Annotated in this window: 74 protein-coding genes; 3 read left to right on the top strand and 71 right to left on the bottom strand. The window is 32.2% G+C overall.

The features are described 5' to 3' along the window. Positions 1-54: 54 nt before the first annotated feature. Entirely contained in the window at positions 55-270 is a 216-nt protein-coding gene (locus IO99_RS11175; protein WP_035133418.1) for a helix-turn-helix transcriptional regulator, read from the top strand. Beyond that, complete coding sequence (locus IO99_RS11170) at positions 261-740, top strand: hypothetical protein (protein WP_035133416.1); 480 nt, start codon at positions 261-263, stop codon at positions 738-740. The genes IO99_RS11175 and IO99_RS11170 overlap by 10 nt, the downstream gene beginning before the upstream one ends. 46 nt (positions 741-786) lie before the next feature. Here the strand turns inward: IO99_RS11170 and glmM are convergent, their stop codons facing one another. The 16 genes from glmM to cdaA form a co-directional block, all read right to left on the bottom strand. Further along, on the bottom strand, positions 787-2,136 hold the full coding sequence (gene glmM, locus IO99_RS11165; RefSeq protein WP_035133414.1) for a phosphoglucosamine mutase: 1,350 nt from the start codon (positions 2,134-2,136) through the stop codon (positions 787-789). A 218-nt stretch (positions 2,137-2,354) separates the two neighbouring features. Continuing rightward, positions 2,355-3,650, bottom strand: coding sequence for an MFS transporter (locus tag IO99_RS11160; RefSeq protein ID WP_035133412.1), 1,296 nt, complete (start codon positions 3,648-3,650; stop codon positions 2,355-2,357). A gap of 40 nt (positions 3,651-3,690) precedes the next feature. Then, the gene (locus IO99_RS11155; protein ID WP_035133410.1) at positions 3,691-4,587 is read right to left on the bottom strand and encodes a DUF4097 family beta strand repeat-containing protein; all 897 of its coding nucleotides are present in this window, start codon (positions 4,585-4,587) and stop codon (positions 3,691-3,693) included. Between the two features lie 34 nt (positions 4,588-4,621). Then, positions 4,622-5,245, bottom strand: a complete 624-nt coding sequence (locus tag IO99_RS11150) for a DUF4004 family protein (RefSeq protein WP_035133409.1) — start codon at positions 5,243-5,245, stop codon at positions 4,622-4,624. Between the two features lie 79 nt (positions 5,246-5,324). After that, a complete protein-coding gene (locus IO99_RS11145; protein ID WP_035133407.1) occupies positions 5,325-6,119 on the bottom strand; it encodes a polymer-forming cytoskeletal protein in 795 nt (264 codons plus the stop codon). 299 nt (positions 6,120-6,418) lie between these two features. After that, positions 6,419-6,952 carry a 2-oxoacid:acceptor oxidoreductase family protein gene (locus tag IO99_RS11140; protein WP_035133406.1) on the bottom strand — a complete coding sequence of 178 codons (534 nt, stop codon included), beginning with the start codon at positions 6,950-6,952 and terminating at the stop codon, positions 6,419-6,421. A 1-nt stretch (position 6,953) separates the two neighbouring features. After that, positions 6,954-7,706: a thiamine pyrophosphate-dependent enzyme gene (locus IO99_RS11135; protein ID WP_035133404.1), complete on the bottom strand. Its 753-nt coding sequence runs from the start codon at positions 7,704-7,706 to the stop codon at positions 6,954-6,956. Continuing rightward, positions 7,706-8,776 (bottom strand): 3-methyl-2-oxobutanoate dehydrogenase subunit VorB, encoded by a 1,071-nt coding sequence (locus IO99_RS11130; protein WP_035133402.1) that lies wholly within the window; start codon positions 8,774-8,776, stop codon positions 7,706-7,708. The genes IO99_RS11135 and IO99_RS11130 overlap by 1 nt, the downstream gene beginning before the upstream one ends. Before the next feature lie 16 nt (positions 8,777-8,792). Continuing rightward, positions 8,793-9,002 (bottom strand): 4Fe-4S binding protein, encoded by a 210-nt coding sequence (locus IO99_RS11125; RefSeq protein WP_035133400.1) that lies wholly within the window; start codon positions 9,000-9,002, stop codon positions 8,793-8,795. 191 nt (positions 9,003-9,193) lie between these two features. After that, positions 9,194-9,871 carry a nucleotide-binding protein gene (locus IO99_RS11120; RefSeq protein WP_035133398.1) on the bottom strand — a complete coding sequence of 226 codons (678 nt, stop codon included), beginning with the start codon at positions 9,869-9,871 and terminating at the stop codon, positions 9,194-9,196. Positions 9,872-9,880: 9 nt separating this feature from the next. Beyond that, the gene (buk, locus tag IO99_RS11115) at positions 9,881-10,951 is read right to left on the bottom strand and encodes a butyrate kinase (protein ID WP_035133396.1); all 1,071 of its coding nucleotides are present in this window, start codon (positions 10,949-10,951) and stop codon (positions 9,881-9,883) included. Positions 10,952-10,965: 14 nt separating this feature from the next. Further along, on the bottom strand, positions 10,966-11,868 hold the full coding sequence (ptb, locus tag IO99_RS11110) for a phosphate butyryltransferase (RefSeq protein WP_035133394.1): 903 nt from the start codon (positions 11,866-11,868) through the stop codon (positions 10,966-10,968). Positions 11,869-11,886: 18 nt separating this feature from the next. After that, positions 11,887-12,978, bottom strand: coding sequence for a butyrate kinase (gene buk, locus IO99_RS11105; RefSeq protein ID WP_035133392.1), 1,092 nt, complete (start codon positions 12,976-12,978; stop codon positions 11,887-11,889). A gap of 402 nt (positions 12,979-13,380) precedes the next feature. After that, positions 13,381-14,982, bottom strand: a complete 1,602-nt coding sequence (locus tag IO99_RS11100; protein ID WP_035133390.1) for an NAD(P)/FAD-dependent oxidoreductase — start codon at positions 14,980-14,982, stop codon at positions 13,381-13,383. Continuing rightward, positions 14,972-16,210: a CdaR family protein gene (locus tag IO99_RS11095; protein ID WP_035133387.1), complete on the bottom strand. Its 1,239-nt coding sequence runs from the start codon at positions 16,208-16,210 to the stop codon at positions 14,972-14,974. The genes IO99_RS11100 and IO99_RS11095 overlap by 11 nt, the downstream gene beginning before the upstream one ends. Then, the gene (cdaA, locus tag IO99_RS11090; protein ID WP_035133386.1) at positions 16,180-17,028 is read right to left on the bottom strand and encodes a diadenylate cyclase CdaA; all 849 of its coding nucleotides are present in this window, start codon (positions 17,026-17,028) and stop codon (positions 16,180-16,182) included. The genes IO99_RS11095 and cdaA overlap by 31 nt, the downstream gene beginning before the upstream one ends. Positions 17,029-17,216: 188 nt before the next feature. Here cdaA and IO99_RS11085 point away from each other — a divergent pair, with 188 nt between their 5' ends. Further along, positions 17,217-18,227 (top strand): hypothetical protein, encoded by a 1,011-nt coding sequence (locus tag IO99_RS11085; RefSeq protein ID WP_035133385.1) that lies wholly within the window; start codon positions 17,217-17,219, stop codon positions 18,225-18,227. A 201-nt stretch (positions 18,228-18,428) separates the two neighbouring features. On the opposite strand, the gene IO99_RS11080 is transcribed toward IO99_RS11085, so the two are convergent. The 55 genes from IO99_RS11080 to IO99_RS10810 all read right to left on the bottom strand — a co-directional run. Continuing rightward, positions 18,429-19,745 carry a tetratricopeptide repeat protein gene (locus tag IO99_RS11080; protein ID WP_035133383.1) on the bottom strand — a complete coding sequence of 439 codons (1,317 nt, stop codon included), beginning with the start codon at positions 19,743-19,745 and terminating at the stop codon, positions 18,429-18,431. A gap of 160 nt (positions 19,746-19,905) precedes the next feature. Next, positions 19,906-20,931 carry a DUF4652 domain-containing protein gene (locus IO99_RS11075; RefSeq protein WP_035133380.1) on the bottom strand — a complete coding sequence of 342 codons (1,026 nt, stop codon included), beginning with the start codon at positions 20,929-20,931 and terminating at the stop codon, positions 19,906-19,908. 17 nt (positions 20,932-20,948) lie between these two features. After that, the gene (locus tag IO99_RS11070) at positions 20,949-21,503 is read right to left on the bottom strand and encodes an RNA polymerase sigma factor (protein ID WP_051824055.1); all 555 of its coding nucleotides are present in this window, start codon (positions 21,501-21,503) and stop codon (positions 20,949-20,951) included. Positions 21,504-21,893: 390 nt separating this feature from the next. Next, positions 21,894-23,648: a methyl-accepting chemotaxis protein gene (locus IO99_RS11065; protein WP_035133378.1), complete on the bottom strand. Its 1,755-nt coding sequence runs from the start codon at positions 23,646-23,648 to the stop codon at positions 21,894-21,896. Positions 23,649-23,810: 162 nt separating this feature from the next. Next, entirely contained in the window at positions 23,811-25,349 is a 1,539-nt protein-coding gene (gene citF, locus IO99_RS11060; RefSeq protein WP_035133376.1) for a citrate lyase subunit alpha, read from the bottom strand. A gap of 24 nt (positions 25,350-25,373) precedes the next feature. Beyond that, complete coding sequence (locus IO99_RS11055) at positions 25,374-26,243, bottom strand: HpcH/HpaI aldolase/citrate lyase family protein (protein ID WP_035133375.1); 870 nt, start codon at positions 26,241-26,243, stop codon at positions 25,374-25,376. An 11-nt stretch (positions 26,244-26,254) separates the two neighbouring features. Beyond that, complete coding sequence (citD, locus tag IO99_RS11050; RefSeq protein WP_035133374.1) at positions 26,255-26,518, bottom strand: citrate lyase acyl carrier protein; 264 nt, start codon at positions 26,516-26,518, stop codon at positions 26,255-26,257. Between the two features lie 24 nt (positions 26,519-26,542). Further along, positions 26,543-27,100 (bottom strand): Fe-S-containing hydro-lyase, encoded by a 558-nt coding sequence (locus IO99_RS11045; RefSeq protein WP_035133373.1) that lies wholly within the window; start codon positions 27,098-27,100, stop codon positions 26,543-26,545. Positions 27,101-27,116: 16 nt separating this feature from the next. After that, complete coding sequence (locus IO99_RS11040; RefSeq protein ID WP_035133372.1) at positions 27,117-27,959, bottom strand: fumarate hydratase; 843 nt, start codon at positions 27,957-27,959, stop codon at positions 27,117-27,119. Positions 27,960-28,120: 161 nt separating this feature from the next. Next, positions 28,121-29,365, bottom strand: coding sequence for a methylaspartate ammonia-lyase (locus IO99_RS11035; protein ID WP_035133370.1), 1,245 nt, complete (start codon positions 29,363-29,365; stop codon positions 28,121-28,123). Between the two features lie 71 nt (positions 29,366-29,436). After that, positions 29,437-30,891, bottom strand: coding sequence for a methylaspartate mutase subunit E (locus IO99_RS11030; protein ID WP_035133368.1), 1,455 nt, complete (start codon positions 30,889-30,891; stop codon positions 29,437-29,439). A 21-nt stretch (positions 30,892-30,912) separates the two neighbouring features. Next, positions 30,913-32,307: a methylaspartate mutase accessory protein GlmL gene (gene glmL, locus IO99_RS11025; protein WP_035133367.1), complete on the bottom strand. Its 1,395-nt coding sequence runs from the start codon at positions 32,305-32,307 to the stop codon at positions 30,913-30,915. Between the two features lie 68 nt (positions 32,308-32,375). Continuing rightward, complete coding sequence (gene glmS, locus IO99_RS11020; protein ID WP_035133365.1) at positions 32,376-32,789, bottom strand: methylaspartate mutase subunit S; 414 nt, start codon at positions 32,787-32,789, stop codon at positions 32,376-32,378. Between the two features lie 17 nt (positions 32,790-32,806). Then, positions 32,807-33,778 (bottom strand): GntR family transcriptional regulator, encoded by a 972-nt coding sequence (locus IO99_RS11015; protein WP_035133363.1) that lies wholly within the window; start codon positions 33,776-33,778, stop codon positions 32,807-32,809. A 141-nt stretch (positions 33,779-33,919) separates the two neighbouring features. Then, entirely contained in the window at positions 33,920-34,579 is a 660-nt protein-coding gene (gene cwlD, locus IO99_RS11010) for an N-acetylmuramoyl-L-alanine amidase CwlD (RefSeq protein WP_084178156.1), read from the bottom strand. 202 nt (positions 34,580-34,781) lie between these two features. After that, positions 34,782-36,407, bottom strand: coding sequence for a Na/Pi cotransporter family protein (locus IO99_RS11005; protein ID WP_035133361.1), 1,626 nt, complete (start codon positions 36,405-36,407; stop codon positions 34,782-34,784). Positions 36,408-36,707: 300 nt separating this feature from the next. After that, complete coding sequence (gene rpsI / locus IO99_RS11000; RefSeq protein ID WP_035133359.1) at positions 36,708-37,100, bottom strand: 30S ribosomal protein S9; 393 nt, start codon at positions 37,098-37,100, stop codon at positions 36,708-36,710. A 26-nt stretch (positions 37,101-37,126) separates the two neighbouring features. Further along, positions 37,127-37,561 carry a 50S ribosomal protein L13 gene (gene rplM / locus IO99_RS10995; protein WP_035133357.1) on the bottom strand — a complete coding sequence of 145 codons (435 nt, stop codon included), beginning with the start codon at positions 37,559-37,561 and terminating at the stop codon, positions 37,127-37,129. 142 nt (positions 37,562-37,703) lie between these two features. Next, complete coding sequence (gene truA / locus IO99_RS10990) at positions 37,704-38,438, bottom strand: tRNA pseudouridine(38-40) synthase TruA (protein WP_035133355.1); 735 nt, start codon at positions 38,436-38,438, stop codon at positions 37,704-37,706. Between the two features lie 26 nt (positions 38,439-38,464). Then, positions 38,465-39,262, bottom strand: coding sequence for an energy-coupling factor transporter transmembrane component T family protein (locus tag IO99_RS10985; protein WP_035133352.1), 798 nt, complete (start codon positions 39,260-39,262; stop codon positions 38,465-38,467). 30 nt (positions 39,263-39,292) lie between these two features. Continuing rightward, complete coding sequence (locus IO99_RS10980) at positions 39,293-40,147, bottom strand: energy-coupling factor transporter ATPase (RefSeq protein ID WP_035133350.1); 855 nt, start codon at positions 40,145-40,147, stop codon at positions 39,293-39,295. After that, positions 40,132-41,061, bottom strand: coding sequence for an energy-coupling factor transporter ATPase (locus IO99_RS10975; protein WP_084178155.1), 930 nt, complete (start codon positions 41,059-41,061; stop codon positions 40,132-40,134). Before IO99_RS10975 ends, IO99_RS10980 begins: the two co-directional genes overlap by 16 nt. 91 nt (positions 41,062-41,152) lie before the next feature. Continuing rightward, the gene (gene rplQ / locus IO99_RS10970) at positions 41,153-41,494 is read right to left on the bottom strand and encodes a 50S ribosomal protein L17 (RefSeq protein ID WP_035133348.1); all 342 of its coding nucleotides are present in this window, start codon (positions 41,492-41,494) and stop codon (positions 41,153-41,155) included. 12 nt (positions 41,495-41,506) lie between these two features. Beyond that, a complete protein-coding gene (locus IO99_RS10965) occupies positions 41,507-42,454 on the bottom strand; it encodes a DNA-directed RNA polymerase subunit alpha (protein ID WP_035133346.1) in 948 nt (315 codons plus the stop codon). Between the two features lie 63 nt (positions 42,455-42,517). After that, complete coding sequence (rpsD, locus tag IO99_RS10960) at positions 42,518-43,138, bottom strand: 30S ribosomal protein S4 (protein ID WP_035133344.1); 621 nt, start codon at positions 43,136-43,138, stop codon at positions 42,518-42,520. A 19-nt stretch (positions 43,139-43,157) separates the two neighbouring features. Next, complete coding sequence (gene rpsK, locus IO99_RS10955) at positions 43,158-43,550, bottom strand: 30S ribosomal protein S11 (RefSeq protein WP_035133342.1); 393 nt, start codon at positions 43,548-43,550, stop codon at positions 43,158-43,160. A gap of 15 nt (positions 43,551-43,565) precedes the next feature. Further along, positions 43,566-43,934, bottom strand: coding sequence for a 30S ribosomal protein S13 (gene rpsM, locus IO99_RS10950; RefSeq protein ID WP_035133340.1), 369 nt, complete (start codon positions 43,932-43,934; stop codon positions 43,566-43,568). Between the two features lie 43 nt (positions 43,935-43,977). Continuing rightward, the gene (gene rpmJ / locus IO99_RS10945; protein ID WP_003373491.1) at positions 43,978-44,091 is read right to left on the bottom strand and encodes a 50S ribosomal protein L36; all 114 of its coding nucleotides are present in this window, start codon (positions 44,089-44,091) and stop codon (positions 43,978-43,980) included. A 15-nt stretch (positions 44,092-44,106) separates the two neighbouring features. Beyond that, positions 44,107-44,325 (bottom strand): translation initiation factor IF-1, encoded by a 219-nt coding sequence (gene infA / locus IO99_RS10940; RefSeq protein ID WP_035133338.1) that lies wholly within the window; start codon positions 44,323-44,325, stop codon positions 44,107-44,109. A gap of 8 nt (positions 44,326-44,333) precedes the next feature. After that, positions 44,334-44,615: a KOW domain-containing RNA-binding protein gene (locus tag IO99_RS10935; RefSeq protein ID WP_035133337.1), complete on the bottom strand. Its 282-nt coding sequence runs from the start codon at positions 44,613-44,615 to the stop codon at positions 44,334-44,336. A 13-nt stretch (positions 44,616-44,628) separates the two neighbouring features. Continuing rightward, positions 44,629-45,375: a type I methionyl aminopeptidase gene (gene map / locus IO99_RS10930; RefSeq protein WP_035133335.1), complete on the bottom strand. Its 747-nt coding sequence runs from the start codon at positions 45,373-45,375 to the stop codon at positions 44,629-44,631. After that, positions 45,362-46,024 carry an adenylate kinase gene (locus IO99_RS10925; RefSeq protein WP_035133451.1) on the bottom strand — a complete coding sequence of 221 codons (663 nt, stop codon included), beginning with the start codon at positions 46,022-46,024 and terminating at the stop codon, positions 45,362-45,364. The genes map and IO99_RS10925 overlap by 14 nt, the downstream gene beginning before the upstream one ends. A 25-nt stretch (positions 46,025-46,049) precedes the next feature. Continuing rightward, positions 46,050-47,333, bottom strand: a complete 1,284-nt coding sequence (secY, locus tag IO99_RS10920) for a preprotein translocase subunit SecY (RefSeq protein ID WP_035133333.1) — start codon at positions 47,331-47,333, stop codon at positions 46,050-46,052. Further along, positions 47,334-47,774: a 50S ribosomal protein L15 gene (gene rplO / locus IO99_RS10915; protein WP_035133331.1), complete on the bottom strand. Its 441-nt coding sequence runs from the start codon at positions 47,772-47,774 to the stop codon at positions 47,334-47,336. A gap of 17 nt (positions 47,775-47,791) precedes the next feature. Then, positions 47,792-47,971, bottom strand: a complete 180-nt coding sequence (gene rpmD / locus IO99_RS10910; RefSeq protein ID WP_035133328.1) for a 50S ribosomal protein L30 — start codon at positions 47,969-47,971, stop codon at positions 47,792-47,794. 12 nt (positions 47,972-47,983) lie between these two features. Beyond that, on the bottom strand, positions 47,984-48,481 hold the full coding sequence (rpsE, locus tag IO99_RS10905; protein ID WP_035133326.1) for a 30S ribosomal protein S5: 498 nt from the start codon (positions 48,479-48,481) through the stop codon (positions 47,984-47,986). 17 nt (positions 48,482-48,498) lie between these two features. Continuing rightward, entirely contained in the window at positions 48,499-48,861 is a 363-nt protein-coding gene (gene rplR / locus IO99_RS10900; protein ID WP_035133324.1) for a 50S ribosomal protein L18, read from the bottom strand. Positions 48,862-48,886: 25 nt separating this feature from the next. After that, the gene (gene rplF, locus IO99_RS10895) at positions 48,887-49,426 is read right to left on the bottom strand and encodes a 50S ribosomal protein L6 (protein ID WP_035133322.1); all 540 of its coding nucleotides are present in this window, start codon (positions 49,424-49,426) and stop codon (positions 48,887-48,889) included. A gap of 23 nt (positions 49,427-49,449) precedes the next feature. Continuing rightward, entirely contained in the window at positions 49,450-49,848 is a 399-nt protein-coding gene (rpsH, locus tag IO99_RS10890) for a 30S ribosomal protein S8 (RefSeq protein ID WP_035133320.1), read from the bottom strand. Between the two features lie 32 nt (positions 49,849-49,880). After that, positions 49,881-50,066, bottom strand: coding sequence for a type Z 30S ribosomal protein S14 (locus tag IO99_RS10885; protein ID WP_035133318.1), 186 nt, complete (start codon positions 50,064-50,066; stop codon positions 49,881-49,883). Positions 50,067-50,080: 14 nt separating this feature from the next. Continuing rightward, positions 50,081-50,623 (bottom strand): 50S ribosomal protein L5, encoded by a 543-nt coding sequence (gene rplE, locus IO99_RS10880; RefSeq protein ID WP_035133316.1) that lies wholly within the window; start codon positions 50,621-50,623, stop codon positions 50,081-50,083. Positions 50,624-50,645: 22 nt separating this feature from the next. Then, positions 50,646-50,960, bottom strand: coding sequence for a 50S ribosomal protein L24 (gene rplX, locus IO99_RS10875; protein ID WP_035133314.1), 315 nt, complete (start codon positions 50,958-50,960; stop codon positions 50,646-50,648). A 17-nt stretch (positions 50,961-50,977) separates the two neighbouring features. Beyond that, on the bottom strand, positions 50,978-51,346 hold the full coding sequence (gene rplN, locus IO99_RS10870) for a 50S ribosomal protein L14 (RefSeq protein ID WP_035133311.1): 369 nt from the start codon (positions 51,344-51,346) through the stop codon (positions 50,978-50,980). A gap of 23 nt (positions 51,347-51,369) precedes the next feature. Next, positions 51,370-51,624: a 30S ribosomal protein S17 gene (rpsQ, locus tag IO99_RS10865; RefSeq protein ID WP_035133308.1), complete on the bottom strand. Its 255-nt coding sequence runs from the start codon at positions 51,622-51,624 to the stop codon at positions 51,370-51,372. A gap of 21 nt (positions 51,625-51,645) precedes the next feature. Then, positions 51,646-51,858: a 50S ribosomal protein L29 gene (gene rpmC / locus IO99_RS10860; protein WP_035133305.1), complete on the bottom strand. Its 213-nt coding sequence runs from the start codon at positions 51,856-51,858 to the stop codon at positions 51,646-51,648. Further along, positions 51,848-52,291 carry a 50S ribosomal protein L16 gene (rplP, locus tag IO99_RS10855; protein WP_035133300.1) on the bottom strand — a complete coding sequence of 148 codons (444 nt, stop codon included), beginning with the start codon at positions 52,289-52,291 and terminating at the stop codon, positions 51,848-51,850. The genes rpmC and rplP overlap by 11 nt, the downstream gene beginning before the upstream one ends. Positions 52,292-52,318: 27 nt before the next feature. Next, the gene (gene rpsC / locus IO99_RS10850) at positions 52,319-52,984 is read right to left on the bottom strand and encodes a 30S ribosomal protein S3 (protein ID WP_035133299.1); all 666 of its coding nucleotides are present in this window, start codon (positions 52,982-52,984) and stop codon (positions 52,319-52,321) included. 16 nt (positions 52,985-53,000) lie between these two features. Then, complete coding sequence (rplV, locus tag IO99_RS10845) at positions 53,001-53,336, bottom strand: 50S ribosomal protein L22 (protein ID WP_035133296.1); 336 nt, start codon at positions 53,334-53,336, stop codon at positions 53,001-53,003. Positions 53,337-53,358: 22 nt separating this feature from the next. Further along, the gene (gene rpsS / locus IO99_RS10840) at positions 53,359-53,640 is read right to left on the bottom strand and encodes a 30S ribosomal protein S19 (RefSeq protein ID WP_035133294.1); all 282 of its coding nucleotides are present in this window, start codon (positions 53,638-53,640) and stop codon (positions 53,359-53,361) included. 62 nt (positions 53,641-53,702) lie between these two features. Then, a complete protein-coding gene (rplB, locus tag IO99_RS10835) occupies positions 53,703-54,536 on the bottom strand; it encodes a 50S ribosomal protein L2 (RefSeq protein ID WP_035133291.1) in 834 nt (277 codons plus the stop codon). 52 nt (positions 54,537-54,588) lie between these two features. Beyond that, a complete protein-coding gene (gene rplW / locus IO99_RS10830) occupies positions 54,589-54,885 on the bottom strand; it encodes a 50S ribosomal protein L23 (protein ID WP_035133289.1) in 297 nt (98 codons plus the stop codon). After that, positions 54,885-55,505, bottom strand: coding sequence for a 50S ribosomal protein L4 (gene rplD, locus IO99_RS10825; protein WP_035133287.1), 621 nt, complete (start codon positions 55,503-55,505; stop codon positions 54,885-54,887). The genes rplW and rplD overlap by 1 nt, the downstream gene beginning before the upstream one ends. Positions 55,506-55,522: 17 nt before the next feature. After that, a complete protein-coding gene (gene rplC, locus IO99_RS10820) occupies positions 55,523-56,152 on the bottom strand; it encodes a 50S ribosomal protein L3 (protein ID WP_035133285.1) in 630 nt (209 codons plus the stop codon). 107 nt (positions 56,153-56,259) lie between these two features. Further along, positions 56,260-56,568: a 30S ribosomal protein S10 gene (gene rpsJ, locus IO99_RS10815; RefSeq protein ID WP_035133283.1), complete on the bottom strand. Its 309-nt coding sequence runs from the start codon at positions 56,566-56,568 to the stop codon at positions 56,260-56,262. Positions 56,569-57,227: 659 nt separating this feature from the next. Then, on the bottom strand, positions 57,228-57,671 hold a 444-nt coding region (locus IO99_RS10810), incomplete at its 5' end, for an EF-Tu C-terminal domain-related protein (protein WP_035133281.1).

The following is a 57,671-nucleotide window of genomic DNA, read 5'->3' as shown; positions in this document are numbered from 1 at the left end:
ATTTAAATTCTAATATTTATTACAAATAATATTAATAGAACAGGATGTGATAAGTTGAAAAATAAAATCCAAGAACTTCGAAAAGAAAAACGTGTTACGCAAAGTGAACTTGCTGATGCTGTAGATGTTACTAGACAAACAATTATATCTTTAGAAAACGGGAAGTATAAAGCTTCATTGGTGTTGGCCCATAAAATTGCTCAATATTTTGAAATGAATATTGAAGATATCTTTATTTTTGATTTAGAGGAGGAAAATTTATGTTATTAAAAGCCATTATATCTAATGCAACAACGGATAAGGACTACAAGAAAGTACTAGAGAAAAGAATTTCTTTACTTTACATTGTGATTATTCTAGGAGTAGCCACTCTAGCTATTAGTTTTGTATTCTCTTCTGGAAAATATGACTACCTACCTGATTTTTTAAGTGGATTTTATACAGGAATCGGTGCTTCACTAATTACAATAGGTTTAATATTTATCATTAAGATAAAAAAACTTTTAAAAGATGAAAAGAAATTAAAAGAAAAAAGATTAGAAGAACAAGATGAAAGAAATCAATTGATCACACAAAAATCTTTGTACTCTGCTGCTATTATAATAAATATTCTTGCATATATCGGTTTGATGATATCTGGAATTTTTAACCTTGCTGTATTCTGGACTCTATGGACTGTCCTTATTATATTTATGGTTATATTTGTTATCCTACAAGTATACTATAGCAAAAAACTCTAATTGAACTTTATAAGCAAAAAACCCGTGAAATTTCACGGGTCTTATTTTATCTATTTGCTTTTTCTTCTATTTTTTTAGCTAGGTCATGAGCCATTTTGTCTATCTCTTCTTGATTTTCACCTTCTAGCATTACTCTAACTAAAGGTTCTGTACCGGAAGGTCTTATTAATACTCTACCGCAACCTGCCATTTTTTCTTCCATTTCTTTTATATCTGCCATGATTTCTTCATCTTTTTCATGGATATCCTTCATGTTGTTTGGCACCTTAGCATTTACTAATACTTGTGGTAATTCCTTCATTGTTGCTGCAAGTTCACTTAATGGTTTTCCAGTACTCTTTACTGTTGCTGCAAGTTGAATACCTGAAACTAAACCATCTCCTGTGGTATTGAAATCTAAGAATATAACGTGACCTGATTGCTCTCCTCCAATGGAATAACCTTCTTTAGCCATCTCTTCTAATACATATCTATCCCCAACTTTAGTACTAACAGTTTTAATTCCAGCTTCTTTTAAAGCTATGTGAAGTCCAAGGTTACTCATAACAGTTACAACAACTGTATCATGGTTTAATTTACCTATAGACTTAAGGTGTTTAGCTGCTATTACCATCATGAAATCTCCATTTACAAGATTTCCTTTTTCATCTATTGCAAGGCATCTATCTGCATCTCCATCAAAAGCTAATCCTAAGTTACATCTATTTTCAACAACAAATTTCATTAGGTCCTCAGGATGAGTTGATCCACAATCCTTATTTATATTGATTCCATCTGGATCACTATTAATTATAAAAACTTCTGCTCCTAGTTCTTTTAACGCTTTTACTGATGTTTTATAAGCTGCACCATTGGCACAGTCAACGGCAATTTTCATACCACTTAAATCACCATCAATAGTAGATTTAGCAAATTCTACATAGTCATTTATAGCATCTTCTCCTATGTATTTTCTACCTAACATTCCTCCTGTAGGAATATTGATTCCTTCAAAATCACTTTCTATTAACTTTTGAATTTTATCTTCTAATTCATCACTTAATTTAAATCCATCTTTATTAAAAAACTTAATACCATTATATTCAACAGGATTATGTGATGCAGATATTACAACCCCTGCTTCTGCCTTATACTTCTTTGTTAAATATGCAACGGCTGGAGTTGGAACTACTCCTAAACAAAGAGCTTCTGCTCCTACTGATAAAATCCCTGCAACTAAAGCTGATTCAAGCATATCTCCGGATATTCTTGTATCCATTCCTACGATTATTCTAGGTTTGCTAGTGCACTGAGTTAAAACTAATGCTCCCGCTTTTCCAAGTTTATATGCAAGGTCTACAGTTAATTCCTTATTAGCAATTCCTCTTACTCCATCAGTTCCAAACATTCTACTCATATATAAATCTTCTCCTCTTAGTATGATTTTTTATCTTCAATAATCTTATTTTTTCTATTAAGTCTACATTACTATGTGAAATTCTCATTACAACATACAGGTTAATTATAATACAAATTATGTATCATAACAATAACAGCTTACCATTATACATTCTATACGAATAAAAGCAACACAAAATCTGTGTTGCCTTTATTATATATTATTCCTATCTCATATTAACTTTCTAATACAATACCATTTGTTTTCTCTATAAGCTCTTCTACAGTACCATCACTGCTTTCATACTCCATTAATTCTTTACTTCCTTTAACAAAAATCAAGGCTATAGTGAATATAAATGATATTCCTAGAAGAGATAATACTGCTACTCTTATAGGTAAAAATTCACCTAAGACTCCACCAACTAAAGCTCCTATTGGCTGTAACCCTCCACTTATGGTATTCATTAATGCTCCAATCTTACCTCTCTTATCTGATGGTACTACAAGCATCATTGCAGAATTAAATATAGTATTAAATATTACATTACATAAAAAGGATATAAATGCAATAGGTATCATTAAATAAAAATTCTTCACTATAAATACAAAAGGTAATATTCCAAGACATATCAATGCACCAAATTTATAAATTTTAAATTTTTGATTCTTTTTTATATTAATTATTGATAAAAATCCACTACCTGTTAACATTCCCATAGGAATCACTGCCATAAATAAACCATATTTTTCTGGACCTAGGAAAGGCATAGTTTTAAAATATGGGAGTATTAATATAAATGCGGCATTAGCAAACAGATTTAGTAATGATGCTAGTAAGAAAACGTTTCTTAATGTCTTAAAATTCCAAAGGAATTTAAATCCTTCTTTAAAGTCATCTACAAAAGTAATTTTTTCATCTTTTTTCTCTCTTTTAGGTTCAGTTATAAACATTTCTGTAAAAGCTGAAATTAAATAAGATATACCATTAGCTAAAAACATGTATGGAGCACCTATAGTCATATATATAAGTCCACCAATAGCACTACCTATCATATCCATACCAGATGTTGCAAAACTTGTAACTGAATTAGCCTTTACAAATTTAGACTCATGAACTAATTCTGGCTTTATAGAACTTACCGCTGGACCAAAGAAAGCAGAACATAAACCACTAATTACCCCAACTACAAATACCATCCACACCTGTATAAAACCAAATATACCAGCAATACCTACGAAAGTAACAACTACACCCCTTATAAAATCTGTTATAACCATGATATTCCTTCTATTCCACTTATCTACAAAAACTCCTGCAAAAGGTCCTAATATTATTCTTGGTAGCATTGTAAGAGCACTTAACAGCCCCATGAGCCCAGTAGACCCAGTAATGTCTAGTATCCAAAAGTCTAATGCTATCATATATAATATGTCCCCAAGCATAGATACTAGTTGCCCTTGCCAAAGCAAGAAAAAATTCTTATTCCATAACCTTATATTTTCTCCATGATTTTTTAATTTATCCTCCATGATTTCCCCCTCATTATAAAGTACATTTACTGTTAATTGCTTATATCCTTACAGATTCTTTAACTATTCCATTATCTTCTATAATAAGTTCCCCTGAATATTCAACTTTGTTAATTATTGAACCTTTTCCTATGGTAACATTTTTGCCTCTTACTATATCTACCTTAGAATTTTTAAGTAGTATGTCATCTCCTTCTATACATTCACATTGAAGGCTTCCTTTATTTCTAAATGAATTAGAAAATAGTGAACCTATTATTCCATTCCTTGATATATTTTCGGTAACTGCTACAAATCTTCCACCTATTTCTTTAATATGATGATTTCCTGACATGGTAATGTATATCTCATCACCATTTATTAGTCCATTACTGTTTATATCCCCACTTATAGTTATTTTTTCTCCTTCTATGCCATCCTTTACAGTTATATCTCCAGATATGACTATATCTCCCCCAGTAATTTTACCTTCACATTCTATATCTCCTGAAGCTTCTATTTTATCTGCTTTCAGGTTTCCTCCCATATCCGCATCTCCACTTAAATGAAACAGACCACTGCAATATAGATTACTTTTTACATCGATATCCCCACTTATTTTAAGAATTCCACAATCCACTCTTCCATCTACATTTACATCTCCACTTACCTTTAATTCGCCTTTTACAGATAAGTTTTCATGGATATCTACATCACCACTAACCCTAAAAATTCCACATTGCAGATTATTTTTTATATCCACATCTCCACTTACCTTGAACAAATCTTCACAGTATACATTTCCTTTTAATTCTGCATCTCCACTAACATTGATAGTTCTACAATTAACATCCCCTTTTATAGTTCCATCTCCGCTTATTTTTATATCTCTATAGTTTCCACCTTCTGATATCCAGTCATCATTTATTTTTAAATCATTACAATTGTCGTAATTCATTTTTACACCCCATTTTTATACTATTAATTATTAACTATAGCGTTAATCTCATTTTAAGATTTTCTATAATATTTTTAATGTTTATTTCTCCTATGATTTTGCTGCCATCATCCACAATTATTCTTTCTCTGTATGCTACTACACAAATCCCGATTCCTAATCTTCTTATGATATATAATGTTCCATCCTTTTCTTCTATATTTTTATATTCCTTATTAATAAGCTTTAGTATAACTTCTATTTCACCAATGGTTAGTTTTCCTAAGTCAAATTCCCTTTGAAGAATATCCATGAGTAAGATATCTTTAAAATTATATTCTTCCTTTTCTCTAAATATATCCTTATATATAGGAAGGGTTTCTTCTCTTATAATTTCCTTTTCTATAAGATACTCTTCACTTACATCATCTACCTTAGGTTTGTTAGTAAACATAGCTGCTAAATCATCTAAAGGCATATCATCCTTAAGATCTATAATTTTATTTATTCTATTTATTATCTTTTCCCTAGGGAAAAATGTTTCTTGACCTGTATAACTTGATTTTTTTATAAACCACTCCTCTGGAATAAGTTCTTTTCTCTTCCATCTATACAGTTGTCCGTAAGATATTCCCGTCATATCTAATATTTCTTTTTTAGAAATTAACTCTTCTTCCACTTTATTTCCTCCTCTTTTTTAGTTTAGTTTTTAACTCTAATTAAACTTTTTATCTTTAGTAATTAAAACATTTTAAAATCTATAGTTTCATTTCCTCTTCAATAACAGATTCTGAATTTAGTTTTTCAAGACTCTCACTGTATTCTATTCTTTTAATCTTACACCCCTCTCCTATGGTAATCTTTCCTCCACGAACCACATCTGCTATGGTGTTTTCCAAATAAATTTCATCAGCTTCAATAGTTCTAATAGTTAAATATCCAAAGTTCTTACTAAATAATTTACAAATAAATCTTCCTATAGCATTCATAGTAGAGTATTCCTTTAAAACTCTTACCTTAGTTGCTCCAATTTCTTCAACCTCACAACCACCATTTAACTCTATATTTACTTCATCCCCATTTACCATTCCTAGGGTTTTTAGTACACCTTTAATATTTATAATCTCTCCTTCAATACCATGACCTACTCTAATTGAACCTAAAAGCTTAACATTAGTTGCATTTATTCTTCCTTCAATTCTTCCTGCTCCTGCCACAGTGAGCTCTTCACCTTTAAAGTTACCACCTATTTTACCACTTCCACTGATGTTAAATTTCTTTGCATGAATAGAACCAAGAACAGAACCACTTCCGCTGATACTACCAGTAACGCAGTTTAAGTCTCCACTTACCTTTCCGCATCCACTAATACTAAAACCATTGCTTATAACAGCACCTTCAACTTTTCCACTACCACTAATACTAAATTTTTCACAGTTTACATCTCCAACAATTTTTCCACTTCCACTGATAGATGCAATCCTATATCTTCCTCCTGCCGCACTCCCTGAACCTGATATTTTTAAATCTCCAAACTGTTCATTACTCACCATAATTTATACCTCCATTTTATTTCCACGTAATAATGTTACATTAACTAATTACACGCAGCTCTTTAATATTGTAAATAGCCATATATTCAATAATCTTTTATCATATTTTTATAGTAACATAACATTGTTACGCTTGTAAATAGTTTTTTTCAATTTTTATACAATTTTTATCATAAATAAAAAGTATAAAACTTATACACTAAGTTTTATACCTTTATCCTTATTCTCTTACTTAGTTATATATAAAAAAGTGGCTTTCGCAAAATATATTTTGCGAAAGCCACTTTTAGCTAATAAGCTTATTTTACTACGTATGATGCTCCAATTTCTAAAGCTTTTCTATTGATTTCAAAGAATTTTTCTTTTCCGTGATCTCTTAGAGATTGAAGTAAAGTTTCCATAGAAACTATTTGTGTTTTTGCAACTAATGCTCCTAGAAGCACCATGTTTGCAATTTGTTTACTTCCAAGGCTATCAGCTTCTGTTTGAGCTGGTATTTTTATAACTTCAATATCTTCTCTTTCAACTGGTCTCTCAATTAAGTCACTATCTAATATTAATAGTCCACCTGGTAAAATTTCTTTTTCAAACTTATCAAGGGAAGGTCTATTCATAACAACTAGTGATGTAGGGTTAGTTACTATTGGAGAACCAACAGCTTCATCTGAAACAATAACAGAACAGTTTGCAGTACCTCCACGCATTTCTGGTCCATAAGAAGGTAACCATGAAACATTCATATTAACATCCATTCCAGCATAAGCTAAGAATTTACCCATTGATAATATTCCTTGTCCACCAAATCCAGCAAATATTATTTCTTGTGATGCCATATTATTTCCCCTCCTCAGTTGTTGTATCTTTTTTAACACCTAGAGTGTAGAATGGCATCATGTTATCTCTTAACCATCCAAGTGACTCTTGTGTTGATAATCCCCAGTTAGTTGGGCATATTGATAGAACCTCAACCATTGAGAAACCTTTTCCAGCAATGGCATTTTGGAAAGCTTTCTTAATAGCAGCTTTAGCTTTATTTACATGTGGTACATTATCTACTGATACTCTTTCTACATAGCAAGCTCCATCTAATGTAGATATCATTTCAGAAACTCTTATTGGATGACCTTGAAGTTTAACATCTCTTCCATATGGAGAAGTTTCTGTAACTTGTCCTGGTAATGTTGTTGGAGCCATTTGTCCTCCAGTCATACCATAAATGCAGTTATTTACGAAGATTGTAACTATGTTCTCTCCTCTTGTAGCTGCATGTACAATTTCTGCTGTTCCTATAGCTGCTAAGTCTCCATCTCCTTGATATGTGAATACAACTTTATCAGGATTAGATCTTTTTATTCCTGTAGCTACTGCTGGTGCTCTTCCGTGTGCAGCTTCAAACATATCACATGCAAAGTAGTCATATGCCAAAACTGAACATCCAACTGGAGCTACACCAATTGTTTTATCTATAACATTTAATTCTTCAAGTACTTCCCCTACTAGTCTGTGGATTATTCCATGAGTACATCCTGGGCAGTAATGGGTAGGCACGTCTAATAATGCTTTTGTTGGTTGAAATACTATTGCCATTATTTAGCACCTCCTATGAATTTTTTAACATTTTCAAGGACTTCATTAGGGCTTGGAACCATTCCACCTGATCTTCCAAAGAAGAATACTGGTTTTCTTCCTTCAACAGAAAGTCTAACATCTTCTACCATTTGACCACAGCTAAGCTCTATTGATGCATAACCATGCTTAGTTTTGTCCACAGTTTTTTCAAAAGCTTCTACTGGGAAAGGCCATAATGTTATTGGTCTTATTAAACCTAATTTTATTCCTTCTTTTTCAGCCAATTTTATAACAGTCTTGCATATTCTTGAAGTTGTTCCGTATGCAACCATTATTAAATCTACTTCATTTTCACAATTATATAATTCATACTTAGTTTCATTTTCTTTTATAGCTTTATATTTTGCTTGTAATTTCAAGTTATGAGCTTCAAGACCTTCAGGTTTTAAGTATAAGGAGTTTATTACATTATGGTTAGCTCTTCCGTTTAATCCATTAGCAGCCCAAGTTTTTTCTGGAAGGTTTTTTTCACTTCTTTCTTTAAACTCTACTGGCTCCATCATTTGTCCAAGCATTCCATCTCCCATAACCATAACTGGAGTTCTGTACATATCAGCTACATCGAAAGCATCTTGTACTAAATCTACCATTTCTTGAATTGAACATGGTGCATATACTGGCATATTGAAATCTCCATGGGAACCACCCTTAGTTGCTTGGAAGTAGTCTGATTGAGCTGGTTGAATTCCACCAAGGCCTGGACCACCTCTAACTATATTAATGATAACACAAGGAAGTTCTGCACCTGCTATATAAGATATTCCTTCTGCTTTTAAGCTTATTCCAGGTGAACTTGAAGATGTCATACATCTTACTCCAGTTCCTGCTGCTCCATATACCATATTTATTGCAGCAATTTCACTTTCAGCTTGTAGAAAAACTCTACCTATTTTAGGCATTTTTCTTGAAAGATATGCTGATATTTCTGTTTGTGGTGTTATAGGGTATCCGAAGAAACATTGACAACCAGCTTGGATAGCTGCTTCACCTATGGCTTCATTACCCTTCATTAAAACTTTTTCTGACATGAATCTTTCCCCCCTATTATTTCTCCACTGTAATTACAAGATCTGGACACATTTTTCCACATGATGCACAACCAATGCACTTAGGCATATTTTCTTCTGTAACTGTAGCTGGATGATATCCTTTTACATTTAGTTCCTCAGAATAAGTTATGATTTGTTTTGGACATGCGATTATACATTGTCCACATCCCTTACATCTTTCTTCCCTAAAAGTTACCTTTGCCATAATACTTACCTCCTTATATAGAAAGTTTAGAATATTTTATCTACTATATATTGTTTATGACCTACACTCAAGTTGTAATACGTTTACATTTTATTATCCCATATCCCTAAGGATAATAACTAAATACGTTTACATATATATAATTTATCACTTTTTAGTACAAGATGTCAACTTAGCACTAATAATTAGTGCTAAATTAAATCTTTTCTCCATGGTGGCAACATATATATGTGAATCGGGAATATCTTTCCTGAAACCTTACCTTCCACTTCATTTACAAGTTCTTCAGAACATACAGTATAGGCATGAGGAATATCTAACTCTTTAGAAATCTCTGCTATTTCCATATCCCCTTTAATTATATGTTCCTTTGTAGTTTCATATGATAAGTTTGTATTAGATATTAGATGAGTCACTTTTAATCTTGAAGCTCTTTCTATATCTCTAAGAAACTCTATAGTATCTTTGTCATTAGATGTAAATGGTCTATTACCATTTATCACAAAGTACATATCATAAGGTTCTTCTCTAAAATGTTTGTTATATTGACCAAGAGCTATTGCTCCTGAATCATCTCCTCCAATATCAAAAATTACCTCATAACTTTTATCGTTAAATACACTTCTAACCTCTGCTGGTACTACCATAAGTTCAGCATTAACATACTCAGGATTTGAAGAAATAACCTTTATATTATATTTTTCCTTAAGTTCCTGTGTAAGATCTCTAATACAAAAATATGGATTTACTATATCTAAATCTACAAGGGCTACTTTTTTCCCTTCTTTAGCTAACTTAATTGCATAATTTATTGCTATTTCTGTCTTTCCACTTCCAAAGTGACCTGTAAAAACCCTTATTCTACTCATAGCTTCACCCTATTTATATTCCTTAGCAGCTTCTTGACCTGTTAATACTCTTAGTCCACCTTCTGCTAAGGCAAGTAATTCATCTTCACCTGGATAAACAACTACTTGTGATATAAATTCTACTCTTTCTTTAATGTATTCTACTATATATTTTCCGTATGCAATTCCACCAGTTAGTAATATTGCATCAACTTTTCCTTGTAATACTGTAGCACATCTTCCTATCTCTTTAGCTACTTGATATGCCATAGCATCAAATATTAATTTAGCTTCATTATCTCCTTCTGCTACTCTGTCTCCAACAAGTTTAGCATCATTAGTTTGTAGATAACCTACTATTCCACCTTTACCGTTTATCTTTTTCTTTATTTCATCCATGGTATATTTTCCACTAAAGCAAAGTTTAACTAAATCTCCTACTGGAAGTCCTCCACTTCTTTCAGGTGAGAATGGGCCTTCTCCATCTAGTGCATTGTTTACATCTACAACTCTTCCTTGTTTATGAGCTCCTACTGATATTCCTCCACCCATATGAGCTACTATAAGGTTTAGCTCCTCATAAGAAGTATTTGTTTCTTTAGCATATCTCTTTGCTACAGCCTTTTGATTTAAGGCATGGAATATACTCTTTCTATCAATTTCTGGCATACCAGATATTCTAGCCACATCTTCTAACTCATCAACTACAACTGGATCTACTATAAAAGACGGTACATTTATTTCTGTTGCTATTTCATGGGCTATTATTCCACCTAGATTAGAGGCATGTTGTCCTAAAACTCCTTGTTTTAAATCCTTAATCATAGCATCATTTACACTATAAGTTCCACCTTCGATAGGTTTTAAGAGTCCACCTCTACCTACTACTCCTGATAATTCTTTTATATCGAAGCCTTTTTCTTTTAGTACTTGTAATATTACTTCTTTTCTAAATTCTAATTGGTCATATATTTCTTTGTATTTACCTATTTCTTCTGCTGAATGTCTTAAAGTTTCAACTAATATAGGATTTTCATCATCATATACACCTATCTTTGTTGATGTTGAACCTGGATTGATTATCAATTGTTTATGTCCCATTTTCTTCCTCCTTATTATCTTCCTGCTACTAATGATGCAAGGGCAATAGAATTCATTTTTGTCTCTGGTGAATCTGCTCTTGATGTTACTATAACTGGTGCTGCTGCTCCCATTAATAATCCACCATTCTTAGATTCTGTAGTATATGTTAAGCATTTATAAACAGCATTTCCTGCTTCTATATTTGCCATTAATAATATATCAGCCTCTCCCGCTACTGGACCTGATATTTTTTTGTGTGCTGCGGCTTCTTTTGAAAGTGCATTGTCAAGAGCCAATGGTCCATCAATTATACAACCTTTAATTTGACCTCTCTCATTCATTTTGGAAAGGTTTGCAGCATCCAGTGTAGCTGGCATACTAGGGTTTACAACCTCAACTGCACAAATTGGCGCTACCTTTGGCATGTTATTCTCAAGAGCATGAGCTACTTGAACTGCATTTTTTATAATATCTATCTTTTCTTTAAGTTCTGGATACATATTAAAAGCTGCATCTGTTACAAATAATAATCTATCATAGCCAGGAACTTCGAATATTGCAATGTGTGACATCTGTTTTCCTGTTCTAAGTCCTACTTCTTTATTAAGTACTGCTCTTAAGAAAGTAGCTGTATCAACTAAACCCTTCATCATCATGTCTGCTCTACCTGAAGATACAAGTTTAACAGTTTCTATAGATGCCTTGTTTACATCTTTCTCATCTATAATTTCATACTCATCTATGTTCATTCCAATTGTTTCTGCAATTTTTATTATTTCTTCCTTATCTCCAACTAAGATAGCATCAGCAATGCCATTTTTTTTAGCATCTCTTATAGCTTCAAGTACTGGTTCATCTTGTGCTACTGCTACTGCTACTTTCTTCATTGATTGAGATTTAACCTTAGAAATTACCTCATCAAATGTTTTAATCATTATGATTCCCCCCAAATGTTAATCAAATTTAACTTCATCGTCATATATCTTTGGTGTTTCTTCACCATTTAATACCCTCAATGCTCCTTCTGCAAGGGCTAACATTTCATTTTCACCTGGTACAATTTCTACAGGTGCAATAAATTTTACATCTTCAGTAATCCAGTTTGTAACTCTTTTATTATAAGCTATTCCACCAGTTAAAATTATAGCATCAATGTTACCACATAGTGCAGTAGCCATTCCACCTATTTCTTTACTAAGTTGATATGCCATAGCTCTTAATATCAATTCTGCTTTTTTATCGCCTTCATCGATACGTCTATCAACTTCTCTTCCGTCATTAGTTCCAAGATAAGCTACTAATCCACCTTCTCTTGTAATTTTGTTTTTTAATTCTTGCATTGTATACTTATTACTAAAGGCAAGCTTCACTAAATCTCCTACTGGAAGACCTCCTGTTCTTTCTGGTGAGAAAGGTCCATCTTCATTTGCATTGTTGCAATCAATTATTCTGCCACCTCTCACTGGTGATACAGTTATTCCTCCACCTATATGTGCTACTACGAAATTACTTTTCTCAAAATCTAAGTTTTTATCAGCACATACTTTTCTTACTACAGCTTTAATGTTTAAAGCATGCACAAGAGAACGCCTAGATATATCTTCCATGCCTGATATTCTTGTTACTTCGTCAACTTCATCAACAGCAACAGGATCTACTATATAAGATGGTATTCCTGCTTTCTCTGCAATTTCATAGGCAATAACTCCACCTAAATTTGAAGCATGCTGTCCTTGAAACCCAACAATAAGGTCGTCTAACATCTTGTAAGTTATCTTATAAGTCCCTCCTGGCATAGGTCTTAAAAGTCCACCTCTACCTACCACAGCATGAAACTTTTCAAGTGAATAATCGTTTTCATTAAGCCAATTATATATGACTTCCGTTCTCATGTCCTTTTGTTGACATATATGAGAATACTTTTTCACTTCCTCTGCACTGTGAGATAAACTAGCTGAGGCTATACATTCCTCCCCCAAAAATACAGCTATTTTCGTAGATGTCGATCCTGGATTAATCACTAATACTTGCTTATTTTCCCTCATCACTATACCTCCACATAAATATTTATATTAGCTTTAATTTTTTTGCATTAGATTTAGAAGTATATAAAATTTATATATTTCTAAATCTTAGCAAAATTTATCCTAAAGGATAACAATCTCTAATGAGCAAAGGCTCTAAGAAATCTGTTTATCCTAAATCCTATCTTTACTTCTTGCTGCAAACTCATATCCCCATTAACAGAGTTTTTTGCTTCAGAGGTTTTTCCTCTGAAGGTTAGAAATCGTTATCCAGGGACGTAGCAGCTCTTTACTCCCACTTTGAAAAAGATGGGAGTATTAGAGCTGGTAGTCATCGGATTAAAGAAAAGAAGAATGGATAAAATAATCTTCTTAAATATTATATTATCAATGGATAATATAAATATCAAGTTTCTATTTGTTTTATTTTGGTGAATATTCTGTGATAATCTGTTCTGCCACTCTAAGTCCATCTACTGCTGCTGATACAATTCCACCTGCATATCCTGCACCTTCACCCGTTGGATACAATCCTCTAACATTAACACTTTCATAATTTTCATTTCTATTTATTTTTACAGGGGCAGACGTCCTTGTTTCCATACCTGTTAATATTGCATCTTCTCCTGCATACCCTGGTATTTTCCTATCAAATACAGGTAATGCTTCTTTTATAGCATCTACAACAAAATTTGGTGCACAGCTTTTTAAATCTACAAATTCAGTTCCTGGAGTATATGTTGGTTTCACCCTTCCAAAATTCTTTGATACTTTGTCATTTAAAAAATCTTTTACAAGCTGGACAGGGGCGTTATAATTTCTTCCTCCAACTTCATAAGCTAAAGCTTCATAACGTCTTTGAAAAGCAATTCCCCCTAATGGGGTATTTCCTTCAAAGTCACTAGGGTCTACTGATACTACTAAAGCAGAATTAGCATTTATCCCATCTCGCTTATAATTACTCATACCATTCACTACTACAGTATTTTCTTCAGATGCTGAAGCTACTACCTGACCACCTGGACACATACAAAAACTGTATACAGATCTAGATAGTTTATTACTCGTATAGGTTAGTTTATAATCTGCAGCCCTTAGTTTTGGATGAGTTGCATATTTACCATATTGATTTTCATCTATCATATGCTGTAAATGTTCAACTCTAAAACCAACAGCAAAGGGTTTTGGTGATATAGAAACACCTTTTGAAAATAGCATTTCATAAGTATCTCTAGCACTATGACCTGTAGCAAGTATAAGATTATCACAAGGTATATGTTCACCTTCTACTACTATCTCAGAAATTTTACCATTTCTTATTGATATATCTTCAAGCTTAGATGAAAATCTTACTTCTCCACCATATTCCTTAATTTTTTCTCTTATATTTTTCACTACATTTTTTAATATATCTGTTCCGATATGAGGCTTCCCCATATATGTAATTTCTTCTGGTGCACCTGCTAAAACAAGCTTTTCTAGAATATATCCACATCTATGATCTTTAATTCTAGTTGTTAGCTTTCCATCTGAAAAAGTCCCAGCTCCACCTTCTCCAAATTGAACATTGCTTTCTGTATTAAGTATCCTATTATTCCAAAAACCATCTATAGTTCTAGTTCTACTGTCTACATCTTCACCTCTCTCAATTATAAGAGGGTGATATCCCTTTTCAGCTAAAAGAAGTCCTGCAAATAGCCCTGCTGGTCCCATTCCTACTACTATAGGTCTATTCTCTAGCTTCTTTGTTCCAATTTCAAAATCAGCTTTATAATTATCTCCGCCTAATTTAACATCATTACTATTTACTCTAGCTATTACTTTAGCTTCATTATCACATTCTATTTCTACAGCATAATTTATTTTTATTTCTGATTTTTTTCTAGCATCTATAGATTCCTTAGTAATCTTAAAGGATTTGAAATCACTTTCTTTTATTCTAAGTTTATTAGCCACCTTTGATTTTAAGGTGGCTAAACTATCTTCATTTATTCCTAAAACTAAATTATTTATCTTAACCGTCATTATTACCTGTCTCCTCTGTTTTGGCTTTTATGGTTATAGTTATATTTTCAGGTGTTTGGCTCTTAACTTGTACTGTATTTGGTACTCCTGCTAATTGTATCTTAACTTCATGGGAGCCTTCTGTTAAACTTTTTAAATCTACTGTAGCCTTAAGTTTATCTTCACTGATTTTACTTAGTTCACTCTCTTCTCCTGTGATAATTAACTTTAATGTTGGAGTTGAGTTTTCTAGTGTAAGTTTTTCTCCCAAATTAGTATAGTCTATTGGTATACTTAAAGTCTTTTCACTAAATTTCTTAACTGTAATTTTAACTTTTACAGTTTTCTCATTATTTACACTGTGTACACCTTCCGGCATTATTAGATTTGCATCTACCGTAGTGCTTTCAGTTATATTACTAATATTTATAGGTTCTGTATTAATGCTTTTTATGTTATCTATTATTTCACTTACACCAGCTACCTCTATACTCTTTGGTGCTGCTTCCGTACTTACTATAGTTACTCCTGGTACTGCTGTGCCAGTAGTCTGTACATTTATCCCCAAATACTTTCCTTTTTTCACCTGGATTTTCACCTGTACATATTCTGGATATATAGATAGTCCAGTAATTTCTCTTTCGTCTGAATCTACTAAAGTAACCTTACAGTTTTTATCTATATCAGTGCTTGCATTAGTTATATCTACTTGAGCTACTGCTCCTACCACTTGATCTAAATATCTTTGTGGTCCTGAAATTTTTACAGAATTAGGTGATATTACAGAATCATCATTATAATATCCCTCAGCTACTTCACCTACAATTCCAGATGTTACATTTACATATTTATCTGCTAAAGTATCCACATCTACTTTCATTAAAAGACCATCAGAGTTTACAACAGAAACTCCAGGAATTGCTTCTTTTACTTTAACTTGAACTTTATTTTCTCCCGGGGTTAGTGCATACCCTTGAAGGTCTGCTACTAGACTAAACTCTTTTTTATCTAAATCTTTAATTGTAGATGCCGGAGCCTTTACTGTTAAATTTATATAAAAATCTTGATTTGGTATTAGTACTAAATCTCTATCTGCAAGAGTATCTTCATTTAGTATCTTTACCGGTACATATTTTATTACACTAGTAGTTACAGGGTCTTCGCTACTACGAATATACATCCACAATACTAGTGCTGCTATTACACAACAAATTCTTATTATGATGTCTTGTCTTTTTTGCTTATCCATAGCTTTACCCTCTCTTTAAATGATTCTTTTCTATTTTGTCTACTCTTCATTATTTTAAGTAGTACATTTCTTAGCTTATCTTTATCGTAATTTCTAAGTAATCTTCCATTTATAGCTAAAGAAATTACCCCCGTTTCTTCTGAAACTATAATAGTTATACAGTCTGCTACCTCTGTAACTCCTATTCCAGCCCTGTGCCTTGTGCCTAACTGTTTATTTAACTTATCATCATTGGTAAGGGGTAAAAAGCAACCTGATGCTACAACCTTATCATTCCTTATGATAGTGGCACCATCGTGAAGTGGAGTATTTACAACAAAAATATTTTGTAGCAATGCTGAAGATACATCACCATTTATTTTAGTTCCCGTGTTTATAATATCTCCAAGACCAGTCTTTTGTTCTATTATTATAAGTGCTCCAACTCTATCTTCAGCCAATACTTCCACAGCATCTACTATTTCATTAACCACACTCTTCATAACTTCTTCATCTTCATAAATTATTTTATCTACAAAAGAAGTTCTTCCAATATGTTCTAAAGCCTTTCTAATTTCAGGCTGAAATATAATTATAATAGAAATAACACTAATTGTTAAAGTATTCTCTAATATCCAATTTAGGGTTGTTAAGTTTAAAACATCACTTACTGGTATTAATAAAAATATAAGTACAATTCCTTTTAATAATTGTTCTGCTCTTGTCTCTTTTATTAATGTATAACCTTTATAAAATATAAAAGAAACTACAATAATGTCAATTAGAGAAAATATAGTCATTCCCTTAAAAATATTTATGAGTGCATTAAAGCTTTCCATATAGTCACCACCTATCGATAATACTATTTTAATTATACACCAATACTTCTATTTGTAATATAAATTTTAATTTTTAGAACAAAAATATTTTAATTAAATAAATGTTAATAACTACGAATATTTTAGTTTTAACTTTAATATAAAGAATTATAATATATTTTTTGCAAATACAAAGGGGGATGCTGTAAGTGAGTGAAAAAAAATTAAAAATAGACAACATAGTAATGAAATATTTATGCTTTTTTATTATAGGTATAATTTTGTTTTTTATGAGTTATGGTTTTTTCAGTAAGTTTTCTTTTAATAAAGAAGAAAGATATATTTCTAACACTATGAAATCTATATGGAAGGTTAATAATAGCTGTAAAATCCTAATAGATAATAATATAGATGTTGAAAAAGCTCTTAGTGTTTTACCCCAAATGAAAGCTGACTTGATAGATATATCTATAGATTTAAATTCAAACCCTTCGGCTAAAGAAGTAATTTCACCAGAAAACTATGAAAATTTATCTAAAGGTATAAATGAAAATATTCTCATTATAGAGCAACTTGAAGCAATGCTGAAAAATCCTAATGGAAGTGATATTCAGCTAGCAGCTAATAATTTAAAATCCTTCAGAGATGCTACAGAAAACTATTATGACTTAATCAAGCTAAAAAAAGATTATAATTATGATTTAGGTGTTCCTATGTATTCAGTAATTGATTCAACTATAGACTATTGTATATCTTCTAATAATTTAAAGAAAATATCTGATTTAAAATCAGCAGATATTACTAAATTTATTCATACTTTAAGAGAGTTAGTTATATCCTTAGATAGCTTAAAATATAACTTCTATGAAGATGTCTTAAAATGTCGTAGCGGCAATATGACCTATGAACTTTTAATTTCTAATATAGATGATACTTCTAAAAAATTAGCTTCAGTACAAAATGTTTTATCTCAAATGTCCATACCTGATGATTCTTCATCACTATATAAAGATTTTACGGAAGTTGTATCCTCATATAATGACTACTTATATGAAATCAAATATGCTATCTTAACTGAAAAAGTTCGTAGAGATAGTAAGGATGTAAAGGAAGATTTTATGGACTCACTTTATGTTTCAAGTAATGAAACCTATGATAAAATAGAAAAAATGTATAAAAACTTTACTAAGGAGTATAATAACCTAAATAGCAATTACTGAAAAAGGAGATGAATTATATGAAAAAATTCATTTTGATTCTTTTACTTTTCTGTAACATCATTATCGTATCTCCATATCACATAGATACCCTTAATAGAGTTAATCCTACTAGAATAGAAGTCTAATAACTTTAAAATAAAAATAGAGAGAATGGAGCTATAAATTAGTCCATTCTCTCTATTTATGTTATAAATATAAGTCTTATTTTAATATAGCCTTTATTCTGCTATTATTATATTCTGATTTGCTAAATCTATTAGTAAGAATTTCAGCATATTTTTTTGACTTTTCTTTATCTATTCCCTCATTATTTATTGCTAGAGAGTAAAGACATTGTTCTATATATGAACCATTTTTTTCATACTTGTCTACATATATCTCATAATACTTATTTGCATTTTCTATATCTTCTAAACCTTCATAGGAGCTGGCCATCATAAATAGTATATGTTCATTTAGATACATACCCTCACTATATTTATAAACTAAGGTGAAGTTCTTTATTGCATTATCATACTTCTTATCTGCAATATAACTAACTCCTTTTTCATATAAGGACAATACTCCTTTTTCCTTTATTAAAGTTAATGCATTTTGAGCTATGTTCCTATCATTTATACTTAAACCTTCTATATCATATTTTTCTATGTATTTAATAATGCTTTCATAGTCTTTCGCCTTTACGTAGGATTTTAATGTACTTACATTAAAACTTTCATTTTCAATATTAGAATTCTCATTTTTTTCTATTTTTTTTATAATTTCATCACTTTTTGATTCTTTATGAGAATTCCCTTCTATTTTTTCACTATTTCCTTGGAAATTGTCTAAATTTGTTTTATCCTTATTAATTGCTCCATTCTTTTTTTCTTGTTTGATTTGTAACCATTGATGAGTTTTGTTGTATCCTTTAAATATTCCAATGCCTATTAATAATACAATACACACTGCAACTATACTTGTTCCTAATACCACCATAAACTTCTTAAATTTTACCCTAGTCTCTTTGGGTATAAAATTTAATTCTATTAACTGCTTTTTTAAGCTTAAAGCTTCTGGATTATGTTTATCAATAGTTAAAATATCTTCTATATATTTAACAGCTTTATTATGCTGCCCTAATTGCATATGACACTTAGCTATGTATTTCCAAAGATTTATACTGTTAAAATGGGAACTTTCACACTTTAGAAAACACTTTAAAGCATCTTTTACCTTAAATTCATTAAATAGATGTACACCTTGACTAAATATGTATACATCCCCTTCATCATGTCTAGAATCATCTAAATACTTTTTAGATACCATATCTCCATTTAATTTATAGCTTAGCTTCCAAAGAGTCTTTGCTTCTTCTAATTGTCCACGAATATAATATATTAGTCCCTTTAAATTCAATGTAGGAGAATGACTTCTATCTTTGTTTAATACCTTATCACAATAATTTAATGCTTTATCTAATCTTCCATCACAATAAAAATCCATTGCCTTTTTATAAGTCTTATTTATATTAACCATCACTTCACCACTTATATTTTATTTTATAACTTATTATAAATTTTATAGTATCTATTCCTATATATCTTTTTACAACTAATTTTATCATGTTACTAGTTTTATTATCAATAACTATGAATAAGAAAAAAGGTATTGCAACCTTTAGTTGCAATACACTATCTTATTCTACTTCTATTACATCTCCAAGAATATAATTATCAAAAGTTTTAGATTTGTCTTCTTTATCATTCATCATGTCATCTAAATAAAGAGCATATTTTAATATTAAGCTATCATCTTTTCTTGTTATAGATACAAATCGCTCTTTATCCTTAGCCGTAGCTATAAGCATTTGTTCACCTGTGGTTACATCTAAGATTATAATACGTTCACCATTAACTAATGTTCCATATCCTAAACCATGAACTATCATAAGATGAGTGTCATCATACCAACTTATTGATAGTGGTGATTGCTGACTTTCTTTCTCTGTTGCAGTATACTCATACATCTTATTTGTAGACGTATCTTTTACATAAAGTATACCTATTCCCTCTTCTATAGCCTTTTCTCCTTTACCTTCTATACTAGCTTCATATTTACCATCTTCTGTAGCTATAAATGGTGTATTAAAAGTTAACTCCTTAGACATAGTCACTTCCGCTTTACTATATAAGTCAACAATATTCACATTTGCTGATTTCTTTATATCGTCACTAGTCTTTTCTTCATTTGATGATGTCTCTGGAACGCTTTCTATAGGTTCGTTACTGTTGTTTTCTTTTGCCATTTCAGATTTAACTATATTTTCTTGCTTAGTAGAATTCTCTTCCTTTCCTGATGAAGCTGCTGAAAATATTTCTTTACCATCCATTAATTTCATAGCTACAGGAGTAACTATAACCCCTAATAAAAATGCAGCTGCAATAGCTAATGCTCCTTTGTACTTTCTTTTCATTCCTCTTCTCCCCCTTGTATATTTATTTTTATCTATACTCTCCATTATTTTTTCTGTAGAGTTTTTAAAGTTAATATTTTCATAAGAAAGGGCTTCTTTAAAAGTTTTATATTCTAAAACTTCTTTGTCAAAATCATCTTTACAACTTTGGCAGGTTAAAAGGTGACTCCTCATTTCTTCATCTGCTTCGGCTGACAAATTTTCTTCAATATATTCTGTTAACTTATCTTTGAACTGACTACATTTCATTGTGACTCCTCCTAACCTTACTTGCAAAAGACTTTGAATCCATCTCTTACTTTATAGTATCTCCTTTTCACAGTAGTTTCTGTAATATCTAGAATTTCACCTATATCTCTAAAAGTTAAATTCTGAGAATACCTTAAATTTAATATTTGCTTATCAACTTCATCTAGAGTTTTTATATATTTATTTACATTTTCTTTTACTTCTAAATATTCTAAAGATTCTTCCGGTCCCATTTCAGAAGATGATATATTATATGCTTCATCAATATCACTTTCATAAACCTTTCTATATTTCCTCATATAATCTATGGTTTTATTTTTTGCAATCTGCAAAACCCAATTTATAAAATTATATTTATTATTATACATATCTAATTTATTATATACAGTTATAAATACCTCTTGAGTAATATCCTCACTTGCTTCCTTCTGTTTTATCATTCCATAAATAAATCTAAGTATATTAAGCTGATATTTCTCAACTATAACTTGAAAACTATCTACGTCTCCCTTTAATACATTGCTTACAAGAATGGCATCTTCTATGGGAGCTCTTCCTTGCGATTCCTTCATCTTCTTCCCTCTCTTTATATAAATAATACGATATTAATTTAATAAAGTTTACTTTATTAATAAATTGACTAAAAATTTTATTATAATATTAAGACAGACAAATTAATATAATAAATAACATACTTATTATTATAATTCCTGCTATTAATGTGGTATTATAGGCATACTTGCCTCCATTATATTCTCTTTTTCATACATTCTTAAAAGGATCTTTTAACTTAGACATTGAAAAACCTCCTAAGTAAATAATTTACTCTCTCCTTATATGTTATCATAGTAGGACTGTAAATAAAATCTTTATTCCCATTTTGTATTGTAATATAAATGCTAATTGAATATAAAATAAAAAGTCTTCATTAATAATTTATAATGAAAACTTTACTATATAACTTATATTATAAATTTAGATATAATTACTTTTAATCCCTTAGCACTTTCTTCATTTCGCAACATCTGATTTTCAATCTCTCCTATATTAATGTATAAACAATTGGTCTTTTCTACAACTTCAACTATACCTGTTGCCCCTTTATTTACTGTATCACTTATATTTACCATGGAACTTGATATAGTAGATACAACACCCTTTAATTCTTTTGCTATGTGATTAAATTTTTCTATTAACTCATTAATAATTATAGAATCTCTATTGTATTGCTCCCCCATGATGTACATTTTTTTATAGTCTTTAATTATTACATCATCTATAAATTTTAAAATCTTATTGGAACTTATAGATATAGTACCTACAGATTCCTTAACATTTTTAATTACCTGTTGCATATTTTCTACTGTAACTCTTGAATGTTCCGCTAAATTTCTAACTTCATTTGCAACCACAGTAAAGCCTTTACCGTACTCACCTGCTCTAGCTGCTTCTATAGATGCATTTAAAGCTAGTAAATTTGTTTGGTTTGCAATATCTAATATTGATCCTGATAAATTTTCTATCTCACTGACGGATTTAGATTTTTCCATAGCTTCTATGAGATTTTTCTTTGTTTCTTCTAATATTTGAAGTGCCTTCTTGTTAGATACCTCCACATTGTCTTTTAATTCATTAGCCCTCCCTCTAATATCTATTGCAGTTTTCTCTCCTTCTTTAGCCTTATGGGTTATATCATTTATAAAACTCTCTACTCCTAAAGATAAACCACTAACCTCACTAGAGTTTACTGCCGCTTCCTCAATGGCCCTGGAAATTTCATCTACAGTGTTCGTTGTTCTTTCTGCATTCATATGAAGCTCTTTTATATACCTAGCTGTATCCCTAGAAGAGCTTAAAACATTATCTGAGGAATTATTAACTTCCACTATTATCTTTCTTATATTGTTCATAAACACATTAATAGCTTGTGATAATTCTTCTATTTCATCTCCTGACTCAACAATTATATCTTGAGTTAAATCACCACCTTTATTTACTAATTCATTTATCTTTCCTTTTAATCTATTTAATGGATATACAATTGAAATTGTTAAATATATACACACTATAATAGTAAATAAAATTATTCCTAAAGTTACACTTATAAATGTAATTATTACTCTCTTGTAGCGTTCATTAGCTTCTTTGTTTATACTTTCTAAATAATTTAAATTCTTTTGTTTAAGCTCATCTATAGAGCTTATCAATTCATCAAATTTATTTTTAGATTTCCCCTTAATTAAAGTTAAAACATTTCTCATTTCTTTATTTGTTTTATTTGCTTCTATAACTTCATTGTTAACTTCTAAGTAAACTTCAAATTTTTCTTGTATATTTTCAATATCTTTTTTTTCTCTATTACTATCACAATAATTAAAATAATCCTCTAAAATTAATTGTATATTTCCTTTTGATTCTTTCATTTCTTGTTCTATTCTATTTTTTTCTTCTGAAAATGTCTCCATTATATACCCATATTCTTTAGTTCTAAAATTTAAAACATGATAACTAAGTTCATCTGACTTTTGAATTTTACCACCATATATACTTGATATACCTTCTATGCTATTATGTAATTTCATCATTTGAAATATAGAATATACTCCAAATATTATTGTACTAATGCTTAATACTGATAAAGCTAAAATTAATCTGGTCTTGATGTTAAACTTTTTCTTAAATATTCTATTGAATTTTAATTTTTCTTTAGGCCACATTATTTCATCACTCTTTCTTATTTTATTTAACAATATAAATTTAACTTATTGCCAAATAATTTTGTACATGTATTAAGAAAATTTAAACTTCCTAACCAAGATTTAACACAATAAAATAACGCCTATCTAAGAATAAGATATCTTAGATAGGCGTTATTTTATTTATAATGTTTTTCTAACTACATCTATAACAGTTCCATCCCTATATTCTACAACTGCAACTATATCCTTAGATAATTCTATTGCTTTAGGAGTACCTGTTATTTTTTCAGCTATTTCCTTTAATTCCTCTATAGTTACCACATTAAGGTTTGCTTCTTTTAATTTTTCAATTAAATCAACCCTCTTAGGGTTAACAGCTATTCCTCTTTCAGTTACTATTACATCAATAGTTTCACCTGGAGTAGTTATAGTAGTCAACTTATCCTTTATTATTGGTAACCTTGCCTTAGTTAGTTTTGTTACTATTATAGTAAGTTTAGAGCCTGCTGCGGTGTCTGCATGACCACCAGACCCCCCCATTATAGTTCCATCTGAAGCAGTAGTAACATTTACATTAAAGTTTGTATCTATTTCTGTTGCTCCAAGTATTACTATATCTAAGTTATTTACTACAGCTCCTTTGTTATGAGCATTTCCATACATAGAAGCTGACATAGTTATATGTTTTTCATTTTTAGCACAAGACTCTACTGCCTTTAAATCAAAACATTGTACATCTAGTAAACTTTGGAATAATCCTTCTTCAAACATATCTACAATATAACCAGTTATTCCACCAGATGCAAAACTACCTTTGATTTCATTCTTATTCATATATTCTCTAAGCTCTGCAGCTACAGCTAGAGATATTCCTCCAGCTCCTGTTTGAAATGACATACCTTCTTTAACTAGTCCTGAAGCTATCATCGTATCTAGAGCATTCTTTGCAATTTTAAGGCCAATAGGATCCTTGGTAATTTGTGTAGTTCCTGATACTATTCCTGCTGGATTTCCTATAGAATCTACCTTAACTACATAATCTACATAAACTTGGTTTATTTCCATTGGGAAGTTTGGATATGGCACTAAGTTGTCTGTAATAGCTATTACAGTGTCTGCATATTCTGCATCAGAAACTGCATATCCTAAAGCACCACAAGCAGATTTACCAGTAAGTCCATTTATATTACCATACATATCACTAGAAGGTGCTGCTAAAAAGGCTATATCGATATGTAAATCTCCACTTTCAATAGCTCTTGATCTTCCACCATGGGTATGCATTATAGCTGGATATTTTAATTTACCCTGTGATATAGCATCAGCTACAGGTCCTGATATATAATTTGCATATATTTTAGATACAGTACCATCTTCAATATAAGCAACTAGCGGCTTATGAGTTGGAAATATAGAACTTGCTGCCACAGTTAAATTCTTTATTCCTCTTTTAGCCATGGATTCTACAACCATGTTAAGAATATAATCCCCATTTCTTAAGTGATGGTGAAAAGATATACACATTCCATCCCTAATTTCCACTTTATCTAAAACTTCTTCTAAAGAATTTACTAACTTTGCATCTCCAGGAACTACAGGTTTAATCTTTGCTGACGCCTTTTTTAATGGATTCATATTTTTAAAAGCACCTTCAAAAATCTTTACATTTCCGTATCCATCTATATACTCCGGAATTTCTCTTCCTAATACATTCTTCATATTATTATCACCTCAATCCCCTCATTAAATAAGGCCTAGTTTTTTACTTAATTCCACAGTGGTTTTTGCTCTATTTATAACTGGTGCATCTACCATTTTACCATCTAGAGAAAATACTCCCTTACCTTCTCTTTCAGCTTCTTCCATAGCATCTAATACCCTTTGAGCATGGATTATCTCTGCTTTAGTTGGAGCATATACTTGGTGTATTGTATCAATTTGTCTTGGATTAATTGATGCTTTGCCAGTCATTCCAAGGGATTTTGCAAGTAGAGTATCCTTTTCTAATCCTTCAAAGTCATTAGTATCTGTAAATGGAGTATCAATAGCCCCTACTCTCATAGCCTTACAAGCCACAGCTACCCTGTTTCTAGCATAAAATATCTCACTACCTTCTTTAGTTCTCTTAATTCCCATATCAGAAGTTAAATCTTCTCCACCTAAAAGAACTGCTACTATTCTGTCTGATGATTTTATAATGCTATATACATTTTCAACACCATAAGCACTTTCAACTATTGGTATTAACTTTATAGATTTGTCTCCAAAGCCTTCTTCTTTTTCTATTTTTTCAAGTCTACTGCTAATCTCTATAAGTTCATCTTCCGTTGCCTTTGGAACCATTAATGCATCTGGCTTAACTCTTCCGATAACTTCTATATCTTCACTTGAAAATTCTGTAGTAAGTGGATTTATTCTAACTACCACCTCTACTCCACTATAATCAACATTTTTAATTGCTTCTCTAACAAGAATTCTAGCACTATCTTTTTCTGTAAGACTTACTGCATCCTCCAAATCAAGAATTATAGAATCTGAACCTAAGATTGCAGCATCTTGTAACATTCCTGGATTATTTCCAGGCATAAAAAGCATAGTTCTTCTTAATTTCATATTTATACCCCCTACTGCGCTCTTTTTACTGCAGTTTCAATTCTAGCTCTTATTGTATAATCAAGAGCCCCTTTATCTTGAGCTTTAACAATGACATTTTTTACTTGTAAAGTATCTAAAGTTTCTCTAATAGCTCTTTCTATTTCAGCTCCAAATTGTTTCATAACCATACTCTCAAGTTCTATAGCTATTCCGCCCTCTTCATTAGGCATGATTATAACGTATATATCATTGGATTCTAGGGTTCCAGCCTTTGAAATTTTATTAATTTCCATCTAAATCACCTCTACCTATAAAACTTATTTTTTACTACTTAAGTAAGCTTCTCTACCTACTTTATATAAATTATTTCCTTCTGAATCTATTACTACAACTATAGGTAAATCCTCTACTTCAAGTCTTCTTATAGCTTCAGCTCCTAAATCTTCATAAGTCACTATTTCTGCTTTCTTTACGCATTTACCAATAAGGGCTGCAGCTCCACCTATAGCTCCAAAGTATACTGCTTTATTCTTTTTCATAGATTCTATTACTTCAGCATTTCTTAATCCTTTACCAATCATTCCTCTTAAACCATGGTCTAAAAGTGCTGGCGTATATGCATCCATTCTATAACTAGTAGTTGGTCCTGCTGAACCTATGGCCATTCCTTCTTTTGCTGGAGTTGGCCCTACATAATATATAACAGCATCCTTTACATCTATAGGAAGTTCTTCTCCTTTTTCTAAAAGTTCTGCAAGCCTCTTATGAGCAGCATCCCTACCTGTGTATATAACTCCACTTAATAAAACACTGTCTCCAGCTTTTAAATCTTTTACCTTTTCTTCTGTTAGTGGTGTAGTTATTCTCTTTTCCATAAACCTTACCCCCTAATTATAGCTCTATTTCTGCATGTCTTGTAGCATGACAATTAATATTTACAGCTACTGGAAGGCCTGCAATATGAGTTGGATATGTTTCTATATTTACAGCTAATGCTGTTGTTTTACCACCAAATCCTTGAGGCCCTATACCTAGTTCATTTATCATAGTTACTAGTTCCTCTTCTAACTCTGCGTAGAATGGATTTTCATTTCTTACATCTATGGATCTTATAAGTGCTTTTTTAGCAATTGTTGCAGCCTTATCAAAGGTTCCTCCAATTCCTACTCCAACAATTATTGGTGGACATGGATTCGGACCCGCTTCCTTAACTACTTTTATTATAAAATCTTTAACACCTTGAAGTCCATCAGAAGGTTTTAACATTTTTATTTGACTCATATTTTCAGAACCAAAGCCTTTAGGTGCCACAGTGATTTTTAACTTATCTCCTGGAACTATATTATAGTAGATCATAGCTGGAGTATTATCCTTTGTATTTACTCTATCTAAGGGATCCTTAACTACAGATTTTCTTAGGTATCCATCCTTATATCCTTGTCTAACCCCTTCATTAATTGCATCTTCTAGGGCTCCTCCAACTACCTGAACCTCTTGACCTATTTCTATAAATACACATGCCACACCAGTATCTTGACACATAGGCATATCTTCATTTTTAGCTATATCAGCATTAACTAATATTTTGTTTAATATTCCCTTTGCAATATCCCAATCTTCTTCCTCATGAGATTTTATAAGTCTGTTTTTAATATCACTACCTAGATAGTAATTTGCATCTATACATAGTTTTCTTATAGCTTCTGTTATCTGTGAAACTTTAATTTCTCTCATATATAATCCTCCTAAACTCATTGATTAAATATATTATTTCAATATTAATTTACTAATACAGTTTAATTTAAATCCCATGAATAATATATCTCATTTTTATAATTATTATAAGTAAAAAGGCAGTTTTAATTAAACCGCCTTTTTACTATATACCTAATGTATTATTTATTTCTTCTATTTACTAAGGCAACAACCCTATTCATTTCATTGTTCACTATCATGTAACCTTCATCAACACCCATACCTGGTTTAGCTAAGCATTGGTCTGCTCCACAAGCCATAGCAATGTTAGTGCAAACTTCTGCTGATCTATTTGTTTCGTTACATGTTCCTCCACAGTAAGCTCCAACCTTTTTCTTCTTACAATACAATATAGCTTCTATTGTATTATTTACTCCTCCAAGATCTGGAGTTTTTATTTGAAGCATATGTCCTGAGTTGTTATCTGCAAAGAATGCTACGTCTTCATAAGTATTACACCATTCATCTGCAACTAATTCTACATTGATATTTCTATTATCAAGTTCATCTGTTAGCTCTTTTAATGCTTCCATTTGTCTTTCTCTATGCTCTACATCCATTGGTCCTTCTATTCTTAATTTAAATGGTTTAGCAGCCTCTTCTAATGTTGCTATGTAGTCTGCCATTGCTTTTGTATCACAATCAAATGCAACTCCTATAGTTCCATAAACATCTATATGGAATATTGGGTTATAGTCTTCACTAGTTCTTAATTTTAAAACCCTATCACTTAACCATTTAACATATTCAAGAAGTTTTTCGCCCTTTAAGCCTAATTTCTCTTCTACATTGTTTATTAAAGCATGAGGTAAAACATCTGCTCCCTTGATAATCATCTTATCAGCGTTGTTGTATCTGTCATCTCCTGATTGAGTAAATATAGGAATTCTATTAATTTCTACTCCAGTATTATATTCATCTCTTACCACTTCAGCCATAGTAACTTTTTTAGCTTTTGCTACACCATCAAGGATAGCTTGAGTTACTCCATATCTTATAGCTGTATGAAGTCTTTTTCCATTTACCAACATTTTATCAAATTCTTCAGCTAAACATTTAAAGTTAGTTAATTCTCTACCTATAAGTTTTGGTGCTATTTCCTTTTCTATAACTGGTATGAAATCTTTAGCTAAGAATAATGGATCACGTCCACCTGCTCCTGAATATTGAACAGCTGCACAATCACCGTGTGCTACTTGACCATCTTCAAGTATTAACATTACAGATATAGATTCTCCTGCTTGTCTTATAGATGTAAATCCTTCAGTTACTGGCTCTCCAATATAAGTAAATCCATCATGACCAGCTCCAGCTTTTATTGCTCTTTGGTCATCAAAATAAAATCCAGTTCTTCCTGCAGAACATACTACATCAACAATTTTCATTTAAATACACCTTGCTTTCTATAATTTAAGAATTTTATATTAGTTTATTGTTAGCTTATAAATTATAAATGTTATTTTTCTGGTCTTCCAACAAGCTTTCCTTTTCCTACAGCAAATATATCATCTATTGTCATTTGGAATCCAACTGGACGATTTTCGTATTTTCCTCTTTCGTCTAGTTTTTTCATATTGAAAGCTTTAAGCTCTGCTGTAAATGGAACATTTCCAAATTTAAGATATCTTACTGCTCCATTATTATCTCTTGCAGGCATCATTTTACCAGCGTTATATTTACTTGGTGCAAATGGAATATCTATAACTCCCATATCAAAGCCTTTAACAGCACCTTTCGCTAAGTCACCGTTTCCTACTTCGTATAACTTATCTACCATGCATCTTGTTTCAGCTTTAATTATAGCAATTTCAGTTCTAAGTTCATCAGATAAGTGCATTTGTTGACCTTTTAATAAGTTTAAAGTCATTTTAGTTGCTCTTATACCTTGAGCATTTGCTTCTTTTGTTGGTATACCTATAGCTTCATGTGGAGTTTTAACTATAACTTTTGTAGCTCCTGCTAATGCTGCAGCTGCTGCTCCAGTAGATATAACACCAAAAGCCTTAGCTTCATCAGCTGGGAAACCTCCCATCCATTGATGGAATACTGTTGTTAGGTAAACATCACCATAACCATACGCTCTTAAGTAATCGCTACACTGCTCTTCAAGAGCTCTAATTGCTGCTACGTCTTGTATTAAGTTACCACACTGACCATATCCAACAGTAATATTCTTAACACCTTGTTCTGCTGCAAGTAATGCTTCTACTATTGCAACGGCATTAGATGTACTTGGTGGTACTAAAGTCCCTGTTAATGGACCAAATGGCTCTCTATTAATAGATATACCTTGCTCTTCATAGAAACCTACTAATCTATCACAATATTGCCAATCAAGAATAGTTTTTTCTAGAGTAACACTTTTAGCATATGGTATATTGTATGATATACCGCCACCTTCATTTGATGTCCAACCTGATGCATGAGTAATTTCTGCAAGTAATCTACCATCTGGAGTACCGTGTCTTGATTCTAATGGTAAGTTAACAGATTCAAATACTTGTCTACATCCTTTAACCCCGTGGTTAACCCCTGGAAATCCATTTAAAAGTGATCTTCTAGCTTTTATACTTTCTTGTATCCCAACTTCACATTCTTCATATCTATTTTGTCTTGTGTAACTATCTATTGTTGATGGTAGAAGATCCGCTCCACCTTCTTTGTCTAAGTAGTTTAGTAATTCTATGTGGCTATCTAATAAAGCTACACCGGCCCTAGGTTGAGCTAATGTTATGCCCGCTTCCTTTGCTTCCATTAATTTTTTAGCAAAGTTCTTGTGTGCTGGAATTTTTTTGTTGTAGTCTATAGCCTCCTGTAAATCTACTTCTTTACCTGTTGGCCATTGTGCTAAAACCTCTTCTCTTGTCTTAAAAAACTCTTCCTCGGTCCACTTTTTGTTTTTTAGTTCCACTTTAATTTACCTCCTAGTGATTTACACTTCCACTAAATATTTTTTCATTATTCTTATTGCTTTGTCAGGATAATCCTGAGCTAACAGACCCATTGATGATAATATATAAGTTTTGTCTATTAAAGTTTTTGGATTTCTAGGTCTTAAAGAAGTAGCATTTTCTTTATCAAAGGTTCCTGCTTTCAATATTTCACCTGGATGTTCGCTATGAACTAAAACGCCACCTGTGCCAATCATATATTTTACATCCATAAGATCTTTTCCTAATTGATTATATACAGCTCCCATTGGAGTGTATATGCATTCAACAGTGCCACAGTGTCTTTCCATAGAAAGTTCTGTAGCTGCCTTTGCCATAGCTTCATCAAATTTTATATCTTCATCTGTTTCAGGTACCATTTTAATATTGCTATTCCTATATTTACATCTTTCTTCAATTTGTATTTTTCTATCTTTATCATTTAAGTATGCTCTAAGCTTTCTACTACCTGCTGCTTCCCAAAGAGACACAGCTGAATATCTCATACCTAAGTCACCTTCTACAGTTCTTTTTGCAAAAGGTTCCTCTAACCCCTTCATATTTACTCCACCCTTTGTTGGCTCTCCATATCCTATAGAGTGTACATCAGTAGTAGCTCCACCTATATCAACAATGATTAAGTCTCCAATACCTTCTTCTTCATCGGTGCCTTCTCCCAACACTCTAGCTGCTTTAAGTACAGCTGCTGGTGTAGGCATTAGTATACCATTTATATAATTTTCTGCGTTGGATAGTCCTTTTGCATCAGTTATCCTATCCATAAATACTTTTCTTATTTCTTCTCTTGCTGGTTCCACATTTAAAGCATTTAATTGAGGCATAACATTTTCTGTTATGCTGAAATAGAATCCAGCTTTTTGAAATAATTCTTTTATTTCATCATTAGCACTTTTGTTTCCAGCAACAACTATAGGAAGATTAACATCTAAATCTACTAGCATCTTTGCATTATGTAGAATACATTGTTTATTTCCTCCATTAGTACCACCGGCTAAAAGAATTATATCTACATCAGAATTTTTTATCTCTAATACTTCATCCTTAGTTAATTCATAACTATATACTTTTATAACTCGAGCTCCTGCTCCTAAAGCAGCTCTCTTAGCAGCTTCTGCTGTAAGATCTGGCACAAGCCCAATTGCAACCATCTTTAAGCCTCCAGCTGCAGATGAACAAGCAAGCTTTTCAACAAAATTTACTTCTTTACCTTCTAGCTTATTCATTAGCTTATCATAAGCTTTATTAAATCCTATCATTATATCATCTTCGATAGTTGTTATGTCCTTGGCTGTAGCTAATATTTCTTCATTATCTATATCTACTGCAGTCAATTTGGTATAAGTACTACCAAAGTCTAAAAGTAAATATGCATTCATTTAAATCACTCCAGCTCTCTATTAAAACTCCAAGTAAAATCTACTTTAGTTAGTTTATGTGCTTATGTCTATTCTATTCCTAAATCCTCTTTCAAGTCATGTATAGTAGTGTCTATACTTGTTCCTGGTGGGTAAACTCTATTAAAGCCCATTGCTTTAAATCTTGAATAAACCTCATCCCAATCTTGTTTACCTACAACTATGTTACCACCAACATAGATAAGGATATCTTTTAATCCTGATTCATCACACTTTTCTCTTAAGCCTCTACAGTCAATCTCTCCATGTCCATAAAGAGAAGAAACAATTATTGCATCAGCATTTGTTTCCACTGCAGCATTTATAAAGTCTTCTTGTGGTGATAGTACACCAATATTGATAACTTCAAACCCTGCTTCTGTTAATGCATAATCCATGATTTTGTTACCTACAGCATGACAATCTGCTCCAATAACACCAAGAACTAATGTCTTCTTTTCCATTTTTAATTCCTCCTGAATTAATTTTTTTGATACTTTAATTCTACAATTTTTGACTTAAGCGCCTTCACTGATGTAGAGTCTAAGTTGTAAGAAAATTCTATAAGCTCTTTATTTTCATGGTTAAGCTTACAAACATCCTTATATCTACCTGGAGTTACTATTAGTACCTCCGATTTATCAATTATGCGTTTTAATTTAGCTTCTTCAGTTATACTAAAATACTCAACTGATAAATCTGAAAGACCCGCATTATCAAGTGCTGACTTAATTTTAAATATAAACTCTTCAGATAAACAAATAAAAGTAAATTTTGTTCCTGAAGGATGTCTAGCGATTCTTACAATGGATTCTAGATTAGGGCTTACTGCTACTCCTAGTATTTCCTTGTTAAAGCCTTTTAAAAATCCATCTACATCATTTACATGATTGAAAGGTGATATAATTACTTCACAAGTCGAAAGCTTGTCCTTTGTGTCATCACTCATTTTTTCTAAGTCCGTTAAAGTAAATGGTATCGTATTCATACTTGTTATTGATGTTATTTCTTTACTAAACATTCTGGCTTGCTCAATATTACATTCTACAAATGCTGAAGTAACTTTATTCATAACATCCTTTTTCTCACTAACCCTATTTGTTACTATATCTAAAAAATCATCTGGATCTATACCACATTCTAAAGCTTCTTCTAGAGCTAAATCCACAAATTTATTTATCTTTCTTCTGCTATCATAACTTTGCCATGATACTACTTCTTCTGCTACAAAAGTTCCTTTTCCTCGAATAGATTTTAATACTCCCTTAGCTTCTAGTTCATTATAGGCAGCGCTAATGGTATTTCTACTAACTACTAACTCTTGAGACAATTCTCTTTCTGTAGGCATCTTACTTCCAACTCTCAAAGTTCCATCTTTTATAAGATGCATTATTTGTTTTTTTACTTGGATATAGAGAGGTATCCCATTTTTTTTATCAATTGTAATGTTCAAAATCTCATCTCCTGACCCTTTGGACCAATGGCTTAATCCAATCCTTAATCATAATATCATATGGACTAATCATTTGCAATTTCACATTTTTGTATATTCTATAAAGAGCCCACCTTTTATAGAAAAAGTAGGCTCTTATCTTTAATTTGCTCCTTCTTTCAAGTAAATGCTGATAGATTCAGCCAATGCATCTGCAATTTTCTTTTGATATTCTTCATCCTTTAACTTTTGTGATTCTTCAGGATTACTTAGAAATCCACACTCTACAATGACTCCTGCCATATTATCATTACCTCTCAGTACTTTATATTGAGTGCCTGCAGCCTTTGCTTTTCTCTTATTGGACTGGTCCAATTTATCTTTTAATGTACCCTGCATAATATTTGCTAACCTTTCGCTTCCTTCATAATTTGAGTACCATACCTGAGCACCCTTACAATATGATTCTGGAAATGTATTTAGATGTATACTAACAAATATGTCACACTTTGTTTCTTCCTTCAAACTTACTCTTTTATTTAAGTCCTCATATTTTTTCTCTTTTACTGATTTTCCTTCAGTATAAAGTCCTATATCCTCTGCTCTTGTAAATTCAACCTTATATCCTTGACTTTTTAAATTTGCCCCTAATAGAAGTCCGATATTTAGGTTTATATCCTTTTCTGTAGTTCCATCCTTAGATGAAGCACCTCCATCTATTCCTCCGTGTCCTGGATCAATTAATATTATTTTATTTTTTTCTTGTTCTGATTCAGCATTTTTATAAGTTGTAGCCACCTTGTTTACATTAATTACAGACATGCATATGAATCCTAAAATAATTACTGTAAGTATTGATATTAATTTAGTATTCTTAATGGTTCCCCCCACCTTTTTTTATTACTCTGTAATTATACTTATTCATAAATTCATACTATTATTCTTTTACCTATATAATAAAAACCTTTCGGATACACATTATCCAAAAGGTTTTTAACATAAAAGCTATAAAATACTATTAATTTTAATTTTCATATATTATTTCAGCTATATTTACTGAGTGATCCCCTATTCTCTCTAAATTGCTTATCAAATCCAAGAAAATTGTTCCCACTACAGCATTACATACACCAGTGTTTAATCTTTTTATGTGTGATGCCCTTAGTTCTTTTTCTAGGGAGTCTATTCTTTCTTCTATTCCTCTTATCCCCGCTGCTTTTTCTCTATTATAACTTTTAAAACACTCTATACTCATTTCTACTGCACTTATAGTATAGTCAAACATACCTTTTATTTCATTCATAGCATCTGGAGAAAAACTTAATCTTTTTGTGATTCTCTCACTAGCAAGATCTGCAATATTCTCTGCATGATCTCCTATACGCTCAATATCATTTACCACATGGAAATATGCAGCTAGTTCTGCTCTCTGTTCGTCACCTAAATCTGAGTTAGATAACTTAACTAGATATCTTGTTATATCATGTTCTAATAGATTAATTATCTTTTCATTATTATATGCTACCTTTATTAGCTCTTCATCTCCTTGTAAAAAAGAATTCATAGCTACTTTTAAATTTTCCTTTGCCTTCTCACCCATTCTTACTATTTCATTAGTTGTTTGGCCAAAAGCTATTGCTGGAGTCTCTAGCAATCTTTCGTCTATATATTTTACACCTGGTACATCTTTTTCATCTTCACCAGGAATTATCTTATTAACAAATGCAACAAGATATTTAATTAAAGGAAGTAATAGTAATGTATTTACCACATTAAATAAGGTATGTGCATTTGCTATTTGTCTTGGTATAGCTTCAGCACCTACATCTGGACTTATTGATAAAACTATATTAGCTAAGAATGTAACTGGGATAATTAAGAATATAACAGCTCCTATAAGGTTAAATAACAAGTGAATAACTGCTGCTTTTTTTGCCGTTATTGAAGTTCCTATGCTAGATATTAATGCTGTTACACATGTACCAATGTTATTACCTAATAATATTGGTATTGCTACTGTTAATGGTAAGCTTCCTGTAGATGCTAAGGCTACTAGTATACCAGTAGAAGCTGATGAACTTTGAAGGACAGCTGTCATCATCATTCCTATTAAGAGTCCTAATATAGTATGTCCTTCTAATTTTAGTATTAAATTTGTAAAGAATACTGAGTCCTTAAGCGGTGACATTGCACTTGACATAAGTTTTAATCCTAAAAATAATATACCAAATCCAAGGATAATTTGACCCACTTCTTTTACTTTTCTTTTGTTGCAAAAAAGTATCATAACTGCACCAATGGCTAAAAATACAGGTGCAAAAGCATCAAATTTAAATGTTATTAATTGGGCTGTTATTGTAGTACCAATATTAGCTCCCATTATAACAGATGTTGCTTGATATAAATTCATAAGTCCTGCATTAACAAATCCAACAACCATTACTGTAGTAGCACTACTACTTTGAATAATAGCAGTGACAATGGTACCTGTTAGCACACCTTTCACTGGATTAGATGTTATCCTGTCAAAAATACCCTTCAGTTTATCTCCTGCTGCATTTTCAAGACCATCCCCCATAAGCTTCATCCCATATAGAAAAAGTCCTAATCCTCCTAAAAGGTTAATAATCAAAAATATGATATTATACATCAATTTACCTCCTACAATAAATCTCATTCCACAATATGTACTTTTTCTTTGTCCATTAAAATTCCATATTAATAATACACTATAATCAAAAACATGTTAATACTTATTTACATATTTAACACGAATTTAACATAACTTTTTATAAACATATTATTTATGAGTAATGTTATAACTTAAACTGCACTAATGATTATATAAAATGAGTTTACCTAAAAAAATTTACACAAAATAAAAATAAGGAGTATATATGTAAATATATACTCCTTATTCTTATATAACATACAGTTGTATGTACAAATACTATCTTTTTGAGAATTGAGAAGCTCTTCTTGCTTTTTTAAGACCGTATTTCTTTCTTTCTTTCATTCTTGGGTCTCTTGTTAAGAATCCAGCTTTCTTAAGTTCTGGTCTTAAGCTCTCATCAGCTTTTAATAAAGCTCTTGATATTCCGTGTCTGATAGCTCCAGCTTGACCTGTGTATCCACCACCGTGTACATTAACTAAAACGTCAAATTTGTCTTTAGTTCCTGTTAATACTAATGGTTGGTTAACTATGAATTTTAATGTATCTAATCCAAAGTAGTTATCCATATCTCTTTTATTTATTACAACTTTACCTTCACCAGGTACAAGTCTTACTCTAGCAACTGATTTCTTTCTTCTACCTGTTCCAAAATGTTGAACTTTTGCCATTATTTATTCCTCCTTACAATACTATATTAGTATTTTAATTCTAATACTTCTGGTTTTTGAGCATGATTTTTGTGCTCTGGTCCTCTGTAAACTGTTAGCTTCTTAGCCATTTGTCTTCCAAGAACTCCTTTTGGAAGCATTCTTCTTACAGCTTCTTCAAATACGAATTCTGGTTTCTTAGCTAATGCTTCTCTGTAAGGGATCTCTTTTAATCCGCCTGGGTATAATGAGTGATGTCTTAACATTTTTTGATCTAATTTCTTTCCTGTTAAAACAATTTTCTCTGCATTTACAACTATTACGTGATCTCCAGTATCTACATTTGGAGTAAATTCTGGTTTATTTTTACCTCTTAATATAGAAGCTATTTGACTTGCAGCTCTACCTAAAGTCATTCCTTCAACGTCTACTACATACCATTTTCTTTGTATTTCACTTGGTTTAGCTAAGTATGATTTCATCTTACTACCTCCCTGATTTTTAACAATTATAATTCTATGGATAAAGATCCGGGGCTAATGGATCTTACACACAAATATTTATTATACGAACAAAATTCATTATAATACAATTTCCCGGGTGTGTCAATGATTTTTACTATTATTAATAATAAACTTCAATTAAACACAAACCTTGGGGTGAACATGTTTTGCCTGCTTTTTTTCGATCTCTACTTAATATTATTTTAGGTATATCTTCTGCTTTTATTTTTCCATTTCCTGCATCTATAAGCGTTCCTATCATAATTCTTGCCATATTATATAAAAATCCATCAGCAGCTATATATACTTTGATATAGTGTTCGTTCTTAACTATATCAACTTTACTAATAGTTCTTGTAGTCGTTTTAACTGAACTTCCAATATTCCTAAAAGCTTCAAAATCATGAGTTCCTATAAAAAATTTTGCAGCATCCTTCATTTTCTCTATATCTAAACTCTTTTTATAGTGATATGAAAAATTTCTACATATGGGCATTCTTACTTCTGTATTTAGTATTGTATAGCAATACATCTTCCCTTTTGAATCATATCTAGCATGAAAATCATCATGAACTTGTGAGGACTTAATTACAGATATATCTTCTGGTAATACATGATTTAATGCTTCTCTAAACTTTTCTACAGGAATATTACTACTAGTCTTAAAATTACACACATATCCTTTAGCATGGACTTTACTATCGGTTCTGCTACAACCAATCACTTCAACTTTTTCCCCAGTGATCTTAGAGATTGCATTCTCAACTGTTCCTTGAATGGTTTCTCCCTTAGGCTGTTTTTGCCAACCCATATAATTAGTTCCATCATATTCTAGTATTAACTTAATGTTTTTCATATATATATCCCTTTATTCTACTACATCTAAAATCTCATATATATAACTATTATAGTTAATGTAGACATAACAATCATTCCTACATAATCTCTCGAAGTTACTTTCAATATCTTCATTCTAGTTCGGCCTTCTCCACCTCTATAGCATCTAGCTTCCATTGCCATTGCTAACTCATCAGCTCTTCTAAAGGAGCTAATAAATAGCGGTACAAGTAGTGGTATAAGGCTTTTAGCTCTATTAACTATACTTCCACTTTCAAAATCTGCACCTCTTGCCTTTTGAGCCTTCATTATTTTATCAGTCTCATCCATTAAAGTAGGTATAAATCGTAGTGCTATAGTCATCATCATAGCAAGTTCATGAGCTGGTACACCAATTTTCTTAAATGGTCCTAGTAATTTTTCTATTCCATCAGTAAGTTCTATTGGTGATGTAGTTAATGTTAATAGAGATGTTCCTATAATAAGAAAAGTAAGTCTTAGTATCATAAATATAGCTGTTACTATACCTTCTTTATATATTTTAATAAATCCCCATTGCCATAATAATACGTTACCTCTAGTTAAAAACACATTAAATAGTGCCGTTATTATCATTAATATAAATATAGGCTTTAATCCCTTATATATATATCTAAATTGAATCTTAGATACAATTATAGCCATCATTGTAAATATAAAAATAACAATATATCCTGAGAACTCTTTTATTAAAAATAAGTCTATTATAAAGAGTAAGGAAAATAGTATTTTTACCCTAGCATCTAATTTATGGACAAATGACTCTCCAGGTATATATTGGCCTATGGTAATATCTTTAATCATATTTACTCCTCCATAACTTTATAAAAGAGCCTAGTTTTTTGCTAGTATCTTAAGTAACTCTTTTTTAGCTTGTTCTAATGTGAAAATATCATCAGGTAATTCAAATCCAACCCTTCTCAATTCTCGCATAAGATATGTTACCTGTGGAACTGCAAGACCTACATTTTCTAATGTATCTACTTCTTTGAATATTTCTTGTGGTGTACCATCTAATACACATTTTCCTTCATCCATTACCAATATACGGTCTGCAACCTTTGCCACATCCTCCATGCTATGAGATACAAGAATAATAGTCATGTTATAGGATTTATGAAGCTTATATAGCTCTCCTAGAATTTCATCTCTCCCCTTAGGATCTAATCCAGCTGTTGGTTCATCTAGTATTAAAACCCTTGGTTCCATAGCTACAACTCCAGCTATTGCTACTCTTCTTTTTTGTCCTCCACTTAGGTCAAATGGAGATTTATTTCTGTAAGTTTCATAGTCTAAACCTACCATGTCCATGGCTCTTTTAGTTCTTTCTAAAGCTTCCTCATCATTAAGCCCTAAATTCTTAGGTCCAAACATTATGTCCTTTTCTATTGTTTCCTCAAAAAGTTGATACTCTGCATATTGGAATACTAATCCAACTTTTTTTCTTATGTCCGTTAGCTTAACTCCACTAGCAGTAATATCTACACCATCAACAAATATTTTTCCTTGGTTAGGTTTTAATAACCCGTTCATGTGTTGTATCAAAGTAGATTTACCTGAGCCTGTATGTCCAATGAGGGCTACAAATTCACCATCATTTATATTCACATTAACATTACTAAGGGCAACCTTTTCAAAGGGAGTTTTAGCCATATATATATGAGTTAAATTTTCTATTTTAATTGACATAATTCTCTCACCATCTCATCTATAGTTAATATATCCGATTTTATATTAACACCTGATTTATTTAATTCATAAGCCAATTCTGTCATTTGTGGTACATCCAAACCTAAGTTTTTCATAATTTCTACATTTTGAAATACTTCTCTTGGCTTTCCTTCTACTATAACTTTTCCTGAGTCCATAACATATATCTTATCTGCTGCAACAGCTTCTTCCATAAAGTGTGTTATGTATACTATTGTAATCCCATTGTTTTTATTTAAATCCATTATCGTATTTATAACTTCTTTTCTTCCAGATGGATCAAGCATGGCTGTTGGCTCATCTAATACTATGCATTCAGGCATCATAGCTAATATACCAGCAATAGCTACACGTTGCTTTTGACCCCCAGATAGAAGATGTGGTCCATGTTTTTTATAATCATACATGTTTACTCTCTTAAGTGACTCGTCTACTCTTCTTCTTATCTCCTTAGGTTCTACGCCTAAATTTTCAGGTCCAAAAGCTACATCCTCTTCTACTATAGTTGCAACAATTTGGTTATCAGGGTTTTGAAAAACCATACCCGCTTTGCTTCTTACATTCCATATATTTTCTTCTTTGCTAGTATCATATCCAGACACACTAATTTTGCCCTCTGTTGGAATTAAGAGTGCATTTATATGTTTTGCAAAAGTAGATTTTCCTGATCCATTATGACCTAATACAACTACAAACTCACCCTTATTAATGGTAATATTAACACCATCTATAGCCAATTTTATATTACCTTCACTATCCGGAGGATAAGTGTATCTCAAGTTTTCACTAATAACTTCCGGTACTTTTTCACTGGATGAATTTAAATTATCTATTTTATTAATTTCATTAAGCTTTTCAATTTGATTATCTCTAGAATTTATATTAGTTTCCATCAATTATCCCTCCATTAGAGAGTTACTATCTAATACTCAATTTTATAACAAAACGGGGACTAAGTTAGCCTTACTTAATCCCCTTGAATTATTATACTAATTCTAATACAACAACCTCTGCTCCGTCGCCTCTTCTAGGTCCCATTTTCATTATTCTAGTGTATCCACCATTTCTCTCAGCGTACTTTGGAGCTACGTTATCAAATAAATTCTTAACAACATCCTCTTCTGTAACAAATGCAAGCACTTGTCTTCTAGCATGAAGATCTCCTCTTTTAGCTAAAGTTATCATTTTCTCAGCTAATCTTTTAGTTTCTTTTGCTCTAGCTTCAGTTGTTTCAATTCTACCGTGCTTTAAGAAACTAGTCGTAAGATTTCTAAGCATTGCCATTCTTTGATCAGTTGGACGTCCTAACTTACGTTGCTGTGCCATCTCTATACCTCCTTACTCCTCGCTAGGTTTGAATCCCAATCCTAAGCCTTCAAGTTTTTGCTCAACCTCTTCAAGAGATTTCTTTCCTAGGTTTCTTACCTTCATCATATCATCCATTGATTTTTCTGTTAACTCTTGAACAGTATTAATACCAGCTCTCTTTAAGCAATTAAAGCTTCTAACAGATAAATCTAGTTCTTCTATAGTCATTTCTAGAACTTTTTCTTTCTTATCTTCTTCTTTTTCTATCATTATTTCAACATTATCTGCATGATCAGTTAATGTCATAAATAATTTAAAGTGTTCAATAAGAATTTTAGCTGATAAACCAATAGCTTCATCAGGTCTAATAGTTCCATTTGTCCAAATTTCTATAGTTAATTTATCATAATCTGTGATCTGTCCTACTCTTGTATTCTCAACTGTAAAGTTAACTCTTTTAACTGGAGTATATATTGAATCAACAGGTATAGTTGATATTGGCTTATCATCAGTTTTGTTCTTATTTTGAGAAACATAACCTCTACCACTATTAATATTTATCTCCATAAATAACTTTCCACCATCATCTAGGGTAGCAATATGAAGATCCTTATTAACTACTTCAACATCTCCGTCCACTTTAATATCTGCTCCTGTAACTTCACCAGGACCTTCAGCATCAATATATATTGTTCTTGGGCCCTCACCAGACATCTTAAGTGCTAATTCCTTTATATTTAGAATTAACTCAGAAACATCTTCTTTAACTCCATGTATAGTTGAGAATTCGTGTAAAACACCATCAATTTTAATCGAATTAGCAGCAACTCCAGGTAGTGAAGAAAGAAGAATTCTTCTTAATGCATTACCTAAAGTTATTCCATAACCTCTTTCTAATGGTTCAACAACAAATTTGCCATATGTACCATTTTCAGCGGTTTCAACACATTCTATTTTTGGCTTTTCAATTTCTAACATTTATAACCCTCCTTTTAAATTTAGTGGTTTTTTTATATCGAGGGCAACTGATTACATTATTGACTATTTACTGTATAACTCAACGATTAATGTTTCGTTAACAGGAACGTCTATGTCTTCTCTTGCTGGTATTGAAGCAACCTTACCTTCAAATGATTCAATATTTCCTTCTAACCAAGTTGGTAGAGTTTTTGGATTTTCAGCAAAAACTTTGAATTTTTCAGAAGATCTGCTTTTTTCTCTAACTGATATAACATCTCCAGCTTTAACAGAGTAAGATGCGATATCTACTTTTTTACCATTTACTAAGAAATGTCCGTGGTTTACTAATTGTCTAGCTTCAACTCTTGAGCTTCCGTATCCTAATCTATAAACAACGTTATCTAATCTTAATTCTAGTAATTTTAGTAGGTTTTCACCTGTAATTCCTCTTTGCTTTTCAGCTTTCTCATAGTACTTTCTAAATTGTCCTTCTAGAACTCCATATATTCTCTTAGCTTTTTGCTTTTCTCTTAATTGAGTTCCATAGTTTGACATTTTCTTTCTGCTTTGACCATGTTGACCTGGTGCATAACCTCTTCTAGTAAAAGCGCACTTCTCAGTGAAGCATCTGTCACCTTTAAGGTTAAGCTTAAGGCCCTCTCTTCTACAAAGTCTGCATGTAGCGCCTGTGTATCTTGCCATTCATTACACCTCCTGTTAATTAAACTCTTCTTCTTTTTGGTGGTCTACATCCATTGTGTGGAATTGGAGTTACATCTTTGATTAAAGTAACTTCTAATCCTGCAGCTTGAAGTGATCTTATAGCCGCTTCTCTACCTGCTCCTGGACCTTTAACATAAACTTCTATGCTTTTTAAACCATGTTCCATCGCTGCTTTAGCTGCTGTTTCAGCTGCCATTTGAGCTGCAAATGGAGTACTTTTTCTTGAACCTCTAAATCCTAATCCACCAGCACTTGCCCATGACAATGCGTTTCCAGCTGCATCAGTAAGTGTAACGATGGAATTATTGAAAGTAGATTTTATGTGTGCAGCACCGTGCTCAACATTTTTTCTTTCTTTTTTTCTTCTACTTCTAACTTTCTTTTGAGCCATTATATTCCCTCCTTACTATTTCTTCTTACCTGCTATAGTCTTCTTAGGACCTTTTCTTGTTCTTGCATTAGTCTTAGTCTTTTGACCTCTAACTGTAAGACCTTTTCTATGTCTTATTCCTCTATAACATCCGATTTCTTTAAGTCTCTTTATATCTAAGGCAACTTTTCTTCTAAGATCACCTTCAACCATTATGTTCTTATTTACATAATCTCTTAATGTGTTTACTTCATCTTCAGTTAAATCCTTGATTCTTGTATCAGGATTCACTCCTGTAGCTTCAAGTATTTCATGAGATTTTGGTAGTCCTATACCAAATATATAAGTTAGACCTATCTCAACTCTTTTTTCTTTTGGTAGGTCAATACCTGCAATTCTTGCCATCTACAATCTACACCTCCTAAGTATCACTACTTATTTATTTTCATTAACCTTGTTTTTGTTTATGTTTAGGATTTTCACAGATAACCATTACTCTTCCTTTTCTTTTTATAACTTTACATTTTTCACATATAGGTTTAACTGATGGTCTTACCTTCATAGCTAACCCTCCTTATTACTTATCTCTCCAAGTTATTCTCCCACGAGTCAAATCATATGGAGAAAGTTCTACTGTAACCTTATCGCCTGGTAAAATTCTTATAAAGTTCATTCTTAACTTTCCAGAAATATGAGCAAGTATCTTGTGCCCACTCTCTAATTCAACTTGGAAAGTTGCATTAGGTAGAGTTTCTAAAACGACACCTTGCATTTCAATTATATCATCTTTTGACATAAGGGTAATCAAACCTCCTCTATTATATCTTCAACCTGCAAAAATTTTCTTATTTTAGAATTACTGATCTTTCCATCAGATAAGATAGCACTTCTAATATCTTCAGCCAAAATATTTGTAAAAGATAAATGTTTAATTTTCTTTTTCTTTGGCCTATCAATTTTTCTAAGGTCTCCATCTGAAATATAGACATACTCATCGTCTATTATACCAATAATGATAAAGTATTTTCCTTTATCTCTTCCTGATTTTGAATGTACTACCTTACCTAAAAGGCTGTCATCATCCACATTAGTCACCTCATTAGCTCAAAGTTAGTATTTCTACACCTTCATTAGTTATTGCTATAGTATTTTCATAATGGGCAGATAACTTTCCATCACTAGTCACTACAGTCCAACCATCTGGCTTAATTTTAACTTTGTAATTTCCCATGTTTATCATAGGTTCAATTGCAAGTACTACACCGTGTACTAACTTAGGACCTTTACCAGCAGTGCCGTAATTAGGAACTTGTGGGTCTTCATGCATAGAAGTTCCTATGCCGTGTCCAACAAAATCCCTAACCACAGAATATCCAAAACTCTCAGCATGCTTTTGAATAGCTGCTGAAATATCGGTAAGTCTGTTCCCCACTACTGCTTTTTCAATGCCCTTAAAGAAAGATTCTTTAGTGACATCTATTAGATGTTGTGCTTCCTTAGAAATATTTCCTACTGGAAAAGTTCGTGCAGCATCACCATGATAGCCATTAAGTATTGCTCCACAATCAACACTGATTATATCTCCTTCAACTAATACGGTGTCATTCGGGATACCATGTATTACTACATCATTTACTGATGCACATATTGATCCTGGGAATCCTCCATATCCTTTAAAAGAAGGTATAGCTCCTTGTGCTAATATAAACTCTTCAGCAAGTTTATCAATTTCTGCAGTGGTTATTCCTGGTTTTATTACCTTTTGAATCATTGCTAGGGTATCGGCAACAACCTTACCAGCACTCCTCATATATTCTAGTTCTGTATCACTCTTAATATTCATCACTATTTATCGCTCCTAAGATACCACAGATATTCTTAAAAACATCATTAATAGCTTGCGTTCCATCAACCTCTGCTAATAGATTTTTCTCTCTATAGTATTCTATTAACGGTTGTGTTTGTGCATCATATATTTCAAGTCTTTCACTTACTGTCGCTTCATTATCATCTGCTCTTTGTATTACAACGCTACCGCAAACGTCGCATTTTCCATCGTTTTTAGTAGGATTATATTTTACGTGATAACTAGCTCCACAAGTAGTACATACACGTCTTCCTGTCATTCTATCTATAATAAAACCCTTAGGAACTTCAATCAATAAGGCAGTGTCTAGTTTTAAACTCATTTCTTTAAGTAAAACTTCTAAAGCCTCTGCTTGATTTACAGTCCTTGGATAACCATCTAGTAAAAATCCATTTTTGCAGTCATCCTGCTTTAATCTATCTTTAATTAAATCGATAGTTAATTCATCTGGTACTAGATGACCTTTATCTATATATTTTTTAGCTTCAATCCCTAAAGGCGTTGCTTGAGAGATATTATATCTAAAAATATCTCCAGTAGATATGTGTGGTATAGAGTATTTATTACAGATTGACTTTGCCTGAGTTCCTTTTCCGGCTCCAGGAGGACCTAATAAAATAACTCTCACTAGTATCAACTCCAAATTAAAATTTTTATTTAAGGAACCCTTCATAATGTCTCATTACTAGCTGAGATTCTAATTGTTTCATAGTATCTAGAGATACACCAACTAAAATTAGTAAACTAGTTCCACCAAATGAAACTCCCTTAAAATTACTGAATATAGCTGCTAATATAGGCACTATAGCTATAATTCCAGCAAATGTTCCACCTAAAAGGGATATTCTTGTCAAAATCTTCTCTAAGTAAATTTCAGTTTTTTCACCTGGTCTTATACCTGGAATAAATCCTGACGATTTATTCATATTCTCTGCCATCTCATCTGGTTTGAAAGTAATTATAGTATAGAACCAAGCAAAGAATAGTACTAATAAAAAGTATGCTACTACATATTTCATAGTATCTTGCTGAAATATACTCCAAGAACTCTTATTAACAAATACCGCAAAGGAAGATTCAGGCCATATTTGTGCTATAACCGCTGGAAATTGCATTACTGACATACCAAAGATTATCGCCATAACTCCAGAAGAATTTAATCCTATTGGAATATGTGATGATTGACCTTTTATAACTTTTCTTCCTATTGCTTTACCGGCATATTGCACTGGAATTCTTCGTTCTGCTAAATTTATAACAATTACTGTAATTAATAAAGCTAAAGCTACTGCTACGAATATTACAACCTCTACCGGACTAACTTCTCCTGTTTTAAGAAGCCCTGCTATTTGATAAGCTGTTTGTGGTAGTGAAGATATTATATTTACAAATATAATAACAGAAACACCACTTCCAATTCCATATACTGAAATTTGTTCACCTATCCATACTAACAAGGCTGTACCTGTTGTCATTGTTAGTATTATTAGTAAAAGGCCCATTGAACCTTCTATCAATATAGCTCCTGAGCTTTTAATTAGGGCATATGCTGCATATGCTTGAATAACAGCAAATACTAAAGCTGCATATTTAGTATAGTTCTGTATTTTTTTTCTTCCTTCTTGACCTTCTTTAGAAAGTTGTTCTAAATAAGGAATTGCAATTGTAAGTAATTGAATTATAATCGATGCATTGATGTACGGAGTAACACCTAAAGCAAATATACTAAACTTACTAAAAGCCCCTCCTGCAATCATGTCATAGAAACTTAGAAGGGAACCAGAATTACTACTAACTAAAGTTGCAATCTTACTAGCATCCACTCCTGGTACTGGGATAAACACACCCATTCTAAAAATTACTACTATCATTAATGTAAATAGTATTCTTTTTCTTAGCTCAGGAACTTTCCAAGCGTTTCGTAGGGTTGATAACATCTATATCACCTCAACTTTTCCTCCTGCCGCTTCAATCTTCTCTGCTGCAGCTTTGGAAATCTTATTAGCTTTAACAGTTAATTTCTTTTCAATGTTACCATTTCCAAGAATCTTTATCCCATCGTTTACTCTCTTAGCCATTCCAGATTCACGAAGTAACTCTGGAGTAACTACAGTTCCATCCTCAAATATGTTTAGTCTATCTACGTTTATACAAGTATATTCTTTAGCAAATATATTTGTAAATCCTCTCTTAGGTAGTCTTCTATATAAAGGCATTTGACCTCCCTCAAATCCTGGTCTTACACCGCCACCAGATCTTGAGTTTTGTCCTTTTTGACCTTTTCCAGCAGTTTTACCCCAACCTGAACCAGTACCTCTACCGATTCTCTTAGGAGATTTTTTTGCACCTTCTGCAGGTCTTAACTCATGAAGTCTCATATTTACACCTCCTTAGTTTAAGCTTCTTCTACTTTTAGTAGGTAACTTACTTTATTAATCATACCTCTGATCTGAGGAGTCTCCTCGTGCTCAACAGTTTTACCTATTTTTCTTAATCCAAGAGCCTCTACAGTAGCAATATGATCTTTCTTTCTACCAATTAAACTCTTTACTAATGTTAATTTAACTTTAGCCAAGGTTTTCCCCTCCTATCCTAGAATTTCTTCAACAGTTTTGCCTCTAAGTTTTGCAACTTGCTCTGCTGTTCTTAATTTTGATAATCCATCTATAGTTGCGCTAACCATATTTCTTGGGTTATTTGAACCTAATGATTTAGCTCTAACGTCTTTTAATCCTGCAAGCTCAAGTACTGCTCTTGCTGGACCTCCAGCGATAACACCTGTTCCTTCTGAAGCTGGCATTATGTGAACTGTACCAGTTCCAAATTTACCATCTATAGTATGAGGAACTGTAGTTCCATCTAATTCAACTTTAACGATGTTCTTTTTAGCATCTTCGATACCTTTTCTAATTGCTTCTGGTATTTCGATAGATTTTCCCATTCCAACACCAACGTGTCCGTTCTCATCACCAACAACTACTAGTGCGCTGAATCTGAAGTTTCTACCACCTTTAACAACCTTAGCAACTCTGTTTATGTGTACAACTTTCTCTTTAAGATCAAGTGTGCTAGGATCTATTTTCATGTGTGTACCTCCTTTTTTTAGAATTTAAGTCCTGCTTCTCTTGCACCTTCTGCAAGCATTTGTACTCTTCCGTGGTATACATATCCACCTCTATCGAATACAACTTCAGTAATTCCTGTTTCTATTGCTTTTTTAGCTACTACTTCACCAACTAGTTTAGCAGCTTCCTTATTGCTACCAACTTTTAGAGAAAAGTCTTTATCTAAACTAGATGCAGCAACTAATGTTCTTCCAGCAACATCATCTATAATTTGAGCGTATATGTTCTTTTCACTTCTGAACACTGCAAGTCTTGGTCTTTCAGCTGTTCCATGAATTTTCTTACGTACTCTTAAATGACGTCTTTCTCTTGATAGCTTTCTATCAGCTTTATTGAACATGAAATTCTCTCCTTTCTAATAGCTATTATTTACCAGTCTTACCTTCCTTACGTCTGATAACTTCATCAGAGTACTTAATACCCTTTCCTTTGTAAGGCTCAGGTTTTCTCCAAGTTCTTATATCAGCTGCAACTTTACCAACTAATTCCTTGTCGATTCCTTTTACTACTATAGTATTAGCATCTGTTAATTCAAATGTAATTCCATCTACAGCAGCTATTTCAACTGGGTGTGAGAATCCTAGGTTTAAAGTTAATCCCTTACCTTTTGCTGTTGCTCTATATCCAACACCAACTAATTGTAATGTCTTAGCGAAACCATTAGTTACTCCAATTACCATATTATTTAATAATGCTCTAGTTAATCCGTGTAGAGCTCTATGTTCTTTTATATCGCTTGGTCTTGTAACGACCACTTGATTATCCTCTATAGCTATGTTTATATTCTTCACCATTGTTCTAGTTAATTCCCCTTTAGGTCCTTTAACTGTAACAACGTTGTCTGGCGTTACTGTAACAGATACACCAGCTGGTATAGCTATTGGAAGTCTTCCTACTCTTGACATAATCGCACCTCCTTGTTCATAAACTACCAGATGTAGCAGATAACTTCTCCGCCTAATCCTAATTTTCTAGCTTCTCTATCAGAAACTAATCCTTTAGAAGTTGATATTATTGCAACTCCTAATCCATTTAAAACTTTAGGGATATCATCCTTACCACTATAAACTCTTAGTCCTGGTTTAGATATTCTCTTAAGTCCTGTTATAACTCTCTCTTTATTTTGGCCATATTTCATGCTAAGTCTTAACATTGAAACAGTTCCATCTTGATATTCTTCTATATTTTTAATATATCCTTCTTGAAGCATAATATTTGCTATGCCTTTCTTTATTGTTGAAGAAGGAACTTCTACTATTTCATGTCTAACAATATTTGCATTTCTTACACGTGTTAGCAAATCTGCTATCGGATCAGTCATATTCATTAATTGTGCCTCCTTTCGCTATGATCTGTATATTACCAGCTTGCCTTTTTGCATCCAGGAATTTGTCCTTTATAAGCAAGTTCTCTGAAACATATACGGCAAATACCAAATTTTTTTAAGACAGAATGTGGTCTTCCACATAATCTGCATCTAGAGTATTCTCTAGTTGAATATTTTGGTTCTTTTTTCCACTTTTCTATTAAAGCTTTACGTGCCAAGTCATTCCCTCCTTTTATTGAGCAAATGGCATTCCAAGGAATCTTAATAATTCTCTTGCTTCCTCGTCTGTCTTTGCAGTAGTTACAAATATTATATCCATTCCTCTTACTTTATCAATTTTATCATATTCTATTTCAGGGAATATTAATTGTTCTTTTATTCCTAAAGCATAATTTCCTCTTCCATCAAATGACTTAGTAGGAACGCCTCTGAAGTCTCTAACTCTTGGTAATGCTATATTCATTAATTTGTCCGCAAATTGGAACATCTTATCTTTTCTTAATGTAACTTTACATCCAATTGCCATGTTATCTCTTATTTTAAAGTTGGCAACTGATTTCTTTGCTCTAGTTAATACAGCTTTTTGTCCAGTGATTAATTGCATATCACTTACAGCAGCATCTAAAACTTTAGAGTTATCTTTAGCTTCGCCAACTCCCATATTTATAACTATTTTTTCAAGTCTAGGTACTTGCATTATATTTTTGTATCCGAACTTATCCATCATAGCTGGTATTACTTCACTATTGTATTTCTCTTGTAGTCTTGTAACCATTTGTTAAACCTCCTTTCGCGAATTAAAATGTTTCTCCGCACTTTTTGCAAACTCTAACTTTTGTACCATCATCAAGTACTTTATTGCTTATTCTAGTTACGCTCTTACATTTATCGCAATATAGCATAACTTTTGAGCTGTTAATAGCTGCTTCAAAGTTAACTATTCCACCTTGCATATTTTGTCTGTTTGGTTTTTGATGTTTAGTTACTACGTTAACGCCAGCAACTACAACTTTTCCAGTCTTAGGATAAACAGCTAAAACTTCTCCAGTTTTACCTTTATCTTTTCCAGAGATAACCATAACAGTGTCTTTCTTTCTAACATGAACTTTCATCTTTGCTACCCCCTATCCTATAGTACTTCAGGTGCTAGTGACAATATTTTATTATATTCTTTATCTCTTAGCTCCCTAGCAACAGGTCCGAAGATACGAGTTCCTTTTGGATTCTTATCGTCTTTTATAATAACAGCTGCGTTCTCATCAAATCTGATATAAGTCCCGTCTGCTCTTCTCAAACCTTTAACTGATCTAACAATAACTGCTTTTACTACGTCACCTTTTTTAACAACTCCACCTGGTGTTGCACTTTTAACGCTAGCAACAATTACGTCTCCGATGTTTCCCCATTTTCTTTTGGAACCACCGAGTACTCTAATACACATTATTTCTTTAGCACCAGAGTTATCCGCTACTTTTAATAATGTTTGTTGTTGTATCATGTAAATACCCTCCCTTCAGTTAACTATTTAGCTCTTTCCATGATTTCAACAAGTCTCCATCTCTTATCCTTAGATAATGGTCTTGTTTCCATTATTAATACTCTATCGTTAACTTTTGCTTCATTATTTTCATCATGAGCCTTAAATTTAGTTGTTCTATTAACTGTTTTTCCATATAATGGATGTCTAACTTTAGTTTCAACAGCAACAACAATTGTCTTATCCATTTTGTCAGAAACTACTCTTCCGATTCTACTTTTTCTATTTCCTCTTTCCACAAGATGAACCTCCTTTCAGTATTACTGCTCACAAGCCCTTAATTCTTCTTCTCTAAGGATGGTTTTAATTTGGGCTATAGACTTCTTAACCTGTTTAATTCTCATTGGGTTTTCTAACTGTCCTGTAGCTAACTGAAATCTAAGGTTAAATAATTCTGATTTAAGATCAGATAGTTTTACATTTAAATCTTGAGGAGTACTTTGTCTCAACTCTTTCAATTCATTAGCCTTCATTGATTTCACCACCCATTTCCTCAAAATCTCTTCTAGTAACAAATTTGGTTGTTACTGGTAATTTGTGAGACGCAAGTCTCATAGCTTCTCTAGCAGCTTCTTCAGATACTCCAGATATTTCAAATAATACTCTACCTGGTTTAATTACTGCTACCCAGTACTCTGGTGAACCTTTACCAGATCCCATACGTGTTTCAGCTGGTTTTTCAGTTACTGGCTTATCAGGGAAGATTTTTATCCAAACCTTTCCTCCTCTTTTAACGTATCTATTTATAGCTATTCTGGCAGATTCGATTTGGTTGCTTGTAATCCAACCGCACTCTGTTGCTTGTAAAGCATAATCTCCATAAGCGATGAAGTTACCTCTTGTAGCTTTACCTCTCATTCTACCACGTTGTACCTTACGATGTTTAACTCTTTTAGGCATTAACATGTCAAATTCCTCCTTCCTTACACGTTATTATGAGTTACTTTCTTCCTTCTGAACTTTCTTAGTTGGAAGAACCTCACCTTTATACACCCAAACTTTTACACCAATTTTACCATAGATTGTATTAGCTTCTGTAAATCCATAGTCGATATCAGCTCTTAAAGTTTGTAGTGGGATTGTTCCCTCATGATACTGCTCTGTTCTTGCAATTTCAGCTCCGCCTAATCTTCCTGAACATGCAGTTTTAACTCCTTTAACACCTGTTCTCATAGCTCTTTGAATTGTTTGTTTCATAGCTCTTCTGAAAGATATTCTCTTTTCTAATTGAGCTGCTATGTTTTCAGCCATTAATTGTGCATTATTTTCTGGTGTTTTAACTTCTACTATGTTAATTAAAACAAATTTATCTCCAACAACTTCTTTTAATGCAACTTTAAGTTCTTCTATACTTTGACCGCCTTTTCCTATAACCATTCCAGGTTTTGCGGTATGTATATTTATTTTAACTCTTTTAGCTGCTCTTTCTATCTCAATTTTAGATATTCCAGCAGTGAATAATCTTTTCTTTATATATTCTCTGATAGCATTATCTTCAACTAAGTTATCTGCAAAATTTTTCTTGTCTGCATACCATTTAGCGTCCCAATCCTTGATAACACCAACTCTTAGGCCGTGTGGATGTACTTTTTGACCCACTCTATATCCCTCCTTCTTATGCTCTTTCTTTAACTACTATAGTTATATGGCTAGTTCTTTTTAAAATTCTGAATGCTCTACCTTGAGCGTGTGGTCTAAATCTCTTTAATGTTGGACCTGCACCTGTATGAGCCTCTGCAACATATAATCTATTTCTGTCTAAATTAAAATTGTTTTCTGCATTCGCAACAGCTGATTTTAATAATTTATTAACAACAACAGCTGCATCTTTTGGAGTATATTGTAATATAGCGAAAGCTTCATTTACATTCTTATCTCTTATAAGGTCAAGAACAATCCCAACTTTCATAGGAGACATTCTTACATATTTAGCTATAGCTTTAGCTTCCATTGGTAATTTCCTCCTTCCCGTACTATCTCATTCTACTTGATTTTTCCTTCGCGATATGACCTTTAAAAGTTCTAGTCAAAGCGAACTCTCCAAGTTTATGTCCTACCATATCTTCTTGGACATATACTGGAACATGTTTTCTTCCATCATGTACAGCAATTGTGTGTCCTATCATTTGAGGAAAAATTGTAGAGCTTCTTGACCAAGTCTTTATAACTTTCTTCTCGCCAGCTTTGTTCATTTCTTCTATTTTATTTAGAAGAGACTCTTTTACAAAAGGTCCTTTTTTAATTGATCTACTCACTATTAGTGGCCTCCCTTCATGTAAAGTAGTTATAATCAGAAGAGAATTTATTTCTCTTCTAACTATTTACTATTTCTTTTCTTAACAATAAATTTGTCAGAGTATTTCTTAGTTTTTCTAGTTTTGTATCCAAGAGCTGGTTTACCCCATGGAGTACGTGGACTAGCATGACCTACTGGAGATTTACCTTCTCCACCTCCGTGTGGGTGGTCATTAGGGTTCATTACAGATCCTCTTACTGTTGGTCTGATACCCATATGTCTCTTTCTTCCTGCTTTACCTATATTAACAATTTCGTGAGTTAAGTTTGAAACTGTTCCTATTGTAGCTCTACAGTTTACTCTTACATATCTAACTTCTCCGCTTGGTAGTCTTACTTGAGCATAAGCTCCTTCTTTAGCCATTAATTGAGCTGAAGAACCTGCTGATCTAACAAGTTGAGCACCTTTTCCTACTTGTAATTCAATGTTATGAATTATTGTACCTACTGGTATGTTAGTTATTGGAAGTGTATTTCCAACTTTAATGTCTGCATCTGATCCAGATACTACAACATCTCCAACCTTTAATCCAACTGGAGCTATTATGTATCTCTTTTCACCATCTGCATATACAACTAATGCGATGTAAGCTGATCTATTTGGATCGTACTCGATAGTTGCAACTTTAGCTGGTATACCATCTTTAGTTCTTTTAAAATCTATTAATCTATATTTTTGTTTCGCTCCACCACCGTGGTGACGAACAGTAATTTTACCTTGAGCATTTCTACCACCAGTTTTTTTCTTACTTACAAGAAGTGACTTTTCAGGTACATCTGTTGTTATTTCCTCAAATGAAGCCATAGTCATATTTCTTCTTGAAGGTGTGGTAGGGTTAAATTTTTTAACTGCCATTAGGTTTCCCTCCCTTTTCGCTTATCTGGCTCTAGCCAATAAATGCGTTATATTATTGCATTCCTTCAAAGAATTCAATTGTTTTGCTGTCAGCTGCTAATTTAATAACTGCTTTTTTGAAGTCAGCTCTTTTTCCAATGTGAACTCCAACTCTTTTAGTTTTACCTAAATTTCTTAAAGTTTTAACATCTTCAACTTTTACTCCGAAAACTTCTTCAACAGCTTTTTTTATTTGAACTTTGTTTGCGTGTATGTCAACGATGAAAGTGTATTTTCTATCTGCCATAGCAGCCATACTTTTTTCAGTTATAACAGGTTTTCTTATTATATCATAACTAGTCATTTTCATTATGCATACACCTCCTCAATTTTTGATACAGCATCTCTAGTAATCATTAAGTTTTCATACTTTAATATGTCGTAAACATTTATGTTGTTTACAGGCACTACAGCTACTCCAGGAATGTTTCTTGCTGATTTATAAACATTCTCATTAGACTCAGCTACAACTATTAATGTTTTTTTAGTTTCAAAAGCATTAAGAACTTTTACCATATCTTTAGTTTTTGGTGCATCGAAAGCCAAGCTTTCTAATACTATCATTTCATTATCTTGTACTTTTGAAGTTAAAGCTGATTTCATAGCTACTCTTCTCATACTCTTTGGAACGGAAACTCTGTAATCACGTGGTTTTGGTGCAAATACGATACCCCCGTGAATCCATTGTGGAGCTCTTATAGAACCTTGTCTTGCTCTTCCTGTTCCTTTTTGTCTCCAAGGCTTAATTCCTCCGCCTCTTACTTCAGCTCTTGTCTTAGCACTTTGAGTTCCTTGTCTTTTATTAGCTAATTGAGCTAACACAACTTGGTGCATTGCTTCAACACTAACTTCTACTCCGAAAATGCTATCATTTAATTGAATTTCTCCAACTTCTTTTTTCTCAGTGTTATACACTTTTACTGTAGGCATTCTGCATCCTCCTTTCCTTATGCTTTAACAGCGTTTCTTATTACTACTAAACCTTTGTTTGGTCCTGGTATTCCGCCTTTTATAAGAATAATATTCTTTTCAGGTATTACTCTTACTACTTCTAGATTTAACACTGTAGTATTAACATTTCCCATATGACCAGGCATTTTTTTATTCTTAAATGTTCTTGATGGGTCTGATGATGCTCCCATTGAACCTACTGCTCTATGGAATTTAGAACCGTGGCTCATTGGTCCTCTGTGGAAGTTCCATCTTTTTATAACGCCAGCGAATCCTTTTCCTTTAGATATTCCAGATACGTCAATTTTATCTCCTGCTGCGAAGATTTCTGCTTTTATTTCAGAACCTACTTCGTAAGCACTTGTATCCTCTAATCTAAATTCTTTTATGTGTCTTCTTACAACAACACCAGCTTTTGCGAATTCACCTTTCTTAGGTTTATTCACTAACTTTTCTCTTATATCTCCAAATCCAACTTTTATGGCTTCATATCCATCATTTTCTACTGTTTTCTTTTGGATGACTACACATGGACCAGCTTCTACAACTGTTACAGGTACTACTCTTCTATTTTCATCAAATATTTGAGTCATTCCTAATTTTTTACCCATTATAGCTTTTATCATTTAAATACACCTCCTACTTATTAGCGGACCACATAGTGATCATAATAGTTAGTAATAGTTTTTCTATTACCCGTACATCATAGTTCAATTTCATGTACTATGTACGATTATAATTTTATTTCGATATCTACACCTGCTGGTAAGTCTAATCTCATTAATGCATCAACAGTTTTTGGTGATGGACTTAATATATCGATTAGTCTTTTATGAGTTCTGATTTCGAACTGCTCTCTTGAATCTTTGTATTTGTGTGGAGCTCTTAGAACAGTTATTACATCTTTCTCAGTTGGTAGTGGTACTGGACCAGCTACTTTAGCTCCTGTGTTTTTAGCAGTCTCAACAATCTTCTCTGCTGATTGATCTAGTATTGTGTGATCAAACGCTTTTAATCTGATTCTGATTTTTTGTTTTGACATTTCATTCCCTCCTTTTCATCGCACGCTATTACTTCTTACGCGCAACAGCGGAAGTTCTGTAAACTGTTCCTGGCGTTTCTTATTTTAAGAAACACAACAGCACTACAGACCCCGTCGCCCAATTCATGATTGAGCATGCTCGGTTAAGAATTCCCCCGGAAGCCCGGCAACCTCTTACCTCATCGCTGTTACCATATTGCAACTTCTATAGTATACATTATTTTGTTAGCTTTGACAAGAGTTTTTATTCATTTTTTACTCTTGTAAATTTTTAATATCTTTAATTTTCTTTAATAAAAATATTATATATTTAATATGTAACTTTACTAACTATTTGTTATATAATTGCCTAAAATTCAGAATATATAAAGATATTAGTAAACTTTTTTATTTTTAATTAAATATACTATAGAAGTTATATTTATGTATAGTACATCATATAACATTTAAATTCAATAGGTAAAATAATGAAAAATCTATTATTATAGATTTTTCTCCATATTTATATATAATTTATATTTCATTATTGTATATATTGTGGGAGAAGTTATTTAGACATAAAAAAGAGAGATAGGCGTCCCCATCTCTCTTTTTACCTAGGTTTTATTGTGCACATTTCCTTTTCAGGATAATAAATAATTTATTATTTTAAATCTTAATTATTCGATTATAGAAGTTACAACTCCTGATCCTACTGTTCTTCCACCTTCTCTGATCGCGAATCTTAATCCTTCATCCATTGCGATTGGAGTGATTAACTCTACGTTCATATCTATGTGGTCTCCTGGCATTACCATTTCCATTCCATCTGGTAATTTGATTGATCCTGTTACGTCTGTTGTTCTGAAGTAGAACTGTGGTCTGTATCCATCAAAGAATGGTGTATGTCTTCCACCCTCTTCTTTTTTAAGTACGTATACTTGACCTACGAACTTCATATGTGGATGTACTGATCCACTTTTTGCCAATACTTGACCTCTTTGTATATCTGTTCTTTGTACTCCTCTTAATAGAGCTCCGATGTTATCTCCTGCTTGTGCTTCATCTAGAAGTTTTCTGAACATCTCTACTCCTGTACATACTACTTTTCTCTTCTCTTCTGT

The organism is Clostridium sulfidigenes (genome assembly GCF_000732635.1).
GTDB classification, from domain to species: Bacteria; Bacillota; Clostridia; order Clostridiales; family Clostridiaceae; genus Clostridium_J; species Clostridium_J sulfidigenes.
Note: the sequence above shows the minus strand (reverse complement) of the source record. Positions and strands in the feature narration are given on the sequence as shown.

Excerpts from the sequence above, each read along its gene's own strand:
- citF (WP_035133376.1), bottom strand. The coding sequence starts at position 25,349 with ATGAAGAATGTATTAGGAAGAGAAATTCCGGAGTATATAGATGGATAC.
- rpsH (WP_035133320.1), bottom strand. The coding sequence starts at position 49,848 with ATGAATATGACTGATCCGATAGCAGATTTGCTAACACGTGTAAGAAAT.
- cdaA (WP_035133386.1), bottom strand. The coding sequence starts at position 17,028 with ATGGAAAGCTTTAATGCACTCATAAATATTTTTAAGGGAATGACTATA.
- IO99_RS10980 (WP_035133350.1), bottom strand. The coding sequence starts at position 40,147 with ATGTCAATTAAAATAGAAAATTTAACTCATATATATATGGCTAAAACT.
- secY (WP_035133333.1), bottom strand. The coding sequence starts at position 47,333 with ATGTTATCAACCCTACGAAACGCTTGGAAAGTTCCTGAGCTAAGAAAA.
- IO99_RS11055 (WP_035133375.1), bottom strand. The coding sequence starts at position 26,243 with ATGAAATTAAGAAGAACTATGCTTTTTATGCCTGGAAATAATCCAGGA.
- rplO (WP_035133331.1), bottom strand. The coding sequence starts at position 47,774 with ATGAGACTTCATGAGTTAAGACCTGCAGAAGGTGCAAAAAAATCTCCT.
- rplE (WP_035133316.1), bottom strand. The coding sequence starts at position 50,623 with ATGGTTACAAGACTACAAGAGAAATACAATAGTGAAGTAATACCAGCT.
- IO99_RS10965 (WP_035133346.1), bottom strand. The coding sequence starts at position 42,454 with ATGTTAGAAATTGAAAAGCCAAAAATAGAATGTGTTGAAACCGCTGAA.
- rpsJ (WP_035133283.1), bottom strand. The coding sequence starts at position 56,568 with ATGTCAAAACAAAAAATCAGAATCAGATTAAAAGCGTTTGATCACACA.
- rplV (WP_035133296.1), bottom strand. The coding sequence starts at position 53,336 with ATGGAAGCTAAAGCTATAGCTAAATATGTAAGAATGTCTCCTATGAAA.
- glmM (WP_035133414.1), bottom strand. The coding sequence starts at position 2,136 with ATGAGTAGAATGTTTGGAACTGATGGAGTAAGAGGAATTGCTAATAAG.
- rplC (WP_035133285.1), bottom strand. The coding sequence starts at position 56,152 with ATGATAAAAGCTATAATGGGTAAAAAATTAGGAATGACTCAAATATTT.
- glmS (WP_035133365.1), bottom strand. The coding sequence starts at position 32,789 with ATGGAAAAGAAGACATTAGTTCTTGGTGTTATTGGAGCAGATTGTCAT.
- IO99_RS11075 (WP_035133380.1), bottom strand. The coding sequence starts at position 20,931 with ATGAAATGTAGTCAGTTCAAAGATAAGTTAACAGAATATATTGAAGAA.
- truA (WP_035133355.1), bottom strand. The coding sequence starts at position 38,438 with ATGAAAAACATTAAGTTAATACTAGAATATGATGGAACTAATTATATG.
- IO99_RS10975 (WP_084178155.1), bottom strand. The coding sequence starts at position 41,061 with ATGGAAACTAATATAAATTCTAGAGATAATCAAATTGAAAAGCTTAAT.
- rplD (WP_035133287.1), bottom strand. The coding sequence starts at position 55,505 with ATGCCTACAGTAAAAGTGTATAACACTGAGAAAAAAGAAGTTGGAGAA.
- rplP (WP_035133300.1), bottom strand. The coding sequence starts at position 52,291 with ATGTTAATGCCTAAAAGAGTTAAACATCGTAAGGTACAACGTGGTAGA.
- IO99_RS11155 (WP_035133410.1), bottom strand. The coding sequence starts at position 4,587 with ATGAATTACGACAATTGTAATGATTTAAAAATAAATGATGACTGGATA.
- IO99_RS11125 (WP_035133400.1), bottom strand. The coding sequence starts at position 9,002 with ATGGCAAAGGTAACTTTTAGGGAAGAAAGATGTAAGGGATGTGGACAA.
- IO99_RS11005 (WP_035133361.1), bottom strand. The coding sequence starts at position 36,407 with ATGTATAATATCATATTTTTGATTATTAACCTTTTAGGAGGATTAGGA.
- ptb (WP_035133394.1), bottom strand. The coding sequence starts at position 11,868 with ATGATTAAAACATTTGATGAGGTAATTTCTAAGGTTAAATCTCAATCA.
- IO99_RS11080 (WP_035133383.1), bottom strand. The coding sequence starts at position 19,745 with ATGGTTAATATAAATAAGACTTATAAAAAGGCAATGGATTTTTATTGT.
- IO99_RS11140 (WP_035133406.1), bottom strand. The coding sequence starts at position 6,952 with ATGGCATCACAAGAAATAATATTTGCTGGATTTGGTGGACAAGGAATA.
- IO99_RS11135 (WP_035133404.1), bottom strand. The coding sequence starts at position 7,706 with ATGGCAATAGTATTTCAACCAACAAAAGCATTATTAGACGTGCCTACC.
- IO99_RS11040 (WP_035133372.1), bottom strand. The coding sequence starts at position 27,959 with ATGAGAGAAATTAAAGTTTCACAGATAACAGAAGCTATAAGAAAACTA.
- rpsE (WP_035133326.1), bottom strand. The coding sequence starts at position 48,481 with ATGAAAATAGATCCTAGCACACTTGATCTTAAAGAGAAAGTTGTACAC.
- rpsM (WP_035133340.1), bottom strand. The coding sequence starts at position 43,934 with ATGGCAAGAATTGCAGGTATTGACCTACCAAAAGAAAAAAGAGTTGAG.
- IO99_RS11160 (WP_035133412.1), bottom strand. The coding sequence starts at position 3,650 with ATGGAGGATAAATTAAAAAATCATGGAGAAAATATAAGGTTATGGAAT.
- rpsI (WP_035133359.1), bottom strand. The coding sequence starts at position 37,100 with ATGGCAAAAGTTCAACATTTTGGAACAGGTAGAAGAAAGAAATCAGTT.
- IO99_RS11070 (WP_051824055.1), bottom strand. The coding sequence starts at position 21,503 with ATGAAGGAATCGCAAGGAAGAGCTCCCATAGAAGATGCCATTCTTGTA.
- rpsK (WP_035133342.1), bottom strand. The coding sequence starts at position 43,550 with ATGGCTCAAAAGAAAGTTAGAAGTAGAAGAAAAAAAGAAAGAAAAAAT.
- IO99_RS11170 (WP_035133416.1), top strand. The coding sequence starts at position 261 with ATGTTATTAAAAGCCATTATATCTAATGCAACAACGGATAAGGACTAC.
- rplW (WP_035133289.1), bottom strand. The coding sequence starts at position 54,885 with ATGAAAATGACTAGTTATGATATAATAAGAAAACCTGTTATAACTGAA.
- rplM (WP_035133357.1), bottom strand. The coding sequence starts at position 37,561 with ATGAAATCATACTTAGCTAAACCAAGTGAAATACAAAGAAAATGGTAT.
- rplR (WP_035133324.1), bottom strand. The coding sequence starts at position 48,861 with ATGTTCAATAAAGCTGATAGAAAGCTATCAAGAGAAAGACGTCATTTA.
- glmL (WP_035133367.1), bottom strand. The coding sequence starts at position 32,307 with ATGAATGCATATTTACTTTTAGACTTTGGTAGTACTTATACCAAATTG.
- buk (WP_035133396.1), bottom strand. The coding sequence starts at position 10,951 with ATGGGACATAAACAATTGATAATCAATCCAGGTTCAACATCAACAAAG.
- rplQ (WP_035133348.1), bottom strand. The coding sequence starts at position 41,494 with ATGGCACAGCAACGTAAGTTAGGACGTCCAACTGATCAAAGAATGGCA.
- rpmC (WP_035133305.1), bottom strand. The coding sequence starts at position 51,858 with ATGAAGGCTAATGAATTGAAAGAGTTGAGACAAAGTACTCCTCAAGAT.
- rplB (WP_035133291.1), bottom strand. The coding sequence starts at position 54,536 with ATGGCAGTTAAAAAATTTAACCCTACCACACCTTCAAGAAGAAATATG.
- rplX (WP_035133314.1), bottom strand. The coding sequence starts at position 50,960 with ATGAAAGTTCATGTTAGAAAGAAAGACACTGTTATGGTTATCTCTGGA.
- rpsD (WP_035133344.1), bottom strand. The coding sequence starts at position 43,138 with ATGGCAAGATACACAGGCGCTACATGCAGACTTTGTAGAAGAGAGGGC.
- rpmJ (WP_003373491.1), bottom strand. The coding sequence starts at position 44,091 with ATGAAGGTAAGACCATCAGTTAAACCTATATGTGAAAAATGTAAAGTT.
- cwlD (WP_084178156.1), bottom strand. The coding sequence starts at position 34,579 with ATGTCTGTAATTAATGTAAACAAGGTGGCTACAACTTATAAAAATGCT.
- IO99_RS11120 (WP_035133398.1), bottom strand. The coding sequence starts at position 9,871 with ATGAGTAGAATAAGGGTTTTTACAGGTCACTTTGGAAGTGGAAAGACA.
- rplF (WP_035133322.1), bottom strand. The coding sequence starts at position 49,426 with ATGTCAAGAGTAGGAAGACTTCCAATAGCTATACCAGCTGGTGTATCT.
- IO99_RS11145 (WP_035133407.1), bottom strand. The coding sequence starts at position 6,119 with ATGGTGAGTAATGAACAGTTTGGAGATTTAAAAATATCAGGTTCAGGG.
- citD (WP_035133374.1), bottom strand. The coding sequence starts at position 26,518 with ATGGAAATTAATAAAATTTCAAAGGCTGGAACCCTAGAATCCAATGAT.
- IO99_RS10985 (WP_035133352.1), bottom strand. The coding sequence starts at position 39,262 with ATGATTAAAGATATTACCATAGGCCAATATATACCTGGAGAGTCATTT.
- IO99_RS11130 (WP_035133402.1), bottom strand. The coding sequence starts at position 8,776 with ATGTCAGAAAAAGTTTTAATGAAGGGTAATGAAGCCATAGGTGAAGCA.
- buk (WP_035133392.1), bottom strand. The coding sequence starts at position 12,978 with ATGAGGGAAAATAAGCAAGTATTAGTGATTAATCCAGGATCGACATCT.
- IO99_RS11045 (WP_035133373.1), bottom strand. The coding sequence starts at position 27,100 with ATGGAAAAGAGAATAACTACACCACTAACAGAAGAAAAGGTAAAAGAT.
- IO99_RS11100 (WP_035133390.1), bottom strand. The coding sequence starts at position 14,982 with ATGACGGTTAAGATAAATAATTTAGTTTTAGGAATAAATGAAGATAGT.
- rplN (WP_035133311.1), bottom strand. The coding sequence starts at position 51,346 with ATGATACAACAACAAACATTATTAAAAGTAGCGGATAACTCTGGTGCT.
- infA (WP_035133338.1), bottom strand. The coding sequence starts at position 44,325 with ATGTCAAAAGATGATATAATTGAAATGCAAGGTGTCGTTTTAGAAACT.
- IO99_RS11035 (WP_035133370.1), bottom strand. The coding sequence starts at position 29,365 with ATGAAAATTGTTGATGTAGTATGTTCTGCAGGAAGAACTGGATTTTAT.
- IO99_RS11065 (WP_035133378.1), bottom strand. The coding sequence starts at position 23,648 with ATGTGGCCTAAAGAAAAATTAAAATTCAATAGAATATTTAAGAAAAAG.
- IO99_RS11095 (WP_035133387.1), bottom strand. The coding sequence starts at position 16,210 with ATGGATAAGCAAAAAAGACAAGACATCATAATAAGAATTTGTTGTGTA.